Source organism: Bradyrhizobium sp. MI1.10 (assembly GCF_055811035.1).
Genome location: NZ_JBVVPN010000002.1, coordinates 339,129 through 394,246, shown reverse-complemented (window position 1 = coordinate 394,246; position 55,118 = coordinate 339,129). Strand labels below are relative to the sequence as shown.

At 64.3% G+C, this 55,118-nt stretch carries 53 protein-coding genes (1 of these 53 only partly in view); 26 read left to right on the top strand and 27 right to left on the bottom strand.

The features are described 5' to 3' along the window. Positions 1-1,282: the 3' portion of a caspase family protein gene (locus AC0L3K_RS03975; protein ID WP_007590751.1), read on the top strand. The gene continues 149 nt to the left of window position 1, outside the view; 1,282 of the gene's 1,431 nt are visible here — the last part of the coding sequence; its start codon lies beyond the left edge, outside the window; the stop codon is at positions 1,280-1,282. Positions 1,283-1,357: 75 nt separating this feature from the next. On the opposite strand, the gene AC0L3K_RS03970 is transcribed toward AC0L3K_RS03975, so the two are convergent. Then, positions 1,358-1,600 (bottom strand): BrnA antitoxin family protein, encoded by a 243-nt coding sequence (locus AC0L3K_RS03970; protein WP_007590749.1) that lies wholly within the window; start codon positions 1,598-1,600, stop codon positions 1,358-1,360. 3 nt (positions 1,601-1,603) lie between these two features. Beyond that, positions 1,604-2,581, bottom strand: a complete 978-nt coding sequence (gene cysK, locus AC0L3K_RS03965) for a cysteine synthase A (protein WP_007590747.1) — start codon at positions 2,579-2,581, stop codon at positions 1,604-1,606. Between the two features lie 223 nt (positions 2,582-2,804). On the opposite strand from cysK, the gene AC0L3K_RS03960 reads away from it, so the two are divergent. Continuing rightward, positions 2,805-3,023 carry a hypothetical protein gene (locus AC0L3K_RS03960; protein ID WP_007590746.1) on the top strand — a complete coding sequence of 73 codons (219 nt, stop codon included), beginning with the start codon at positions 2,805-2,807 and terminating at the stop codon, positions 3,021-3,023. A 33-nt stretch (positions 3,024-3,056) separates the two neighbouring features. On the opposite strand, the gene tgt is transcribed toward AC0L3K_RS03960, so the two are convergent. After that, positions 3,057-4,205, bottom strand: coding sequence for a tRNA guanosine(34) transglycosylase Tgt (gene tgt, locus AC0L3K_RS03955; RefSeq protein WP_007590745.1), 1,149 nt, complete (start codon positions 4,203-4,205; stop codon positions 3,057-3,059). Between the two features lie 205 nt (positions 4,206-4,410). Here tgt and AC0L3K_RS03950 point away from each other — a divergent pair, with 205 nt between their 5' ends. The 4 genes from AC0L3K_RS03950 to AC0L3K_RS03935 all read left to right on the top strand — a co-directional run bounded on the left by AC0L3K_RS03950 (position 4,411) and on the right by AC0L3K_RS03935 (position 8,609). Further along, positions 4,411-5,619, top strand: coding sequence for a patatin-like phospholipase family protein (locus tag AC0L3K_RS03950; RefSeq protein ID WP_051058392.1), 1,209 nt, complete (start codon positions 4,411-4,413; stop codon positions 5,617-5,619). Between the two features lie 134 nt (positions 5,620-5,753). Further along, complete coding sequence (locus tag AC0L3K_RS03945; protein WP_007590740.1) at positions 5,754-6,500, top strand: TetR/AcrR family transcriptional regulator; 747 nt, start codon at positions 5,754-5,756, stop codon at positions 6,498-6,500. Between the two features lie 248 nt (positions 6,501-6,748). Next, the gene (locus AC0L3K_RS03940) at positions 6,749-7,351 is read left to right on the top strand and encodes a PepSY domain-containing protein (RefSeq protein ID WP_007590739.1); all 603 of its coding nucleotides are present in this window, start codon (positions 6,749-6,751) and stop codon (positions 7,349-7,351) included. 220 nt (positions 7,352-7,571) lie between these two features. Continuing rightward, the gene (locus tag AC0L3K_RS03935) at positions 7,572-8,609 is read left to right on the top strand and encodes an aspartate-semialdehyde dehydrogenase (protein ID WP_035992631.1); all 1,038 of its coding nucleotides are present in this window, start codon (positions 7,572-7,574) and stop codon (positions 8,607-8,609) included. 96 nt (positions 8,610-8,705) lie between these two features. Here the strand turns inward: AC0L3K_RS03935 and queA are convergent, their stop codons facing one another. From queA to coaD, 5 genes are all read right to left on the bottom strand, one after another. After that, complete coding sequence (queA, locus tag AC0L3K_RS03930) at positions 8,706-9,776, bottom strand: tRNA preQ1(34) S-adenosylmethionine ribosyltransferase-isomerase QueA (protein WP_007590737.1); 1,071 nt, start codon at positions 9,774-9,776, stop codon at positions 8,706-8,708. Positions 9,777-9,917: 141 nt separating this feature from the next. Beyond that, complete coding sequence (locus AC0L3K_RS03925) at positions 9,918-10,382, bottom strand: peptidylprolyl isomerase (protein ID WP_007590736.1); 465 nt, start codon at positions 10,380-10,382, stop codon at positions 9,918-9,920. Then, the gene (locus tag AC0L3K_RS03920) at positions 10,379-10,804 is read right to left on the bottom strand and encodes a hypothetical protein (protein WP_007590735.1); all 426 of its coding nucleotides are present in this window, start codon (positions 10,802-10,804) and stop codon (positions 10,379-10,381) included. Before AC0L3K_RS03920 ends, AC0L3K_RS03925 begins: the two co-directional genes overlap by 4 nt. An 8-nt stretch (positions 10,805-10,812) precedes the next feature. Beyond that, positions 10,813-11,376, bottom strand: coding sequence for a peptidylprolyl isomerase (locus AC0L3K_RS03915; protein ID WP_007590733.1), 564 nt, complete (start codon positions 11,374-11,376; stop codon positions 10,813-10,815). 41 nt (positions 11,377-11,417) lie between these two features. Beyond that, positions 11,418-11,912, bottom strand: a complete 495-nt coding sequence (coaD, locus tag AC0L3K_RS03910) for a pantetheine-phosphate adenylyltransferase (RefSeq protein WP_007590732.1) — start codon at positions 11,910-11,912, stop codon at positions 11,418-11,420. Positions 11,913-12,160: 248 nt separating this feature from the next. Here coaD and AC0L3K_RS03905 point away from each other — a divergent pair, with 248 nt between their 5' ends. Next, positions 12,161-12,418, top strand: a complete 258-nt coding sequence (locus AC0L3K_RS03905) for a hypothetical protein (RefSeq protein WP_007590731.1) — start codon at positions 12,161-12,163, stop codon at positions 12,416-12,418. Positions 12,419-12,617: 199 nt separating this feature from the next. Next, the gene (locus AC0L3K_RS03900) at positions 12,618-14,471 is read left to right on the top strand and encodes a potassium transporter Kup (RefSeq protein ID WP_051058391.1); all 1,854 of its coding nucleotides are present in this window, start codon (positions 12,618-12,620) and stop codon (positions 14,469-14,471) included. Between the two features lie 137 nt (positions 14,472-14,608). Here the strand turns inward: AC0L3K_RS03900 and gyrA are convergent, their stop codons facing one another. Both gyrA and AC0L3K_RS03890 read right to left on the bottom strand, forming a co-directional pair. Next, positions 14,609-17,353, bottom strand: a complete 2,745-nt coding sequence (gyrA, locus tag AC0L3K_RS03895; protein ID WP_007590727.1) for a DNA gyrase subunit A — start codon at positions 17,351-17,353, stop codon at positions 14,609-14,611. 372 nt (positions 17,354-17,725) lie between these two features. Further along, a complete protein-coding gene (locus AC0L3K_RS03890) occupies positions 17,726-18,223 on the bottom strand; it encodes a single-stranded DNA-binding protein (protein ID WP_007590726.1) in 498 nt (165 codons plus the stop codon). 459 nt (positions 18,224-18,682) lie between these two features. Between AC0L3K_RS03890 and AC0L3K_RS03885 the strand changes: the two genes are divergently transcribed. From AC0L3K_RS03885 to AC0L3K_RS03865, 5 genes are all read left to right on the top strand, one after another. Then, positions 18,683-19,465, top strand: a complete 783-nt coding sequence (locus AC0L3K_RS03885) for an outer membrane protein (RefSeq protein ID WP_007590725.1) — start codon at positions 18,683-18,685, stop codon at positions 19,463-19,465. Positions 19,466-19,692: 227 nt separating this feature from the next. Further along, complete coding sequence (locus tag AC0L3K_RS03880) at positions 19,693-20,382, top strand: outer membrane protein (RefSeq protein ID WP_035992628.1); 690 nt, start codon at positions 19,693-19,695, stop codon at positions 20,380-20,382. Between the two features lie 278 nt (positions 20,383-20,660). Further along, on the top strand, positions 20,661-23,642 hold the full coding sequence (gene uvrA / locus AC0L3K_RS03875; protein WP_219685492.1) for an excinuclease ABC subunit UvrA: 2,982 nt from the start codon (positions 20,661-20,663) through the stop codon (positions 23,640-23,642). A 47-nt stretch (positions 23,643-23,689) separates the two neighbouring features. Next, a complete protein-coding gene (locus AC0L3K_RS03870) occupies positions 23,690-24,253 on the top strand; it encodes a DinB family protein (protein ID WP_007590721.1) in 564 nt (187 codons plus the stop codon). An 18-nt stretch (positions 24,254-24,271) separates the two neighbouring features. Then, positions 24,272-24,946 carry an HAD family hydrolase gene (locus AC0L3K_RS03865; protein WP_007590720.1) on the top strand — a complete coding sequence of 225 codons (675 nt, stop codon included), beginning with the start codon at positions 24,272-24,274 and terminating at the stop codon, positions 24,944-24,946. A 48-nt stretch (positions 24,947-24,994) separates the two neighbouring features. Here AC0L3K_RS03865 and AC0L3K_RS03860 read toward each other — a convergent pair whose 3' ends face one another. Both AC0L3K_RS03860 and AC0L3K_RS03855 read right to left on the bottom strand, forming a co-directional pair. Next, positions 24,995-25,948 carry a YVTN family beta-propeller repeat protein gene (locus tag AC0L3K_RS03860; RefSeq protein WP_007590717.1) on the bottom strand — a complete coding sequence of 318 codons (954 nt, stop codon included), beginning with the start codon at positions 25,946-25,948 and terminating at the stop codon, positions 24,995-24,997. Between the two features lie 2 nt (positions 25,949-25,950). Next, a complete protein-coding gene (locus tag AC0L3K_RS03855) occupies positions 25,951-26,532 on the bottom strand; it encodes an SRPBCC family protein (protein WP_007590716.1) in 582 nt (193 codons plus the stop codon). A gap of 1,158 nt (positions 26,533-27,690) precedes the next feature. Here AC0L3K_RS03855 and AC0L3K_RS03850 point away from each other — a divergent pair. Then, positions 27,691-29,763, top strand: a complete 2,073-nt coding sequence (locus tag AC0L3K_RS03850; RefSeq protein ID WP_219685493.1) for a DUF1217 domain-containing protein — start codon at positions 27,691-27,693, stop codon at positions 29,761-29,763. Positions 29,764-29,779: 16 nt separating this feature from the next. On the opposite strand, the gene AC0L3K_RS03845 is transcribed toward AC0L3K_RS03850, so the two are convergent. Then, entirely contained in the window at positions 29,780-30,640 is an 861-nt protein-coding gene (locus tag AC0L3K_RS03845; protein WP_473365484.1) for a PCC domain-containing protein, read from the bottom strand. 9 nt (positions 30,641-30,649) lie between these two features. Continuing rightward, positions 30,650-32,257, bottom strand: a complete 1,608-nt coding sequence (locus AC0L3K_RS03840; protein ID WP_007590712.1) for an acyl-CoA synthetase — start codon at positions 32,255-32,257, stop codon at positions 30,650-30,652. 179 nt (positions 32,258-32,436) lie between these two features. On the opposite strand from AC0L3K_RS03840, the gene AC0L3K_RS03835 reads away from it, so the two are divergent. After that, positions 32,437-32,793 (top strand): hypothetical protein, encoded by a 357-nt coding sequence (locus AC0L3K_RS03835; protein WP_007590711.1) that lies wholly within the window; start codon positions 32,437-32,439, stop codon positions 32,791-32,793. 63 nt (positions 32,794-32,856) lie between these two features. Here the strand turns inward: AC0L3K_RS03835 and AC0L3K_RS03830 are convergent, their stop codons facing one another. Continuing rightward, positions 32,857-33,786, bottom strand: coding sequence for a tetratricopeptide repeat protein (locus AC0L3K_RS03830; protein WP_473365483.1), 930 nt, complete (start codon positions 33,784-33,786; stop codon positions 32,857-32,859). 103 nt (positions 33,787-33,889) lie between these two features. Here AC0L3K_RS03830 and AC0L3K_RS03825 point away from each other — a divergent pair, with 103 nt between their 5' ends. Further along, positions 33,890-34,165, top strand: coding sequence for a GNAT family N-acetyltransferase (locus AC0L3K_RS03825; protein ID WP_219685496.1), 276 nt, complete (start codon positions 33,890-33,892; stop codon positions 34,163-34,165). Between the two features lie 53 nt (positions 34,166-34,218). Here the strand turns inward: AC0L3K_RS03825 and AC0L3K_RS03820 are convergent, their stop codons facing one another. Beyond that, positions 34,219-34,608 carry a DUF3597 domain-containing protein gene (locus AC0L3K_RS03820; RefSeq protein WP_219685497.1) on the bottom strand — a complete coding sequence of 130 codons (390 nt, stop codon included), beginning with the start codon at positions 34,606-34,608 and terminating at the stop codon, positions 34,219-34,221. Between the two features lie 333 nt (positions 34,609-34,941). On the opposite strand from AC0L3K_RS03820, the gene AC0L3K_RS03815 reads away from it, so the two are divergent. From AC0L3K_RS03815 to AC0L3K_RS03780, 8 genes are all read left to right on the top strand, one after another. Beyond that, complete coding sequence (locus AC0L3K_RS03815) at positions 34,942-35,850, top strand: DUF2189 domain-containing protein (RefSeq protein WP_219685498.1); 909 nt, start codon at positions 34,942-34,944, stop codon at positions 35,848-35,850. Positions 35,851-35,980: 130 nt separating this feature from the next. Further along, entirely contained in the window at positions 35,981-36,805 is an 825-nt protein-coding gene (locus AC0L3K_RS03810) for a lytic murein transglycosylase (RefSeq protein WP_354128846.1), read from the top strand. 472 nt (positions 36,806-37,277) lie between these two features. Further along, positions 37,278-37,430 carry a DUF1127 domain-containing protein gene (locus tag AC0L3K_RS03805; protein ID WP_007590701.1) on the top strand — a complete coding sequence of 51 codons (153 nt, stop codon included), beginning with the start codon at positions 37,278-37,280 and terminating at the stop codon, positions 37,428-37,430. 125 nt (positions 37,431-37,555) lie between these two features. Beyond that, positions 37,556-38,983, top strand: a complete 1,428-nt coding sequence (gene trmFO / locus AC0L3K_RS03800; protein ID WP_473365482.1) for a methylenetetrahydrofolate--tRNA-(uracil(54)-C(5))-methyltransferase (FADH(2)-oxidizing) TrmFO — start codon at positions 37,556-37,558, stop codon at positions 38,981-38,983. Positions 38,984-38,990: 7 nt separating this feature from the next. After that, entirely contained in the window at positions 38,991-40,085 is a 1,095-nt protein-coding gene (locus tag AC0L3K_RS03795; RefSeq protein WP_354128848.1) for a serine/threonine protein kinase, read from the top strand. A gap of 104 nt (positions 40,086-40,189) precedes the next feature. Next, complete coding sequence (locus AC0L3K_RS03790; RefSeq protein WP_354128849.1) at positions 40,190-40,747, top strand: CAP domain-containing protein; 558 nt, start codon at positions 40,190-40,192, stop codon at positions 40,745-40,747. 92 nt (positions 40,748-40,839) lie between these two features. Further along, the gene (locus tag AC0L3K_RS03785; protein WP_007590685.1) at positions 40,840-41,253 is read left to right on the top strand and encodes a GFA family protein; all 414 of its coding nucleotides are present in this window, start codon (positions 40,840-40,842) and stop codon (positions 41,251-41,253) included. 29 nt (positions 41,254-41,282) lie between these two features. Next, positions 41,283-42,461: an aminotransferase class V-fold PLP-dependent enzyme gene (locus tag AC0L3K_RS03780; RefSeq protein WP_035992621.1), complete on the top strand. Its 1,179-nt coding sequence runs from the start codon at positions 41,283-41,285 to the stop codon at positions 42,459-42,461. 17 nt (positions 42,462-42,478) lie between these two features. Here AC0L3K_RS03780 and AC0L3K_RS03775 read toward each other — a convergent pair whose 3' ends face one another. Genes AC0L3K_RS03775 through yajC form a run of 6 tightly spaced genes read right to left on the bottom strand, consistent with a single transcriptional unit; the run spans position 42,479 to position 48,144 of the window. Further along, on the bottom strand, positions 42,479-43,723 hold the full coding sequence (locus AC0L3K_RS03775) for a threonine ammonia-lyase (RefSeq protein ID WP_007590682.1): 1,245 nt from the start codon (positions 43,721-43,723) through the stop codon (positions 42,479-42,481). Between the two features lie 45 nt (positions 43,724-43,768). Next, a complete protein-coding gene (locus tag AC0L3K_RS03770; RefSeq protein ID WP_007590680.1) occupies positions 43,769-44,632 on the bottom strand; it encodes a phytoene/squalene synthase family protein in 864 nt (287 codons plus the stop codon). Beyond that, the gene (locus AC0L3K_RS03765; protein WP_007590678.1) at positions 44,629-45,012 is read right to left on the bottom strand and encodes an Mth938-like domain-containing protein; all 384 of its coding nucleotides are present in this window, start codon (positions 45,010-45,012) and stop codon (positions 44,629-44,631) included. Before AC0L3K_RS03765 ends, AC0L3K_RS03770 begins: the two co-directional genes overlap by 4 nt. A gap of 60 nt (positions 45,013-45,072) precedes the next feature. Next, the gene (gene secF, locus AC0L3K_RS03760; RefSeq protein WP_007590676.1) at positions 45,073-46,098 is read right to left on the bottom strand and encodes a protein translocase subunit SecF; all 1,026 of its coding nucleotides are present in this window, start codon (positions 46,096-46,098) and stop codon (positions 45,073-45,075) included. A 16-nt stretch (positions 46,099-46,114) separates the two neighbouring features. Further along, positions 46,115-47,719, bottom strand: a complete 1,605-nt coding sequence (gene secD, locus AC0L3K_RS03755) for a protein translocase subunit SecD (protein ID WP_007590675.1) — start codon at positions 47,717-47,719, stop codon at positions 46,115-46,117. A 59-nt stretch (positions 47,720-47,778) separates the two neighbouring features. Continuing rightward, positions 47,779-48,144 carry a preprotein translocase subunit YajC gene (gene yajC, locus AC0L3K_RS03750; RefSeq protein ID WP_007590674.1) on the bottom strand — a complete coding sequence of 122 codons (366 nt, stop codon included), beginning with the start codon at positions 48,142-48,144 and terminating at the stop codon, positions 47,779-47,781. A gap of 180 nt (positions 48,145-48,324) precedes the next feature. On the opposite strand from yajC, the gene AC0L3K_RS03745 reads away from it, so the two are divergent. Further along, positions 48,325-49,353: an ATP-binding protein gene (locus AC0L3K_RS03745; protein WP_007590673.1), complete on the top strand. Its 1,029-nt coding sequence runs from the start codon at positions 48,325-48,327 to the stop codon at positions 49,351-49,353. A 155-nt stretch (positions 49,354-49,508) separates the two neighbouring features. Here AC0L3K_RS03745 and AC0L3K_RS03740 read toward each other — a convergent pair whose 3' ends face one another. Together AC0L3K_RS03740 and AC0L3K_RS03735 are read right to left on the bottom strand one after the other, a co-directional pair. After that, entirely contained in the window at positions 49,509-50,897 is a 1,389-nt protein-coding gene (locus tag AC0L3K_RS03740) for a LysM peptidoglycan-binding domain-containing M23 family metallopeptidase (protein ID WP_007590672.1), read from the bottom strand. A 109-nt stretch (positions 50,898-51,006) separates the two neighbouring features. Beyond that, positions 51,007-51,657, bottom strand: a complete 651-nt coding sequence (locus AC0L3K_RS03735) for a protein-L-isoaspartate(D-aspartate) O-methyltransferase (protein ID WP_007590671.1) — start codon at positions 51,655-51,657, stop codon at positions 51,007-51,009. A gap of 226 nt (positions 51,658-51,883) precedes the next feature. Between AC0L3K_RS03735 and AC0L3K_RS03730 the strand changes: the two genes are divergently transcribed. Further along, positions 51,884-52,255: a response regulator gene (locus AC0L3K_RS03730; RefSeq protein ID WP_007590670.1), complete on the top strand. Its 372-nt coding sequence runs from the start codon at positions 51,884-51,886 to the stop codon at positions 52,253-52,255. An 18-nt stretch (positions 52,256-52,273) separates the two neighbouring features. On the opposite strand, the gene surE is transcribed toward AC0L3K_RS03730, so the two are convergent. The 3 genes from surE to serS all read right to left on the bottom strand — a co-directional run bounded on the left by surE (position 52,274) and on the right by serS (position 54,907). Further along, positions 52,274-53,059 (bottom strand): 5'/3'-nucleotidase SurE, encoded by a 786-nt coding sequence (gene surE / locus AC0L3K_RS03725; protein WP_473365481.1) that lies wholly within the window; start codon positions 53,057-53,059, stop codon positions 52,274-52,276. 103 nt (positions 53,060-53,162) lie between these two features. After that, positions 53,163-53,525, bottom strand: coding sequence for a hypothetical protein (locus AC0L3K_RS03720; protein WP_007590660.1), 363 nt, complete (start codon positions 53,523-53,525; stop codon positions 53,163-53,165). Positions 53,526-53,620: 95 nt separating this feature from the next. Continuing rightward, on the bottom strand, positions 53,621-54,907 hold the full coding sequence (gene serS / locus AC0L3K_RS03715; protein WP_473365480.1) for a serine--tRNA ligase: 1,287 nt from the start codon (positions 54,905-54,907) through the stop codon (positions 53,621-53,623). Positions 54,908-55,118 lie beyond the last annotated feature (211 nt).

Genomic DNA, 55,118 nt, shown 5'->3' with positions numbered 1-55,118 from the left:
GATGGCGGCAACGCTGCGCAATGTCGGCTTCGAGGTGATCGAAGGTTCGAACCTCTCGCGCGATCAGATGACGGAGAAGCTGCTGGACTTCGGCCGCAAGGCGCAGGGCTCCGATGTCGCAGTGTTCTATTATGCCGGTCACGGCATCGCGGTCGGCGGCTCCAACTATCTTCTGCCTGTCGATGCCGACATCAAGTCGGAGATGGACGTCAAGCTCGGTGCTGCCATCAACATCGATCTGACGCTCGAGCAGACCATGGGCGACGCCAAGGTCAAGCTGGTCTTCCTTGACGCCTGCCGCGACAATCCGTTCGCCGCCAAGATCAAGTCGAACTCCGCGACCCGCAGCGTCAACGTGCAGAGCGGTCTTGCCGAGATGAAGTCCGGCGAAGGCACGCTAATCGCGTTCGCCACCGGCCCGGGCCAGACCGCGCTCGACGGCCAGGAGGGCAACAACAGCCCGTTCACCCGTGCGCTGATCGACAACATCACCAAGCCCGGTGTCGAGATCCAGCAGGCGATGACGTCGGTCCGCGCCCAGGTCAACGAGGAGACCCACAAGGGTCAGCTGCCCTGGGGCCACACCAATTTGACCGGCGCGGTCTATCTCAACCAGGCTCCGACGACCCAGGTCGCCAATGCCGCACCGACGGCTGCTGGCAGCGCGCCAATGGCGACCGGCGGCAGCTCGGACGGCATCGAGCTCGAATACTGGCGCTCGGTGAAGGAGAGCAACAAGCCGGAAGAGCTCAACGCCTACCTCTCCGCCTACCCCAACGGTCAGTTCAAGGCGCTGGCGCTGGCACGCCTCGCGGCCATCAAGAGCGGCCCCTCGACCGCGACGCGTACCCTCACCGCTGGCGTCGATCCCGCGACCTTCACCGATGAGGCCACCCAGCTTACCGAGGACCAGATCGGCCTCGACAAGAACCTGCGCCGCGACGTTCAGCGTCGCCTCGGCGGGCTCGGCTTCGACAACAAACAGACAGGCGTGTTCAGCGAGGAGACCCGGTCGGTGCTCAAGCGGTGGCAGGCGGCGCGCGGCTATCCCGCGTCGGGTTACCTGAACAAACTCCAGCACAAGGCTCTGCTTTCGGAGGTTGTGGCCGGCCCGCCGACCGCGAGCGACAACAGCCAGAAGGCAGCCCGCCGGGCCGCCGCCCCCGCGGCCAGCAGCGCGCCCGCACCGGCTCCCCATCGCAGCAGCGGCGGCGATCCTGCCGGAGCAGCCTTCGTCGGCGGTGTCGTCGGCGGCATGATGGGCGGCATGTTCCGCCGCTGAGGCGACGCCAATCGCAGATACAAAAGCCCGGCTCGCGCCGGGCTTTTTCGTTGCGAGTCCCTCAGCCTTTGGTGCCTACTTCCCCGCGGCCTTTCGCAGGGCCTCGTTGATGCGGTCCTGCCAGCCGGGACCGCCGGCCTGGAAATGCTCCAGCACGTCCTGGTCGATGCGCAGCGTGACCTGCTCCTTGACCCCCGGCGCCACGTTCTGTTTTGGCGGTGCTGCGGCGATCTTCGCCGTCACCTTCTTGAACGCCGCCTCGGCCTCCGTCCTGGCGTCGCCCAACGTCCGCGGCCGCCTCGGTGGTTGATCCGCCATGTCCTAGATTCCTTCAAACAGAGCCGTCGAAAGATACCGCTCGGAGAAGGACGGCACTATAGCCAGGATGGTCTTTCCCGCAGCTTCCGGCCGCCTGCCGATCTCGAGGGCCGCGGCGATCGCGGCGCCCGACGAGATGCCGCCCGGAATGCCCTCATGCCGCGCCAGCGCCCGCGAGGTCTCGATCGCCGTCGTCGAGTTGATCTTCACGATCTCGTCGATCACCGAGCGGTCGAGGATGTCAGGGACGAAGCCCGCACCGATGCCCTGGATCTTGTGTGGCGTGTGCTGGCCGCCCGACAGCACCGGGCTCTCCTCCGGCTCGACCGCGATCACGCGCAGCGAGGGCCTGCGCGGCTTCAGCACCTGGCCGACGCCGGTGATGGTGCCGCCGGTGCCGACGCCGGCGACGAAGAAGTCGATGTTGCCGCCGGTGTCGTTCCAGATCTCCTCCGCGGTGGTGCGGCGGTGCACCTCGGGATTGGCGAGATTCTTGAACTGCTGCGGCATCACCGAATTCGGCGTCGTCTTCAACAGCTCTTCGGCTGTCGCAATCGCGCCCTTCATGCCTTGCGCGGCGGGTGTCAGCACCAGTTCCGCGCCCAGAAAGGCCAGCATCTTGCGCCGTTCGATCGACATCGACTCCGGCATGACCAGCTTGAGCCTATAACCGCGCGACGCCGCGACGAAGGCCAGCGCGATTCCGGTATTGCCGGAGGTGGGTTCGATCAGCACGGTGTCGGGCTTGACGATGCCGGCCTTCTCCATCGCGATGATCATGGCCGCGCCGATGCGATCCTTCACGCTTGCGGCGGGATTGAAATATTCAAGCTTTGCCAAAATGGTCGCGTTCACGCCGTGCATGGCCGGTAACTGGCGCAAGCGCACGATCGGCGTGTCGCCAAAAGCATCGACGATCGAGTCATAGATCCGGCCGCGGCCGGGTTGGTGCGCTGCACCCGTGGTGGACGATGCGTCCATGATGAACTCCCTGTGGCGACGATTTGTGCTTCTGTTGCAGCTCTTGCGCAGTTAGAGACAGCCTGCGGCGACACGCAAGCGACATTGCGGCACATGTTAAGTACGCTGCATCGCAAAATCACGTGAGCAGTAATTATCAGAAAACCAGCGCATTTGTGTTGCGACCTCGTCAACTGATTCTGCTTATGTTAGACTTAGGTCTCAAAGCAGAGAGGTCACCACGATGTCAGCAGTCGCTGAAGTGTTGTCGACCGTCGCATCGAACCGCGCTCCGCGGTGCAGTGAGTTGCCCACCTGTCCCGTCTGCGCCGACTCCATGGTCGCCGCCGAAGGTTCTGCGTATGTGTCGGAACACCTGATCAGCTATCTCTGGACCTGCGACAATTGCGGCTACGGCTTCGTGACCAAGCACGCCGTCAAGCAGCGCATTCTCTGCAACTGACGTTTCCTCTGCATCCGACCTTGCGCAATTGACCTAGCGCGGGGCGATATCGCCCCTCGCCCAGTCATCGCGCGTACGCCGATAGAACTCCTCGAACGTGCCCTGTGCGACCGCGTCCCTGATGCCCTGCATCAGGAACTGGTAGTAAGCGATATTGATCTCGGACAGCAGCATCGCGCCCAGCGTCTCGCCCGCCTTGACGAGATGATGCAAATAGGCGCGCACGTAGCTGCGCGCCGACGGCCAGGAGCTCTCTTCGTCGAGCGGACGGGGATCGTCGGCGTGGCGCGCGTTGCGCAAATTCACCTGGCCAAAGCGTGTGAAGGCAACGCCATGACGGCCATTGCGCGTCGGCATCACGCAATCAAACATGTCGATGCCGCGCTTGACTGCCTCGAGGATGTCGTCGGGTGTGCCGACGCCCATCAAATAGCGCGGCCGCTCTTTCGGCAGCAGCGGCGCTGTCTCGTCGATCATCGCCAGCATCACGGCCTGCGGCTCGCCGACGGCGAGACCGCCAATGGCATAACCATGGAAACCGATCTCGACGAGGCCTTGGGCGCTGGCATGACGAAGCTGGGGTATGTCGCCGCCCTGCACGATGCCGAACAGCATGTAGCCCTCGGGCGCGCTCTCGAAGGCGCGCTTGCTTCGCTCGGCCCAGCGCAGCGACAATTGCATCGCGCGGTCGATGTCGGCGCGCTCGGCGGGCAGTCGCACGCATTCGTCCATCTGCATGGCGATGTCGGAGCCGAGCAAACGCTGCACCTCGATCGAGCGCTCCGGCGACAGCTCGACCTTGGCGCCGTCGATATGCGAACGGAAGGTCACGGCCTGCTCGCTGACCTTGCGCAGATCCGCCAGCGACATCACCTGGAAGCCGCCGGAATCCGTCAGCATCGGCCCGTTCCAGCCGGTGAATGTCTGCAGGCCACCAAGTGCCGCGATCCGCTCGGCACCGGGACGCAGCATCAGATGATAAGTGTTGCCGAGCACGATGTCGGCACCGGCCTCACGCACCTCGCGCCAGTGCATGCCCTTCATCGCGCCAGCGGTACCGACCGGCATGAAGGCGGGCGTGCGCACCACGCCGTGCGGCGTAGTCAGGCGCCCGGTGCGCGCGGCGCCATCGGTGGCGAGCAGTTCGAAATGATTGGGCAGACCGGTGTCAGGACGATTCATGACGGTGCTTATTGCGTGTCGGAGCAGGCCGATCAACCCGCCCAGGCGATGCCTCGGCCAGCTTATGCATCAGACTGGGACAACGGACACCAATATTGGGGACACGGAATTGTGCGGCGGCGGCGCTTGTTAAACAAAACGATACAGTGTAGTTTTACCCTGGGGGCTGGACGAGCTGCCGCGGCAATGTTGCCGGCGGCGGTAGATGCGTGATCGCCAGCCACCGCCAATGCCCTTCCCTTCAAGTTCGACTGTTCCGTCCGCCCGTTCGCATGGCTGGACAAGGCAGACCGGCGCCCGCCTGTTCGGATTGCTGGTCTTGACGTGCAGCCTTGCGCTCGGCGCCTGCACCTCCCTGCCCCGCACGCCCTATACGGCCACCGAAGCCAGCACGTCGCGCGTCCTCGATATCGACGGCCTCCGGCGCTACGCCGACGAACCCATCACGAAATTCAGCTTCGAGAAGGACACCAGCACCGCAACGAAGTCCTACCTGGCGCTGTCAGGCGGCGGTGCCGATGGCGCCTATGGTGTCGGCGTGCTGAACGGCTGGACCGCGGCCAGAACCCGTCCCACCTTCTCGGTCGTCTCGGGCGTGAGCACCGGCGGCCTGATCGCGCCCTTTGCGTTTCTCGGCTCGCGATATGACGACACGCTGAAGGAGGTCTACACCAGCGGTGTCGCGGAGAGCCTGTTGAGCGATCCCAGCATCATGCGCGTGCTGTTCGGATCCGGCCTGTTCGGCAACACGCGGCTGCGCGAGCTCGTCGCCCGCTATGTCGGGCCCGAGATCATGGCGCAGGTCGCCCGTGAAAACGCCAGGGGCCGAAGGCTGCTGGTGGTGACCACCGATCTCGACACCCAGCGGACCGCGATCTGGGACATGGGCAAGATCGCCGCGGTCGGCACGCCCGAGGCGCTCAAGCTGTTTCGCGACGTGATGGCGGCCTCCGCCAGCATCCCCCTGGTGTTTCCGCCGATCATGATCGACGCCGAAGGCGAGGGCCGCAGGTTTCAGGAGATGCATGTCGACGGCGGCGTGACCGCCCCGGTGCTGACGCTGCCGGAAGCCCTGCTGTTCCAGGGCAGTCGCCTTCCCGGCCCTGCGAAGCTGGACATCTACATCCTCGTCAACAAGAAGATCGAACGCAATTTCGAGCTTGTCTCCAACAGCACCATCGACGTCGCCTCACGCAGCCTGTCGTCGATCACCCAGTCGCAGACCCGTTCGATCATCTTCTCGACTTATGATTTTGCCAGGCGCAACCGCCTGGGCTTCCATCTCTCCTACATCGCGCGCGACTATCCGGCGGCTCCCTCGGAAGGGTTCGACACCGCCTATATGCGGGCGCTGTATCAGTACGGATATGAGAAGGCGGCGTCTGGCCAAGCCTGGACTTCGACGCTTCCGTGAGCGCTCGCCGAGGAACGGGGCCGTGCCGGGACGGTTGACGATGAGGCCCATTCGGCCAGATTAGCCATGACGCACCCGTTGCTGCGCGTTATAGAGCAATCACGGATGTCACGACCGCGCAGGAATCATTGGGCATGGGATTGACTGCGACCAGGACAAGACCGGCAGCTCAGCGGCGCGAGGTGCCGAAATCGCGCGGCGGCCGGCCGACGAAGAGCGCCGCGATCGAGCGCGATCAGCGGCTGATCGAGGTCGCCACCCGCCTGTTCCTGGATCGCGGCTTTGACGCGACCTCGCTCGATGCAGTCGCTGAAGCCGCGCGAGTGAGCAAGCCCACCGTCTATGCCCGTTACGGCGACAAGCGCGGATTGTTCGCCGCCGTGCTGCGGCGCGAGATCGCGCGATGGCTTGCACCGCTATCCGCGGCCGCCGAGACGCAGCTCGGCAGCGCCTCGGATATCTCGGTCGAACAGCGGCTGGTCGAGATCGGGCGCGAGATGCTGACATTCACCTGCGGTCCCGATGCCGTCGCCTTCAGCCGCATGATGACGTCGCAGGCCATCAACTTCCCCGAGATCGCCAAGCTCGGCAAGGAGGAAGGCTGGCTCAAGGCCGTCGCCACCACGGCACGCTTCTTCGACCATCTGGTGGCGCAAGGCGCACTCAACATGGAAGACACCACGATCGCAGCCGAGGTGTTTCTCGATGTCGTCGTGGGACACACCCACCGCATGGCGACCTTCGGAACGACGCTCGAGCTGAAAGACGCCGAAAAGCGTATGCGGGTTGCCATCAAGCTGTTCCTGGCCGGAGCGCTTGGCCCCCCGGACCGCCTCCAGGACGCCGCCAAGACCACGCGGCGGCGGCGCCCATCCCGCTGACAATTCCGTGAGATTGCGATCTTTCCAGTGAATCCCGCGCCCGCGCCGTTGACCAAAACAAAACGATACGGTATGGTTTAGTTATAGGGCGATGCGGATCGCTTTTTCACCAGCCCCAAGAGGTCCGCACCGCCTCGATCGCCGCGGCGGTACAGCCCGTCACGACGCTCAGCGGCCGACCGATGCCCAAGGTCGGCCGCAAATTCTTTACGATCATCCGGCACACTCGCTGGCCGAGGGTTTCGAGCATGACGACAGCCAAACGACGTATCTCGGGATTGCTCGCGATCGCCCTGTCCGCACTCCTCCTCGCGGCGCCGGTGCGGGCGATCGTGAGCACGGGCACGCCGACCGCCCTTCACAGCGACACAGATGGTGACGCTGAGGCCGACCGCCAAGCGGTCAGTCGCGAGATCGAGCGCTTCCGCAGCTCGTCGATCTCGATCAACCAGGCCATGGCGATTGCGGAAGCCCGCCACGCCGGTGCCACCACGGCGGATGTGAGTTTCGACGGAGCCTCCGGTGTGCCGGTCTACCGGGTGAAGACCCTGCACAACGACCGGATCTGGCGCCACACCATCAATGCGGCGACTGGTGAGCTCGTCGGCGGCGAAGCCGCCCTCCCTCTCGCCGAGCTCGACCTCGACGACCGCAGCAACCTCGCAGCGCTCGGTGCCATCAAGCATCGGCTTGCGGATGCCGTGCACGTCGCCGAACGCGCGGCCTCAGGCAAGGCGATCAGCGGCGGGCTGGTGCGCGAACGCGGCCGGCTGAATTTCGCGATCGTCGTCATCAGTGGCGACAACCTCAAGGAGGTCATCCTCGAACCGCCGGGCGCCCGGACTAAATAGCGGCAGCCCCAATCCCGCCGAAAAGCCATTGACGGGCGCAAAACTCTCCCGCATAAGCTCCCGCCATGTTCACGACCACCAAACGCACGACGAAAACCACCACGGCCTTCGGGGCCCGGGGAGGCGTGCGCGTGTAGTCGTCGACTAGAACGCAATCCACTCTACCGAAGCCCCGCCCTCGTTGGTCCGGGGCTTTTTTGTTGTCTGAATTCTCAAATCAATGGAGGACACAGTGAGTAACGATCCCGTCGTCGCGATTGTCGGCGTCACCGGTGCGGTGGGCGCCGAATTCATTGCCACCATGGACAAGCGCGGCTTTCGCGTCGGCAAGCTCAAGGCGCTCGCCAGCGCCCGCTCGGCCGGCAAGACGGTGTCGTTCCGCGGGCAAGACGTCGTCATCGAGGAGCTGACCGAACGCGCCTTCGAAGGCGTCGACATCGCCCTGTTCTCCGCCGGCGGCAGCATCTCCAAGAAGTACGCGCCGATCGCCGTCAAGGCGGGGGCCGTCGTCGTCGACAACTCCTCCGCCTTCCGGATGGACCCGAACGTGCCGCTGGTAATCCCCGAGATCAATGCGAACCGCATCCGCGACCACAAGGGCATCATCGCCAACCCGAACTGCGCCGCCATCACGGCGCTGGTGCCGCTATGGCCGATCCACCAGACCAACCGCATCAGGCGCGTGATCATCTCGACCTACCAGGCCGCCTCCGGCGCCGGCGCCGCCGCCATGGACGAGCTGGTCGAGTCCACCCGCGCCAACCTCAACGGCCAGGTTTATACGCCGAAAGTGATGCCGCATCCCTACGCCTTCAACCTCTTCAACCACAACACGGCGATCGACCCCGACACCGGCTACAACGACGAAGAGACCAAGGTCATCAACGAAACCCGCAAGATCTTCGAGGACGACAAGATCGCGATCGGCGTCACCTGCGTCCGTGTGCCGGTGCTGCGGGCTCATTGCGAAGCCATCACCTTCGAATGCGAGAAGCCGATCAGCGAGGATCAGGTCCGTGCCATCATGGCGCGAGCGCCCGGCGTCAAGGTCGTCGACGACCGTGCCAAGAACTACTTCCCGATGCCGATCGACGCCACGGGCCAGGACGACGTCCTGGTCGGCCGCATCCGCAAGGACCTCAGCGACCCCTCCGGGCATTCGATCTCGATGTTCGTGGCAGCGGACCAGTTGCTCAAGGGCGCTGCGCTCAATGCAGTGCAGATCGCGGAGCTCTTGCCGCAGCGGGTGATGGCGTAACGGGAGGTGCGTAGGGTGGGTTAGCGACAGCGTAACCCACCACTGTCTCTACCGCGTAAACAGAAGCGGTGGGTTACGCCTTACGGCTAACCCACCCTACGGCGCCCGAAACAACAAACACGCATCGCCATAGGAATAGAACCGATAGCCGGTCGCGATCGCATGCGCATAGGCCTGCCGCATCGCATCGAGCCCGGAGAACGCCGACACCAGCATGAACAGTGTCGACTTCGGCAAATGGAAATTGGTCAGCAGAACATCGACGGCGCGGAAGCGATAGCCCGGGGTGATGAAGATCGACGTCTCGGCGGCGAACGGCTCAAGGGTGCCGTCCTCGCTGGCTGCGCTTTCGAGCAGGCGCAACGACGTGGTGCCAACCGCGATGATGCGGCCGCCGGTCTTGCGCGCGGTGTTGAGCCGCTCCGCCGTCTCGGCCGAGAGCGTGCCCCACTCGGCGTGCATCTTGTGGCCTTCGGTGTCGTCCACTTTCACCGGCAGGAAGGTCCCTGCCCCGACATGCAGCGTGACGCGGTTGATGCCGACGCCGCGCGCGTGCAGCGCCTGCTCCAGCGCGGGCGTGAAATGCAGGCCGGCTGTCGGCGCGGCAACGGCGCCTTCGTTCGCCGCGAACATGGTCTGGTAGTCGGCGAGATCCTGATCGTCGGGCGTGCGTTTCGAGGCGATGTAGGGTGGCAGCGGCGGGCTGCCGAGATCGGCGATGGCCTGATCCAGCGTCGGACCGTGGAACGAAAATGACAGCGTCACCTCGCCTTCCGCGCCCTTGGCCTCGACCTCGGCGTCGAGATGGCCAAGCAGGCAGACCTTGCCCTCATTGCCGAAGCGGATGCGGTCGCCGGCTGCGAGTTTCTTGGCGGGCTTCACCAGCGCCTGCCAGCGCGAGCCGTCGAGGCGCTTGATCAGCGTCGCCTCGATCTTCGGCTCGGTCTCGCGGCCGATGCGACGGCCCTTCAATTGCGCCGCGATCACCTTGGTGTCGTTGACGACGAGCTGGTCGCCCGGCTTCAGCCATTGCGGCAGATCGGCGATGACCTGGTCGCGGAGCGTGCCGGGATCGACGACCAGCATCTTCGCGGAGTCGCGCGGGCTCGCCGGGCGCAATGCGATGCGCTCGGCGGGCAGGTCGAAATCGAAGAGATCGGTGCGCATCTCGGGCTCACGGCCGTACAGTCACTCCTCATCCTGAGGAGCGCGGAACGCGCATCTCGAAGGATGAAGGCCCTGCTGCTGCAGCTCGGCCTTCATGGTTCGAGACGGCGCTACGCGCCTCCTCACCATGAGGAGAAACGCCTACTCCGCGTCAGCCGCCATCCGCGCCTTGACGATCTTGTCGGGGTTCTGCACGGGTTCGCCGCGCTTGATCTTGTCGACGTTCTCCATGCCCTCGGTAACCTTGCCCCACACCGTGTACTGGTTGTCGAGGAAGCGGGCGTCGTCGAACACGATAAAGAACTGGCTATCGCCGGAATCCGGGCTGGCGGCGCGCGCCATCGAGGTGGTGCCGCGCACATGCGGCTCCTTGTTGAACTCGGCCTTCAGCTTCTTGCCGGAGCCGCCGGTGCCGGTGCCCTGCGGGCAGCCGGTCTGCGCCATGAAGCCGTCGATCACGCGATGGAACACGATGCCGTCGTAGAAGCCCTCGCGCACGAGCTCCTTGATGCGCGCGACGTGGCCGGGCGCCAGATCAGGCCGCATCTCGATGGTAACGGGGCCCTGGGTGGTCTCGAGGATCAGTGTGTTTTCGGTGGCGCTCATGCTCGTCTCTCTTGGGTTGGGGGTGAAGTCCTGTCAGGTGAAGATTTGCGGTTGCGAAACTGGATCGCGAATGGACGCCCTGCAGCGGCGCCGGCCATCGCATCGGTAAATGGCATCGGCGTGCAACGTTGCAATGCCTCCATCACCGCGACCCGGTATTGCAGCCGGTCCTCGTCGGAAGCCTCCGCGGATTCATAGGTAATCCTCGGGTGGCCCAGAATGTTTCCAGCCCGGTTAAAGCTCACGACGACGGTGATGTCGATCGGGCGGGCCTTGGCGGCGGGCGGCGGCTTCCAGCAGGTGCGCAGATGCCGGAAGATGTCCTGGATGGTGTTGACCTGTGCGTCCTCGGCGATTGCGCCGGGGACGCCGAGCAGCAGCACCGCGGCAACCAGCAGGAGCTTGCCACAGGCGCGCGCCATCGCCTCTCCTACTTGATGTCGGAAGCGACCTGCACCTTCACCATCTTGTCGGGATCGGTGACGGTGCCGCCGCTTGATCCGGGAGGCGCCTTCTTCAGCTTGTCGACGACGTCCATGCCCTGCACGACCTCGCCGATCACGGTGTACTGGTTGTCGAGGCTGCCGCCGTCGGCGAACATGATGAAGAACTGCGAATTGGCGGTGTCGACGCTGTCGCCGCGCCGGGCCATGCCGACGATGCCACGCGCAAAATGCACCTTGGAGAATTCCTGCTTCAGGTTCGGATATTTCGAGCCGCCGGTGCCGTTGAAGTTCTGACCGTCGCCGGTCTGCGCCATGAAGCCGTCCATGACGCGGTGGAACGGCACATTGTTGTAATAGCCCTCGCGCGCGAGCTGTTTGATGCGTTCGGCGTGCTGGGGCGCGAGGTCCGGCCTGAGCTTGATGACGATGCGGCCCTTGGTGGAGTCGATGACGATGGCGTTGGCCTTGTCGAGGCCGGCCGGCAAGGCTTGCGCGAAGGCCGGCACCGCGAACAGAACCGCGGCAAGAACTGCGAGAATTCGGATCATGATAACTCCGGATCAGAGATGAGAAAGGAAACGCGCCGTTATCAGGCGAATTTTGCCTTGAGCTGGGCCGCAACCAGCGGCGGGACGAAGGCCGAGACGTCCCCGCCCATGGCAGCGATCTGGCGCACCAAAGTGGCGGTGATCGGGCGGACCATGGGAGAAGCCGGCAGGAAGACCGTATGCACCTCGGGCGCCATGGCCTCGTTCATGCCGGCGAGCTGCATCTCGTAGTCGAGATCGGTGCCGTCGCGCAGGCCCCGAATCATGATCGTCGCACCGTACTTGCGCGCCGATGTCACCGACAGGTCGTCAAACGTCACCGCTTCGAGCACGCAGCCGGCCTGGGCCGCCACCGGCCCGCAGACGTCATGGAGCATCTTCAACCGCTCCTCGGTCGAGAACAGCGGCTTCTTGCCGGGATGCACCCCGATCGCCACAACGAGCCTGTCGCACAGCGACACGCTGTGCCGGACCACGTCCAGATGGCCGTTGGTGATGGGGTCGAAGGAACCTGGATAGAAGGCAATGCGCGGCATGGCCAACGTCCTACCGCGCCCGGCCCGGCCCGGCAAGCCGGTCAGGTTCCCTGGCGGTTTTTCCGCAAAACCGTGTCGGAATGGGCCGAATTGTTTCGTCCTGAGGGCGGCCACGAAACAAAACGGAGCGCGAACGAAACCATTTCCCGGGTTCGCGAAGACGTCCGGAAACTGGCCATGGTTACTAATCCGGCCAACGAACGACGGGCCGCACACTGGGCGTAGCGGCCGCATCACAGGGGACTGTCATGATCAAAGCTCTTTCGGCGATCGCCATCTCTGGGTGTGTTGCTGCCGCTCTCACCCTCCTGCCCGGCTTCGCCCCCACCGTCGAAGCGAGCGTGCCGCAACCGCTCGCCAAGAGCGACCGGCTCGACATCCGCACCATCGGCAAGGACTGCTCGCAGCAGGCCTGGCCGAATTTCGAGGCGTCCTGCCTTCGCCAGGCCGGCACCAAAGCCGACATCCGCGAGGCTCGCCTCGTGACCGCAAACCGCACTCCGTAGCGGCGTCTGTCAGTTTCGCGTCAGGTAGCGACAAATCCCATAGATAAACCCCATGGATATTTGCGACGTCCCGTCGCAGACTGCCCGATGCTCGCGCCCGCCGGAATGACCCGTCGGCCGCGATCCCATCGAGGGGTCGCCATTGTCCAGTACGCCTGCAGTCGCCTCCGGCCATCAACCTGATCCACTGCCGCTTGCAATGACCATGGGCGCCCTCGGGGTGGTCTATGGCGATATCGGCACCAGTCCCCTCTACGCCCTCAAGGAAGCCGCCAAGGCCGCCGCCCACGGCGGCACATTGACGAACGATGCCGTTCTGGGCGTTGCCTCGTTGATCCTCTGGGCGCTGTTGCTGATCATCTCGCTGAAATATGCGCTGTTGATTTTGCGCGCTGACAACCGCGGCGAAGGCGGCATCGTCGCCCTGCTGGCCTTGCTGCATGCCCGCAACGCCCAACCCGGTACTTGGCGCGCGCATCTGCTGGTCGTCGGCCTCGTCGGCGCCGCCCTGCTCTACGGCGACGGGGCGATCACGCCGGCGATCTCGGTGCTGTCAGCCATCGAAGGTCTGAAGGTCGACGCACCCTCGCTCGCGCCGGCGGTGGTGCCCGTGACCGTCGTCATCCTGATCGGACTGTTCATGATGCAGAAGCAGGGCACCGGCTTCATCGGCCGCATCTTCGGACCGGTGATGCTGGCCTGGTTCTTCGTGCTGGCAGCGCTCGGCATCCACGGCATCGTCAAGGCGCCGGCGGTGCTGGCGGCGCTGAGCCCGCTCTATGCGTTCGACTTCCTGATCCACCAGGATTTTCATGTCTCCTTCGCGATCCTGGGGGCCGCCTTCCTCGCGGTGACCGGCGGCGAAGCCATGTATGCTGACATGGGGCATTTCGGCCGCCTGCCGATCCGGCTGGCCTGGTTCGCGATCTGCCTGCCCGCGCTGGTGCTGAACTATTTCGGCCAGGCCGCGCTGCTGATCACCGACCCCTCCATGATCGAGAATCCGTTCTTCCAACTCTGCCCCGACGCCCTGCACTATCCGCTGGTCGCGTTCTCGGCGGTCGCGACCGTGATCGCCTCGCAGGCCATCATCTCGGGCGTGTTCTCGCTGACGCAGCAGTCGATTCAGCTCGGTTTCCTGCCGCGCATGCAGATCCGTCACACCACGAGCGCAGCGATCGGCCAGATCTACGTGCCGTTGGTGAACTGGCTGCTCGCCGCCGCAACGCTCGGCGCCGTGCTGAGCTTCGGCAGCTCGGAGGCGCTGGCCGGCGCCTACGGCATCGCGGTGTCGCTGTTGATGGCGATCACCACGCTGCTCGCTGCCCTGGTCGCGATCCAGTGGGGCTATTCGCCGTGGCTGGTGGTGGCCGTGAACGGCTTCTTCTTCGTGATCGACGTGATCTTCTTCTCGGCCAATTCGATCAAGCTGTTCGAGGGCGGCTGGTTTCCGCTGATGCTCGCGGGCTTCGTCGCTTTCCTGATGCTGACCTGGCGCAGCGGCGTGAAGCTCGTCGAAGCGGCACGCGCGAAGCTGCGCCAGCCCGAGGAGGATCTGATCGAAACCGCGGTCAACAAGTGCAGCGCCAGGCTGCCCGGCACCGCCGTGTTCCTGGCGTCGGCGCCGCGCGGCGTGCCGCTGGCGCTGACCCAGTTCGTCAAGCACAACCACGTGCTGCACGAGCGCATCGTCCTGGTCACCGTGCTGATCGAGGAGCTTCCTCACATCGACGACGAAGACCGCATCGAGGTGATCGAAATCATTCCCGGCATTACCCGCGTCGTTCTGCATTACGGGTTCATGCAGAACCCGACGATCTACGAAGGGCTGACCTTCGCCTGCCGCCACGGCAAGCTGCCCGGCATCGACCTCTCCGACATCACCTATTACGTCGGCCGCGAGACCATCATCCCGCGCGAGGACGTGCCGGGCATGTGGGTCTGGCGCGAAACCGTGTTCGCCTTCCTGCAGCGCAACGCCGAACGCTCCGCCGCGTTCTTCGGCGTGCCGACCAAGCAGGTGGTGGAGTTCGGCACGGAGCTGGAGATTTAGCGCAATTCGTAGCCCGGATGGAGCGACTTGTCCGCCGTAGCTCGGAGAGCGAAGGCGGAAGTGCAATCCGGGACAGCCGTTCGAATGAAGAACCCGGATTTCGCTTGCGCTCCATCCGGGCTACGAGGGGTGACGCATCACTCCCCGTTCGACTCCCCATTCGCCCCGTTTCCGCTCTCGGCCTCTTCCGTGATGTGCTCGACCGAGACGACGTGTTCGTCCTCGGCGGTGTCGAACACGATCACGCCCTGGGTTGAGCGGCCGGCCACGCGGATGCCTTCGACCGGGCAGCGGATCAGCTGGCCCTTGTCGGTGACCAGCATGATTTGATCGGCGTCTTCCACGGGGAACGACGCCACCAGGTTGCCGTTGCGGTTGTTGACGCTCATGGCCACGATGCCTTTGCCGCCGCGGCCCGTGGTGCGGTACTCGTAGGACGAGGTCCGCTTGCCGTAGCCGTTGACGGAGACGGTCAGCACGACCTGCTCGGCCGCCGACATTTCGACATAGCGCTCCTGAGCCAGCTGGAAGCTGCCGGAGGTCTCCTCGGCCTCGGCGTCCGCCGCCGGCTCCTCGGCCGCAGCTTCGCCGGCAACCGCACGACGCATCTTCAGATACGCCGAGCGCTCGTCGGACGTCGTCTCGACGTGGCGCAGGATCGCTAGCGAAATCACCTTGTCGCCCTCGGCAAGCGCAATGCCGCGCACGCCCATCGAGGTGCGCCCGGTGAACACGCGCACGTCGGTCACGGGGAAGCGGATGCACTGGCCGCCGGCGCCGGTCAAAAGCACGTCGTCGTGCTCGGTGCAGATCTGCACGTCGACGATAGCTTCGTTGTCGTCGAGCTTCATCGCGATGATGCCGGAGCGGCGGACGTCGACGAAGTCGGACAGCTTGTTGCGCCGGACGTTGCCGCCTGTCGTGGCGAACATCACGTCGAGATTGCCCCAGGTGGACTCGTCCTCCGGCAGCGGCATGATGGTGGTGATGCGCTCGCCCTGCTCCAGCGGCAGGATGTTGATCAGCGCCTTGCCGCGCGCGTTCGGCGCGGCCATCGGCAGGCGCCAGACCTTGATCTTGTAGACCTGGCCGCGCGAGGAGAAGAACAGCATCGGAGTATGCGTGGACGCCACGAACAGCCGGCTGACAAAATCCTCGTCGCGGGTCTGCATGCCGGCGCGGCCCTTGCCGCCGCGGCGCTGGGCACGGTAGGCCGACAGCGGCACGCGCTTGACGTAGCCGGCGTGCGAGACGGTGACGACCATGTCCTCGCGCTGGATCAGGTCCTCGTCCTCGACCTCGCCTTCCTGCTCGATGATGACGGTGCGGCGCGGGGTCGCGAACTCGGCCTTCACCTCGGCGAGCTCGGACTTGATGATTTCAAGCACGCGGTCGCGCGAGCGCAGGATGTCGAGATAGTCGGCGATTTCGCCGGCGAGCTTGTCGAGTTCCTCGCGGATTTCGTCACGGCCGAGTGCGGTGAGGCGTTGCAGGCGCAAATCGAGAATGGCCCTCGCCTGCTCCATCGACAGCCGGATCGTACCGTTCTCGCTGATGCGGTGGCGCGGATCGTCGATCAGCGTCAGCATGTCCTCGACGTCCCGGGCCGGCCAGTCGCGCGACATCAGGGTGTCGCGGGCGGTGGTCGGGTCGGGCGAGGTCCGGATGACGCGGATCATCTCGTCGATATTGGCGACCGCGATCGCCAGACCGACCAGGATATGGGCGCGATCACGGGCCTTGGCGAGCAGGAACTTGGTGCGCCGCGTGACGACGCGCTCGCGGAAGTCGACGAAGATCGCCAGCAGGTCCTTCAGATGCATGATCCGCGGACGGCCGCTGTCGAGCGCCACCATGTTGACGCCGAAGCTCGTCTGCAGCGGCGTGAACCTGTAGAGCTGATTCAGCACCACATCCGGCACGGCGTCGCGCTTCAGTTCGATGACGACGCGGTAGCCGTCGCGATCCGATTCGTCGCGCAGGTCGCCGATGCCTTCGATCTTCTTTTCCTTGACCAGCTCGGCGATGCGCTCGACCATCGTCGCCTTGTTCACCTGGTAGGGAATCTCGCTGATGATGATCGCCTCGCGCTCCTTGCGGATGGTCTCGATCGCGACCTTGCCGCGCATCATGACCGAGCCGCGCCCGAGGTGATAGGCGGCGCGGATGCCCTGCCGTCCGAGGATGACGCCGCCGGTCGGGAAATCCGGTCCCGGCACGATGTTGATGAGCTCGTCGATGGTGAGCGCGGGGTTGTCGATCAGCGCGACGCAGGCGTCGATGACTTCGCCGAGATTGTGCGGCGGGATGTTGGTCGCCATGCCGACTGCGATGCCGCCGGCGCCGTTGACGAGCAGGTTCGGGAACTTGGCCGGCAAGACCGACGGTTCGGTCTCGTTGTTGTCGTAGTTCGGCTGGAAGTCGACCGTGTCCTTGTCGATGTCGGCCAGCAGAGCCAGCGCCACCTTCGTCAATCGGGCTTCAGTATAACGATAGGCAGCCGGAGGATCGCCGTCGACCGAGCCGAAATTGCCCTGACCGTCGATCAGCGGCACGCGCATGGAGAAGTCCTGCGCCATCCGGACCATGGCGTCGTAGATCGACTGGTCGCCATGCGGATGATATTTACCGATGACGTCACCGACCACGCGGGCGGACTTGACGTACTTCTTGTCCGGCGTGTGCCCCTGCTCGTTCATCGAGTACAGGATGCGCCGATGCACCGGCTTCAGGCCGTCGCGGGCGTCAGGCAGCGCACGCGCCACAATCACGCTCATGGCGTAGTCGAGATAGGACTTCTTCATCTCCTCGAAGATGGAGACGGGGCGAATATCCGAGGGTTGCGCCGGCTGGTCGCCGGGCTTGTCGTCGTCGTCAGCCAAGGGGAAATCCGATGAGGTTTTATCTGGGAATCATATAGCGCATCGAGCCTCTGATAACCACCCTCGCGGGGATCTGGGAAGCGCTTTTTCCGCCTATTTTTCCAACAACTTAAGCCCTTGCGAGCGGTGCCTCGGGCAGCCCCCGCATCGGCCTTGCAAAATCGCCGGTAACACGTGGAAAACCGACCGGCGAGCTTGCCCCGTCAGCGCGTTTGCCAAGCCGCAATCCGAGCTCACCCCAAACATGAAGCGGGCCCGGAAATCCCGAGCCCGTCCTGCCGATTAGTGGGATTTTTTGACACGAGATGAGAAGCGCCGCCCACGCGGCCGGCGCCTCCGCATCGATATGCCTCGTTCTCAGAACGGAATCGCTCAGAACGGGATGTCGTCGTCCATGTCGCTGTTGCGGCCACCGCCGCCGGCGGCAACGGGTCGCCGCGGCGCGCTGCTGACCGGACCGGAGGAGCCGAAATCGCCGCCCGGCTCGTCGCCGAAGCTGCCGCCTCCCCCGCCGCCACTACGGCCGTCCAGCATCGTCAGGGTGGAGTTGAAGCCCTGCAGCACGACTTCGGTCGAGTACTTTTCAACACCGCTCTGGTCGGTCCATTTGCGGGTCTGGAGCGCACCCTCGACGTAAATCTTGGCGCCCTTCTTCAGATACTGTTCGGCGACCTTGCAGAGCCCTTCATTGAAGATCACGACGCGGTGCCACTCGGTCTTTTCCTTGCGCTCGCCGGTCGCCTTGTCGCGCCAGGTCTCCGAGGTGGCGACGCTCAGATTGGCGATCGGCCGCCCGTCCTGGGTGCGGCGGATTTCAGGATCCTTGCCGAGATTTCCAACCAGAATGACCTTGTTGACGCTTCCCGCCATCTCCGCTCTCCGCTCCGAATGCCACTGAATTCAAGAAGGCCGGTCCGCTCCCCGCGCTCCACCGTGCCTGTTGAGGCGACCCTATACGCTCGCCGAACGCTTGCGGACGACGATCAGTCCGTCGCCCCTCCGGTTATCCCCACATATAGCATCGACCTCCGGCATGTTCCAGATTTGTTCTTGGCGAACTTCCGCATCGAATATGTGGCGTCGATCGGCCAATGTACTGCGGGAAGGCACGCGTCGATTGGAACCTTTGTAGGTTCCCAAAAGCGAAGGAAAGAACTTAACATTCAGCAAGTTGTGGGTCCTCGCACGGCCCCGTTCTTGTTGCATTTCGGAGACGGACTTTGCCGCTCCGCAGAGCTACGGTTTCCTCGGACTTAAATCATATGGGCCCTCGTGCCTGATCAACCGCTTCGGGGAAGAAAGAAGCGGACGAACCTGGGGAGACTGGCAATGAATAAGCTTCTTATTGGTGCAATCAGTGCAGTGGCGATGGGCCTGTCGGCTCCCGCGAGCGCGGCGGATCTTGCCGCGCGTCCCTACACCAAGGCTCCGGCGCCGGCGATTGCCACCATCTACGATTGGAGCGGCTTCTACATCGGCATCAACGGCGGCGGTGGCTCGAGCCACACGTGCTGGGACTTCGTCACGCCCGCGACCGGCGTTTTGGTCGGGGAAGGCTGCCATAACGCGGTCGGCGGCACGGTCGGTGGCCAGATCGGCTATCGCTGGCAGTCCACCAATTGGGTGTTCGGCCTCGAAGGCCAAGGCAACTGGGCCGACTTCCGGGGCGACAACGTGAGCACACTTTTCCCCGGCACCGCCCTGGTCACGGGTGATCGCAACCGTTCCCGCATCGACTCTTTCGGGCTCATCACCGGTCAGATCGGTTACGCCTGGAACAACGTGCTGCTTTACGTGAAGGGCGGCGCCGCCGTCGTCGGCGACAAATACGACATCTACGCTGCGGCGGGCACGCCCGGCGCGGGCGCGCTGCTGGCCTCGGCGCGGGAGACTCGCTGGGGTGGCACGGTCGGGGCCGGTCTGGAGTTCGGCTTCGCTCCCAACTGGTCGCTGGGCTTTGAATACGACCACATCTTCCTTGGCGATCGCACGATCGGCTTCACAACGCCCGCGGGTGCGGTTTTCGGCAGCGACCGGATTCGCCAGGACGTCGACATGGGCCTCGTCCGCTTGAACTATCGCTGGGGCGGTCCGGTCATCGCAAAGTACTGATCGCGCTGGAATAGAGCACTTCGAAGGCCGGCCTCGTGCCGGCCTTTTGCTGTGCGGTTCTGCGATATCAATAGGTCAATAGCCGTTCCGTTTTCCGATCGCTGTTGCTTTTCAGTGACACAACTTGCGGCTTCACCGGTGTATGGACGATATCAGTTGGACCACGGCGTCCGATGCTCTTCCGGAACAGGGAGGGACAACAGAAACTGGGACTGGGATTACTGAAGATGAAAAAGATTTGGTTGGCTTCGGCCTGTTTGTTCGCACTCGCTGCCCCGGCTTCGGCCGCTGATCTGGCGGCGCGCCCCTACACCAAGGCTCCGGTGGCCATGGCTTCGGTCTACAACTGGACCGGCTTCTACCTCGGTATCGTCGGTGGCGGCGCCTGGGAAAATTCCTCGACCGACCCGAAGATGAAGGGCGGCTTCGTCGGCGGTACTGCCGGCTACAACTGGCAGACCGGCAATGTCGTGTTCGGCATCGAGGCCGATGGTTCCTGGGCTGACGTCAGCGCGTCGGTCACCGGCCCCGTTGCCGTCCCCGGCTTCGGCCTCGTCAGCACCACCCTCAGCTCGAAGACCGATGCGATGGGCACCGTGCGCGGCCGCATCGGCTACGCCGTCAACAACGTCCTGTTCTACGGCACCGGTGGTTACGCCTGGATCGACAACAAGCTCAGCATCAGCGCGCTCGGCGTGACCGCTTCCGACAGCAAGTGGCACTCCGGCTGGACCGTCGGTGCGGGCGTCGAAGCGTTCTTCGCTCCGCAGTGGTCGGTCAAGGGCGAGTACCTCTTTCGCAGCCTCGGCGGCGAGACCTACTTCTCGGGCGCCCTGCCCACCGGCACGCTCGAGTTTCACACCGTGCAGGTCGGCGTGAACTATCACTTCGGGGGCCCGATCGTCGCGAAGTACTGATCTTCGCTATCGACGCCATCGTGTTACGAAAGGCCGGCCTCGCGCCGGCCTTTTTGTTTGAACGGGACCGGTCACGCGCAGTTCCGCAAGCCGTGCTCCTGCCAGATGCCGCCAGCGCGCCAACAATCCGTTGACGATTCGCAAACGCCACTGGAAATCCGTCCCTGTTCTTCCTACGTTCGCTTACTTACCCATCGGCGCCGATCCCGGTTCCGGGCGATGCGCGCCTTTCAAGTTGGCGCGATCGCGCGCTTTTGGATTCCCTGAGGACCACCAGGATGGATGAAGTGATCAAGGCGAAGCGCCAACAACAGAACGCGGGAGCACACCTGCGCGCGATTACGATCCGTGGCGCGCGCGAGCACAACCTCAAGAACGTCGACGTCGAAATTCCCCGCGACAAGCTCGTCGTGTTCACGGGGCTGTCAGGCTCCGGCAAATCCTCCCTCGCGTTCGACACCATCTATGCCGAGGGCCAGCGCCGCTACGTCGAATCGCTGTCGGCCTATGCCCGCCAGTTCCTGGAGATGATGCAGAAGCCCGACGTCGACCAGATCGACGGCCTGTCGCCGGCGATCTCGATCGAACAGAAGACGACGTCGAAGAACCCGCGCTCCACCGTCGGCACGGTGACCGAAATCTACGACTATATGCGCCTGCTGTGGGCGCGCGTCGGCGTGCCCTATTCGCCCGCCACCGGCCTGCCGATCGAGAGCCAGACCGTCTCGCAGATGGTCGATCGCGTGCTGGCGCTGCCGGAGAGCTCGCGGCTCTATCTGCTTGCGCCAGTCGTGCGCGGCCGCAAGGGCGAGTACCGCAAAGAGCTCGCCGAATGGCTCAAGAAGGGCTTTCAGCGCGTCAAGATCGACGGCGCCTTCCATGAGCTCGCGGAAGCGCCTGTTCTCGACAAGAAATTCCCGCACGATATCGACGTCGTCGTCGATCGTATCGTGGTGCGCCCCGACATCGGCCAACGCCTCGCCGAAAGCTTCGAGACCGCGCTCAAGCTCGCCGAGGGCCTCGCCGTCATCGAATTCGCGGACGCGCCGGCTGCAGCAGCCCCCGCGGAAGAGAAAAAGAAGACGGCCAAGATCCACGACAAGAGCGGACCCGAGCGCATGCTGTTCTCGGAAAAGTTCGCCTGCCCTGTCTCCGGCTTCACCATCCCCGAGATCGAGCCCCGGCTGTTCTCGTTCAACAATCCCTATGGCGCCTGCCCCGCCTGCGGCGGCCTCGGCGTCGAGCAGCATGTCGACGAGGACCTCGTCATCCCCGACAAGGAGCTAGCCATCGGCAAGGGCGCGATCGCGCCCTGGGCCAAGTCCTCGTCGCCCTATTACATTCAGACGTTGACTGCGCTCGGCAAGCATTACAAGTTCACGCTGACCACCAAATGGAAGGATCTGCCCAAGAAGACGCAGAACGCGATCCTCCATGGCTCCGGCGAGGACGAGATCAAGTTCTCCTACGAGGACGGCGTCCGTTCCTATGACACCAAGAAGCCGTTCGAGGGCGTCATCACCAACATCAACCGCCGCTATCGCGAGACCGAGAGCGAGTGGGCGCGCGAGGAGCTGGCGAAGTACTTCCACGACGTGCCCTGCGAGGCGTGCCACGGCTTTCGGCTCAAGCCCGAGGCGCTCTGCGTCAAGATCGGCGGCAAGCATATCGGCGACATCTCCGAGATGTCAGTGAAGGGCGCCGGCGCGTGGTTCGAGACCGTGCCGGAGGCGCTGAACACCCAGCAGAACGAGATCGCCGGCCGCATCCTCAAGGAGATCCGCGAGCGCCTCACCTTCCTGCTCGACGTCGGCCTCAACTATCTCACGCTGTCCCGCTCCTCCGGCACGCTCTCCGGCGGCGAGAGCCAGCGCATCCGCCTGGCCTCGCAGATCGGCTCGGGCCTGACAGGTGTGCTCTATGTGCTCGACGAACCCTCGATCGGCTTGCACCAGCGCGACAACGCGCGCCTGCTCGACACGCTCAAGAGACTTCGCGACCTCGGCAACACCGTGATCGTGGTCGAGCATGACGAGGACGCGATCCTGCTCGCCGACCACGTGCTCGACATCGGCCCCGGTGCCGGCATGCATGGCGGCAACATCATCGCCGAAGGCACGCCCGCCGAGATCATGCGCAACCCCAACTCGCTGACCGGCAAATATCTGACCGGCGAGCTTGAGGTCGAGGTGCCGGAGCGGCGCCCGCCGAACCATCGCCGCACCATCAAGGTGGTCAATGCGCGCGGCAATAACCTCAAGAACGTCACGGCCGAAATCCCGCTCGGCCTGTTCACCTGCGTTACCGGCGTCTCCGGCGGCGGCAAGTCGACGCTGCTGATCGACACGCTGTACAAGGCGATCGCCCGCAAGCTGAACAACGCCAGCGAGGGCGCCGCGCCGCACGACCGCATCGAGGGCCTCGAGCACATCGACAAGATCATCGACATCGACCAGTCGCCGATCGGCCGCACGCCACGCTCCAATCCCGCGACCTATACCGGTGCCTTCACGCCGATCCGCGAATGGTTCGCCGGCCTGCCCGAGTCGAAGGCGCGCGGCTACGAACCCGGCCGCTTCTCCTTCAACGTCAAGGGCGGCCGCTGCGAGGCCTGCCAGGGCGACGGAGTCATCAAGATCGAGATGCACTTCTTGCCCGACGTCTACGTCACCTGCGACGTCTGCAAGGGCAAGCGCTACAACCGCGAGACGCTGGAGGTCCTGTTCAAGGGCAAGAGCATCGCCGACGTGCTCGACATGACCGTCGAGGAAGCGGCCGAGTTCTTCAAGGCGGTCCCGCGGGTGCGCGAGACCTTCCAGACGCTGCATCGCGTCGGCCTCGACTACATCCATGTCGGCCAGCAGGCCACGACGCTCTCGGGCGGCGAAGCTCAGCGCGTCAAGCTCGCAAAGGAGCTGTCAAAGCGCGCCACCGGCCGCACGCTCTACATCCTGGACGAGCCGACCACCGGCCTGCATTTCCACGACGTCAAGAAGCTCCTGGAGGTGCTGCACGAGCTGGTCGCGCAGGGCAACACGGTCGTCGTCATCGAGCACAATCTCGAAGTCATCAAGACCGCCGACTGGGTCATCGACCTCGGCCCCGAAGGCGGCGACGGCGGCGGCGAGATCGTCGCCTGGGGCCCCCCGGAAGACATCGCGAAAGCGCCGCGGAGCTACACGGGGAAGTTTTTGGCACCGGTGCTGGCGAAGGCGCGGAAGCCGAAGCGGAGACGCGCGGCGAGCGAGGCGGCGGAGTAGGTTACGCAGCGGGAGCGTGCCGACACATTGTCTGAGGGAGGTCGCTTTTGCCTGCAGGACTTCTGCAAACCTATCGTGCGTTCGCCCACAATAATGCTTGGGCGAACCACCGGCTGCTCACTGCTTGCGCCGCGCTGTCTCAGGCTGACTTCGAAGCCGCACGAACCGGCTTCTTTCCAAGCCTGCAGCGCACGCTCAACCACATCCATGTCATAGACCTCTTCTATGTCGATGCGCTGGAGGGCGGATGGCTGGGACCGGCGGCTTGGAAGAACCAGGTGCCCCACCTTTCACTTGCCGCGCTGAAGCCCGAGCAAGCCGCGATCGACAAGCGCTTGATTGCCGTCTGCGATGGACTGACGCCCGAGCTTCTCGACGGTCTCGTGCGGATCAACCGCGACACCCGCGTGCAGATCGAACGTCGCGACCGGCTGCTCATGCATCTGTTCCAGCATCAAATTCATCATCGCGGACAAGCCCACGCGATGCTTTCCGAAACGCACGTTACCCCGCCCCAGCTAGACGAGTTCTTCGCCGAGGGAGAGGCGCCGCTCAGGGCCACCGAATTCGACCAACTCGGATGGACCGAGGAAGCGGTGTGGAAAGCCTAGCGGTGTAGCTTCGTCTCCATGCCCTACTCCCTCGCCATCTTCGATCTCGACGGCACGCTGGCTGACAGCTTCCCGTGGTTCCTGCGCACCATCAACGACGTCGCCGACCGCTTCGGCTTCCGCCGCGTCGCCGATGAGGATGTCGAGGGGCTGCGGCATGCTTCGTCGCGCGAGATTCTCAGCCGGCTCGAGGTGCCCTTGTGGAAGCTGCCGGCGATCGCGCGGCATGCGCGGCGGCTGAAGGCTGAGGCGGCCGCCGAGATTTCGCTGTTTTCGGGCGTCGAGACGATGCTGAAAACACTGGCCGGTAACGGCGTGCAGCTCGCACTGGTGACATCGGACAGCGAAGCGAATGCGCGCGAAAAACTCGGCGAGGCCGCCGCGCTGTTCGCGCATTTCGACTGCGCCGCGTCGATCTTTGGCAAGCCTTCGAAATTCCGACGGGTCATCCGCCGCGCCGGCGTGGAGCCGGGCAAGGTCATCGCGATCGGCGACGAGGTGCGCGATATCGAGGCGGCGCGGGCCGTGGGGATCGCCTGCGGCGCGGTGGGCTGGGGTTATGCGGCGCCGGCGGCGCTGCGGGCGCAGGCGCCGGATCACATGTTTGAGCAGATGGATGAGATTGTATGGACGCTGTGCCCCGGTGCAGTAGCCCGGATGAGCGAAGCGATATCCGGGAACGGCGGTGGATGAGGAGAGCCTGTCCCGCAAGTCGCTCCGCTCATGCGGGCTACGACGCCCCTACTCCGTCCTGCGCAAAAACGCCCCGAACGCGCGCGGGCCGTCGCCGGTCTTGACTTCGCCGATCACCTTTAGCTCGACCGCGTCGATGATGTCGAGCGTGTTGCTCTCCCAGCAGGCGACGATGATGCGCTTGCCGTCGGCGGTCGCGGCGATGCCTTCGGGATAATCGCCGACATTGATGCGTTTGATCGGCTTCAAGGTCGCCAGATCGAACACGCTGACAGTGCCGCCATATTGGTCGGTGACGAAGCCGCGGCCCTGCGCCAGCGCCACCGCATAGGGGCGCATCCCGACCGGCACGCGGCCGGTCTCGGACCCAGCGGCGATGTCGATCACGGAGACGTCGTTGGAGCCGACATTGGCGGTGTAGGCCCGCTTGCCTTCGGCATCGATGGTGACGCCGAACGGACGGGTGCCGACCTTGATGGTCGCCTTGCGCTGGCGGGTCGCGATGTCCACCACCGAGACGCTGTCGTCGTCGCGGTCGGCCGAGAGCAGCAGCTTGCCGTCTGGCGTCACTGCGAGCCCCGACGGCGAGGCGCCGACCGCGATGCTGGCCGTGACGCTGCGGCTCGCAGCGTCGATCACCCGCACGGCGGCTGCGTACCAGTCCGCGACATAGACGGTGCGGCCATCCGGCGCGACGGCAATGCCAAGCGGCCCGCCGCCGACCTCGATCCGCCCTGCAATCTGCCGCGTTGCTGCGTCCACCACCGTTACGGCCTTGGCGTCCGGGCTCGTGACATAGGCAAAGCGCCCGTCCGCGCTAACGGCCACGCCCGCCGGCTTGCCGCCGATCGGGATGGTCGCGACGCTGCGCGCGGTGGCGAGGTCCACCACCATCAAATCGTCGCTGAGCTGGTTGGTCACGAACGCCTCGTCGGCGCACGCGCTGCCGAGAGCGGCACGGTAAAGGCTGGCAGCGAGCGCCGCCAGGACCAACGCCCGCACGGTCAGCTTCCGCTCTCGATCTTCTTCTTCAACGACTCGAGGCCGGCCTTGTAGAGCCCGCTCACCGCAGTCTTAGCCGCCTCGTCGCTCAGCTCCGGCGGCGGATCGTTGTTGGGAAAGCCGCGGTAGAACGCGCCGGCCCATTCCAGGGTCGAGGCCTTGCCGTCGGCGCTCGGCGTGACGGTGAGCGTCGAGGAATAATTGGTGACCGGCAGCACCTTCACGTCCACATTGGTGATCCGGTAGGAATAGCTCATCGCGGCGGCGTCAAACTTGTAGAGCTCTTCGTCGACGGTCGCGCCTCCCGTCAGCGTCAGCTTCCGCGTCGCGCCGATCTCGTTGCCCTTCTCGCCCTCGGTCTTGGCAACAGGCGGCAGCCAGCTCATGTCCTGGAAATTGCCCATTGCGGCCCACACCTTGGCCGGGGCGGCGGTGATCTCGATGGATTCGCGGACCTTCTGCCGGGTCGGCCCGTGGGCCCAGGCCGATGTCGAAGCCGGGCCAAACGCCGCCGTCAAAGCTGCCGCGCCCGCAGCAGTCAGTACTACGCCCAAGACCGTGCGGCGTCCAATCGTCACCCTCATCTCGTTTCCTCATGCGTCTCATTGATCATGCGCGACTTGATGCGCGCTGGGATCATGGTAGCGCATTTTGCGGCCGAGGGGAGACCCGTTCGTGGCCACGTTGCGGCAGGCGTCCGCGCGCCCCACAACCCCTTGCCGCCCGGCGGGCAAAACACCCGATAAGCGGGTCAACCACGATCGGCAAAAATATTTCTCTTTATCCGTATTTCGGATTATCGTATAGAAAGCCATCCCAACCCGGCCGAGGGGCGGATCGCGATCGTCACGAACGCGGGATGGGACGTGGTGGACGTGGGCCACACCGGCGCGAAGGCTTCGCAGGGCGGGCAACCGTGAACGAAGGCGTCGCGCACACGACCGGTGTGATCCGCGTACGGCAAAATCGTGTGGTCCTGACGCCCGGGGTCTGTGCGTCAAGTCTTGTGGTGATGTGGGCGGCCCGACCGGGCATCCGCATCAGCCATCCGCAAGGCGACGGGGGCAATAGTGCATCGCTCCCCGGGGAGAACTCGGCATAAGCCGTCAAACCACTGCGCAGGGAAGGCCGTGTGTTGGGCTTCACCTGTATGCCGCTGTGCAGCCTCTTGTAGCGCAACCTTCGCACAGTGGACCGTGGGTGCCAGCCGGCACCCGGCCTTCCCTGCGCCCTCGGCATTTTTGGGGGCAAAGAATGCCGCAAAGCTCGGGCCGCACAGGCCGCGAGAAGGCGAAGGTGCGCGGACTCTGTGGATTGAAATACGAAGATGGATTTTGGGCGCGTGCCCCGGACGCGGCGCAACGCCCCTTCGGCGGTGCGCCGCAGAGCCGGGGCCCACGCAGCGGCAAATGCACGGCTTCTGGGTCCCCGCTCTACGCCGCAACGCTTACGCGTTGCAGCTTGTCCGGGACACGAGCGTGGAACTTTATCTGGCGCGCTGGCGACCGCAACATGCCAAGCACGAAAGCCTCGCGAAAGCTGCATCTGGGAAACAGACAGAAACAAACGGCAACAAAACTCGTCATGCGGCATCGGACGCAAATTGAAATCTCAGTTGTTAACCGGAATCTTCCTGGGAAGACCCAGCTGAGACAGTTTGCCGGCATGAGGCCAGCCCCCATCTCGCGACCCCGCAATGATTGACGGATGTCCGGGACCGTAAGAGCCGCGAGGAGTGCGCGATGGTATCAACGTATTTCAGTTACAGCTACATCACGCGCAATCTCAAGCAGTCCCTGACGCGGGTCGAACAGCAACAGGACGTGGCGCGAGAGGCCGCCTATTACAAAGCCCACATCGGCAAGGTGAAGTCCGTCGACGACTTCATGAAAGACTATCGCCTTTATCATTATGCGACGAAGGCATATGGCCTGGAAGACATGGCCTACGCCAAGGCCTTCATGAAAAAGGTGCTGGAGAGCGACCTCTCCGACGCAAACAGCTTTGTCAACAAGCTGGTCGACAAGCGTTACCGCGAGTTCGCCGCGGCATTTTCCTTCAACGGCAGTGCAACGCCGGTTGCGCAATCGGAGAACCAGACCGACGAGATGATCGGTCTGTACACGGCGACCAGGAAGAGCCAGGTCGATGCACTTACCGGCGACTCCAATTACTACAGCGCCGAAATCGGCAACATCAGCAGTGCAGACCAGCTCCTGAACAACGACCGTCTTCGCAACTATGTCTATTCGGCATACGGAATCGATCAAACCAAGTGGTCGCGTGACACGATAAGCCAGGTCTTGCGCAGCGATCCATCCGATCCCAACAGCTACGTCAACACCACTTTCGCCTCTCAGTTGAGTGGCCTCAACGCCGACCTTGCTCAGGCCCGATCGGATGTCACCGCGGCCAATTCACGGATCGCCGACTACACCACCCAGCTATCGCAGCCGGGCGCGAACGTGACCCAGTTGAACGTGCAGATCCTGGTCGAAAAGCATCATTTGGAGTCATATGCGAGCAGCATTTCCAGCCTCAGCGACCAGATAGGGACGATTGGCGGGTTCGTCGACCTGGCCGGTGCGTTCGAGTTTTCGCCCGACGGGTCCCTTCCGTCAGGCGTGTCCGCGCAGACTGCTGCAAATGTCACCATCACGAAACAGAGGTTCGACGACAGCAAGTCCGCCGTCTATTCGGCGGCAAGCCCGTTGAACGAAGCCTTTGCAATCAGGCAATTCAGAACCGCCATCCTCAAGATCAATTCAGTCCAGGCGTTCGTATCGACACCGGGCGTTTATGATTTTGCGCTGGGAGCCGTCGGCCTCGATCCCGCAAACGTCTCGCCGGCGACTGTCAAGGCCGTGCTCGAAAGCGACATCAACGACCCCAAAAGCTACGTCTATACCCTCAAGGACAATCGATATCTGGAGCTGGCGCGCGCCTTCAACTTCGACGCTAAAGGCAATCTGACGACCCCCTTGGTGGCTCAGGACTCTGCTGAAGTCCTCCAGATCGCCAAGGACTACGTCATTGGAGCGGTGAAGAGCGCAAGCACGGCAACTCCCCAGCAGCAGGCCGCAGTTCGGGCACAGGCCACGAAGGATGCGTCGGAATATCAGCAGGCCATCGCCGGCATCGACAGTGTTTCCGATCTTCTCGCAAACAGGCCGATGGTCGATTTCATTCTCCTGGCCAAGGGTCTGGATCCCAAGAAGGTCAGCACCGATTTTCTCAAGAAGATCTTCGCCTCCGATCTGAACGATCCAAAGAGCTTCGCGAACACCGAGAGCGATCCTCGCTTTGCCGAAATCGCGGCGTCGTTCAATTTCGACAGTCAAGGCAACGTCGCGCGTCTTCCGATGATGGGGCCGCAGAAGCGGGATCAGTTTCGGGAAACACAGGCGAACTATGTCGAGCAAAGCCTGGAGCAGCAGCAAGGCGATGCGAATCCCGGCGTGCGCCTGGCGCTCTATTTCCAGCGAAAGGCGGGGGACATCACATCCGCGTACGACATCCTTGCCGACAAGGCTCTTTCGGAGGTGTTCAGGACCACCTTCGATCTGCCTGACTCGATGGCGGCGATGCCGATCGACCAGCAGGCCAAGTTCGTGGACAGATTCATGAAGATCAAGGACCTGTCCGATCCCGCGAAGGTTACAAAGCTGCTGAACCGTTTCTCCGCCATGTATGACATCAGAAACAGCCAGAGCACCGGTCAGGGTCAATCCCCCCTGCTCAACCTCTTTCAGGGATCCGGTTCGGGGATCAGTGACTCCACATATCTGGCCATTGCCAAGCTACGCACTCACTGACGGTCGCCCGCCGGGACTAGTCCAACACCTCGAGCACCAGCTCCATGGTCATGAGCACGGGATTGTCGCCACGGACCAGACGGCCCTCCGCCATGCCGCCGGTGTAGTCGATCAGGGCGACGTCGAGTGCGGCTTCGAGCGCTCTGGAGGCGCCGGCCGCAATCGTGCCGCCGGTGACCGCAAGCTCGGTCGCGAAGGGCTCGGTCACGCCGCCATGGCTGAAGCGGGCGCCGATGGTCGAGCCGACGCCGCCGTGGATCCTGGCGCGCGCGATGCCTTGCGCGCGGCAGAAGTCTTCGAGACAGATGGCGAAATCCTGATTGGGGCGCAGCCGCAGCGCGAAAGCGCGGCTGGTCGTGCGTGCGCCGGTGCTCGCAGCCGGCACCGGCCCGAACAGCTTGAAGTTGGTCTCGGGATCGGGTTCGGCGGCAAACATCGCACCATCGATGCCGAAGGCCTCGACCTCGAACGGCTCGGCGACGTCAGTCTCGTCCGGCAGCATGTGGCCGCCACTGTCGCGGCCATCGGGCTCCGTCCACAGCCCATGGCAATGAAAGAACGGCGCGCCATCGCGCGTGCCCAGCGTCATGCTGCCGAGCCTGGTGCGCGTCACGCCGCCCGGCCGGAAAGTGTCGCTATAGAACGCGGCGTTCTCGCTGGTCTTCGACAGCGCCGGCATGACATAGGCGAACGGCCCGAGCGCGCCGCGCCCGAAGCTGAGCACGCCGCCGGCGAATCCCTCCGCGGCAAAACCGCGGCGCGCCGCCTCCAACAGCGGCAGACCTGCTCGAAGCGTGAAGGAGAAAGCGCGTCCCCTCGCCTCCACCCATTGGATGCGTTCGGCGACCGGCGCGCCGGGCTGCTTGATGCTGCGCATGACTTTCGCTCAGCCCGCCCGCGTCTTGTCGAGATCGAGCAGCCCGCGCGCCTCGAGCTCGTCGCGAACCATCCGTTTGGGAATCTTGCCGTAGCCGGATTTCGGCAAGGCCTCCCAGAAGAAGAACCGCTTCGGCATCTTGTAGCGCGGCACCTTGGGGCTGAGGAATGCCGCCATCTCCGCTTCGCTCACCGGCTTTGCGCCTTCGCGGGCGACGCAGACGGCAACGCCGACCTCGCCCCAGGTCGCATCGGGCACACCGAGCACCGCGACCTCGCCGACGCAAGGATGGGTCAGGATTTTCTCCTCGATCTCCCGTGGATAGATGTTGGAGCCGCCGGAGATGTACATGTCGGAGGCTCGTCCGGTGATGTAGACGAACCCCTCCTCGTCCATGTGGCCGAGATCGCCAGTGCGGAACCAGCCATTGCGGAACGCCTTCGCATTGGCTTCGGGATTGTCGTAGTAGCCGGCAAGCACGGCGGGGCCGATCACGCAGATCTCCCCGCTCTGGTTGGCGCCGAGTTCGCGGCCCTCGTCGTCCTGGATCGAGACCTGCATGCCGGTACGCTCGAAGCCACAGGTGCCGATCTTCGCGTGCGGCCCGTCCTCGGGATCATGCAGCGCCGCCGGCAGCACGGTGATGTTGCCGGTCACCTCGCCGAGACCGAAATACTGCACGATGACCTTGCCGAGCTTCCTCAGCGCAGCCTTCTGGTCCTCGCGATACATAGGCGCACCCGCATAGATCACCTGGCGCAGCGAGGAATGGTCGTATTTGTCGGCGGCGGGATGCTCGACCATCATCTTCAGAATGGTCGGCACCACGAAGAGATTGCTGACCCGATGCGTCTCGATCAGGCGGAACGCCTCGTCGATATCGAATTTCTCCGTCGGGAGCAGCACGGTGCAAACGCCACGCGCGGTCTGAACCAGCTGATGCACGCCGGCGCCATGCGACAGCGGCGCCACCACCAGCGAAGCATCCGCTTCGGTGACGCCGGGCGTGAGATCGGCGAGATGGTTGGTGACGACAAAACCCATCTGCCCGTGGGTGAGCACCGCAGCCTTGGAGCGGCCGGTGGTCCCCGACGTGAAGAAGAACCAGCAGGGATCGTCGTGCTCGACCGCAACGTTCTCGACCACGCTGCCAGCGCGCGACGCGACGGCATCCGCAACCGACGTCTCGGCAAATGGCGCCCGACCGTCGATGCTCCAGGTGAATTCCAGCGCGCCACCGCTCACGGCCGCGGCGTGTTCAGGAAAATCGACGTGGCACAGAAACGCCTTCGCGCCGGAGGCCTGCGCAAGATAAGTCACCTCGTCCGGCATCAGTCGGAAATTGGTGGGTACCCAGACCGCGCCGAGCCGGAACGCCGCGAACATCGAGAAGAACATCTCGTCGCCGTTCTTGGAATGGACGAGGATGCGGTCGCCCTTCGCGATGCCCCGCGCAGCGAGCGCCGCCGCCAGCGCCGAGACCTGCGCGTCGATCTCCCGCCAGGTCCAGCATCTGTCACCCCAGACGAAACCGGGACGCGCCCTATGCCGCCGCGCATTCTGGGTCAGCATGTGAGCGAGATTCATGACGCGGCGGGACATGCGCAGGGGCTGCATCGGGCTTCCTCTTCGGCGGCGGACGGCACGCAAGCCGCCCGCTCATTGCAGCCCATTTATCGCCATCGCCACGACCCCTGCAAGGCTGCCGGGCGCAGCGCAGCCCATCCCACCGTTCAGGAAATTTTAAACATGATCGGCGCAACCTCGCTCAGTTCTCGCGTACAGAGTGCCGCATCATGGTCAAAGCGCCCGCCCTCCTCCTGTTGTCGTTGGCGCTTGCCGGATGTGCCGTGGGCCCACAAGCGCACCTCGCCTCCGGTCCCGCCTTCACGCCTGCGCGCTATGCCTGGGACGGCGCTGGCGAAAATCCCAATCACCCGCGCGCTCCCTCAGGACCAGCACGCACGGCCCGATCCGAGCGCAACAGCTCGCAAGCAGGGCTTAAACCCTACTCGAAGGAATGGTGGCAGGCGCAGGACGGCATCGAGGCGGAACAGGACGCCAGGGTCAACCGTTCCCTCGTCATCTGCCAGGGATGCCTGCGCCCGCAGGCGCAGTCCGAGGATTCCAGGCTCGCCAAGGCGACCGATTGAAACCTCCGGACGATCAGGACCTGGTGGAAGTCCGGCCCCGTCGTCGCGAGAAGCGACCGGGAGCTACAACGCCCCGAGCTTCCGCAATGACTCCTGTGCGGTCGGCAGGCCCGGCTTCAATTCCAGCGCCTTCCTGAAATCGGCAATCGCGCCCTGTTTGTCGCCGAGCCGCAGCTTAGCCTGTCCGCGGTTGCTCCACGAGAACACGTCGGAGGGATCGTATTGCAGCGCCTTGTCGTAGTCGGAAAGGCCGCCCTTGCTGTCGCCCTGATAGAGCCGGATCATGCCGCGATTGCGCCAACCGCGCGCGTCGGTCGGCGCAACGCGGATCGCCTCGCCATAATCGGCGGCGGCGCGATCGAGCTGCTCGCTATCGCGATAGACGTTGCCGCGATCGATATAGGCGAGCAGATCGGGCGCAAGCTTGATCCGCGTGGTATAGTCGGCGATGGCGTGCGCCATGTCGCGCCTGCGGTAAGACACCAACGCACGATTGGCGTAGGCCATGGCGTATTTGGGATCGCGCTTGATCGCGGCGTCAAAGTCCGCGAACGCACCGTCGAGATTGCCCTTGTTGAAACGCGACTCGCCGCGATTGCTGTAGGCCAGCGCCAGCGACGGATCGAGCTTGATGGCCAAGTCGTAATCGGCGATGGCGCGATCATAGTCGCGCTTGAAACTGTAGACACGGCCCCGATTGTTGTAGGCGCAGGCATAGCCGGGGTCGAGCCTGACCGCATCGTCGAGATCGGACAGCGCCGCGTCGAGCTCGCGCTTCTCCGTCAGACCATGACCGCGATTGCAATAAGCGCCGGCGAGCCGAGGTCCGGTTTCGCTCTTGGTATCGACCACAGTCGAGCAAGCCTTGATCCGCTCGTCCGGCGTGCTGGCCAATCCGACGCAGGCCTCCCAGGCCGGACCGCCTGCCGCGGACGCCGGAGCCGGCGAGATCAGCGCGGCGAGCAGCGCCAGGAGGCTGAGCGGGACACGCATTTTCCGGATATCTCCCCTGCGGCAATCCCTCTTGGTCGCACCTTGGCAAGGGCCGGTTCAGGCGCCTAGATCAGAGGCAAGCAGCAGGTCGGAAGGATTTTGCATGGCGCCATCGGTACGGGACAACAAGGACAAAAGCCGCTTCGAGCTCGATGTCGGCAGCGAAATCGCCTTCGCCAATTACCGGCTGACGCCGTCGGCGGTGATCATCACCCACACCGAGACGCCGCGCGCGCTGCGCGGCCGCGGCATCGGCTCCGAGCTGGTCAAGGGCGCGCTGGAATTGATCCGCCGCGACGGCAAGAAGGTGATCGCCGGTTGCGGATTCGTCGTCGACTATCTCGACAGGCATCCGGAAGATGCGGATCTCGTCGCCTGAATGCAAAAGGGCCCGCGCGATCGCGGGCCCTTGGGTTACGACCGGGGGACCGGTCAGTGCTTGATCTCCGGCGGCAGCTTGCCGCCATTGGCGGCGAGCTTGGACATCACCTGCTTGTGCAGCCAGACGTTCATGGTCGCGGAATCGTTGGTGTCGCCGCTGTAGCCAAGCTCCTTGGCGAGGTCCTTGCGCGCGGCGAGGCTGGAATCGATGTCGAGCGCCTTCATGAGGTCGACGATCGAGGTACGCCATTCCAGCTTCTCGCCCTTGTGCGCGGCGGCCGCCGCGTCGACGATCGAGGCAACGTCCACCGTCGCCGCGGGCGCCGATCCGCCCGGCGCGGGCCCTGCGGGCGCGCTGCCCGACGGTGCGCTGCCTGCGGGCGCGGCGGAAGCTGGCTGGCTACCGAAGATCGCGCCCATAATTTTCCCGAAAATGCTCATGTCTGCTCCCCGAAAAGGACCCGCTGGAGGGCCTTGAGTGGCACTTATAGACCAAGTTGCGTCGTTGCGCCCGCAAAGTTCCGCGGACCAGCACGCAGCATCAGCTTATCTGCGGCGAAATGACGACCGAACGACATCATCGGGGTTGCGCTGCGGCATCGAACCTCACCCAAGCGTGAGGGACAGGACTCGCAAATGGGCGTAGGCTTGACGTTCAGTTCGCGATGCCATCCGGAATTCGCGTCTGGTTGGGGATCGTGAAACTTAGAATAGCGGCCGCTTGCGCCGTTTGCTGGCGCCAGATGCGGCTGCATGGCAAGGGAGCTAGCGACCATGGCCACACTCTACCAGGGCAATGTCCCCACCTTGGCCCAGACCGCAGAAGCGGCTGGACCGGTGATCCGAACCATCCAACTCTCCGATCTGCACGATGCGCTCAAGCGCGGCTGGGACGATTTCAAGGCGGTGCCGAGCCACGCCATCATCCTCTGCGTGATCTATCCTGTGCTGGGCCTCGTGCTTGCCCGCGTGGTGATGGGCTATTCAGTGCTGCCGTTGTTATTTCCGCTGGCCGCTGGCTTCGCGCTGATCGGCCCGTTCGCTGCTCTCGGTCTCTACGAGCTCTCCAGCCGGCGCGAGCGCCATGAGGAGGCCAGCGCCTGGGATGCCATGGAGGTGCTGCGTTCGCCCTCCTTCGGCGCGATGCTCGGTCTCGGCGCGCTGCTGCTGGCCCTGTTCGTGACCTGGGTTGCGACCGCGCAGGCGATCTACGTTGCCGCTTTCGGCTATGAAGGCGCATCCGGGATCTCGGATTTTCTGACGCGCGTGCTCACGAGCCGGCAAGGCTGGTGGCTGATCGTGGTCGGCTGCGGCACCGGCTTCCTGTTCGCCCTTGCCGCGCTCTGCATCAGCGCCGTGTCGTTCCCGCTGATGCTCGACCGCCATGCCGGCGCGTTCGAGGCAATGGTGACGTCGCTGCGCGTTGTCGCGAAGAACCCGGTGCCGATGGCGGCCTGGGGCCTGATCGTGGCCGTCCTGCTGGCGCTGGGCACGATTCCCGCCTTCCTCGGCCTTGCCGTGGTGGTCCCCGTGCTCGGCCATGCCACCTGGCATCTCTATCGCAAGGTAATCGCAGCCGATCCGGGCGCGCGTCCGGTGCCGCCTCCGCCGCATCGTCCACGCAAGCCGGCCGCCGACTTTCCCGCCAACCTCTTCCCCTGGCGCAATCGGACCGACGGCTGACGATATCGTGACATGCGATCCTGCTCCGGTGCGGGCAGGATCGCGCACTGTCATACGCCTTGCTTTGGCCGCGGTTTCCATCGAGATTGCACCCGCCGTTCAGATCACTTCACGGAATTTATTTGCTCGAATGACCCCGACGATTTCTCGTCTCGCCCTCGCAGCCTTAGCCCTCACCGCGTCCATCCTATCCGCCCAGCCAGCGCTCGCCGCTGTTGCCTGCGGTTCGGGCAATTTCGACGCGTGGCTTGCAGACTTCAAAACGGACGCCGCGGCCAAAGGCGTCTCGCAACAAGCCATTTCCGCCGGGCTCGCCGGTGTGACGCTCGATCAGAACGTGCTCAACCGCGATCGCTCGCAGAAGGTCTTCAGCCAGACCTTCGAGGAGTTTTCCGGCCGCATGGTGCCGCCGCGCCTGACGCGCGGCTCCAACATGATGAAGCAATACGGCTCGGTGTTGTCGCGTATCGAGCAGACCTACGGCGTGCCTGGCGAGGTGCTGGTTGCGATCTGGGGTCTCGAGACCGATTTCGGCGTCAATACCGGCAAGTTCGCAACCATCCGCTCGCTGGCGACGCTGGCTTATGACTGCCGCCGCGCCGAGCAGTTTCGCGCCGAGCTGTTGGATGCGCTCCGCATCGTCCAGCGCGGTGACCTCGCACCGGCCGACATGAAAGGCGCCTGGGCCGGCGAGCTCGGACAGACCCAGTTCATGCCGTCGTCATGGATGAAATACGCTGTCGATTTCGACGGCAATGGCAAGCGCGATCTCCTGCACAACGCCCCCGACGTGCTCGCCTCCACCGCGAACTATCTCGCCGGTTATGGCTGGCAAAAGGGTAAGGATTGGCAGCCGGGCAGTCCGAATTTCGCGGTGCTACAGCAGTGGAACAAGAGCGAGGTCTACTCGAAGACTGTCGCTTATTTCGCCACCCAGCTCGCGCGCGCCCCTTAGAAGCCCCACGGTTCGGCGTGTGTGCACTGCAGCAGCGCCGCGTTATGTCGATCCGCCAGGGTTTAGTCGCACCGCTGGCCCAGGGCTGGCAAAAGTGTACCCTCTCGCTTGTTAATGAATCTTAGTTCACTCTTAATGCCCGATCATCATGCGATTCGCGCATGCGAGACTTGGGTATAGAAGCTATTCGATCAACTTGCGGACGACCACAAAGCAACTTATCTGGCCCTGAGTGGAACCGCCTCATCCGCAGTAAATCCGTGAATTCACGGGCATTTTCAGTACACTTTTTCCCGTTCCGCCTACCCTTTGGGCGGGAGTGCTCCTGGGTTAATCGACCGTTACCAATGCCATGCACCCAGCGCTTAGCTGCATCGCAACATCGGAACTTTCGCACTGCACCACTCTCACTTATATTCATTTCAACGATGAGGCTCGGGCAAGAGCTGAATCGAACTACAGGAGACTACCAATGCTGCTCTCGCTCATCCGCATGATCCAGGCTTTCCGGGACTATCAGCGCAATGTTGCCGAGCTGTCCCAGCTTAGCGATCGCGAACTGGCCGATATCGGCCTCGATCGCTCGGACATCCCGCGCGTTGCCGCCGGTCAGTATCAGGGCTGATATCGTTCAGCCTCAACCGGACGAACCGATAGCGCCCGCCTTGTGCGGGCGTTGTCGCATCCGGAGGCAGAAAACTCGATCTCGGCGATTCCACTGACCGCCGAAAAGCGCTACCTGTCCGCCCCATGACAGGACCCCAATCAAATACCGTGCACGTCATCGGCGCAGGCCTTGCCGGCTCCGAAGCCGCCTGGCAGGTGGCCAAATCCGGCGTGCCCGTGGTGCTGCACGAGATGCGGCCGACCCGCATGACCGAGGCACATCGCACCGACGGGCTTGCCGAGCTCGTCTGCTCCAATTCGTTCCGCTCGGACGATGCCGCCAACAACGCCGTCGGCCTGCTGCATGCCGAGATGCGCCGCCTCGATTCGCTGATCATGCGCGCAGCCGACGCCAACCAGGTGCCCGCCGGCGGCGCGCTGGCGGTGGACCGCGACGGCTTCTCAGCGGCCGTCACCAAGGCGCTGAACGATCATCCCCTGATCGAGATCGCCCGCGGCGAGGTCGCAGGCCTGCCGCCGGCCGATTGGAGCAACGTCATCGTTGCGACCGGCCCGCTCACTTCGGCGCCGCTGGCGGATGCGCTCCGCGAGTTGACCGACGAGAACGCCCTCGCCTTCTTCGACGCGATCGCGCCGATCGTGCACCGCGAATCCATCGACATGTCGGTGGCCTGGTTCCAGTCGCGCTACGACAAGGTCGGTCCCGGCGGCACCGGCGCCGACTACATCAACTGCCCGATGACCAAGGAGCAGTATGACGGCTTCGTCGCAGCGCTGGTCGCCGGCGAGAAGACTGAGTTCAAGGAATGGGAGACCAACACGCCCTATTTCGACGGCTGCCTGCCGATCGAGGTCATGGCGGAACGCGGCCCCGAGACCCTCCGCCACGGGCCGATGAAGCCGGTCGGCCTCACCAATCCGCACGATCCCAGCACCAAGGCCTACGCGATCGTGCAGCTGCGCCAGGACAACAAGCTCGGCACGCTCTACAACATCGTCGGCTTCCAGACGAAGCTGAAATACGGCGAGCAGCAACGCATCTTCCGCACCATTCCGGGGCTGGAGAAGGCCGAATTTGCCCGCCTCGGCGGCCTGCATCGCAACACCTTTCTCAACTCGCCAAAGCTGCTCGACGGCCAGTTGCGCCTGCGCGCGCAGCCGCGGCTGCGCTTTGCCGGCCAGATGACGGGCTGCGAGGGCTATGTGGAATCCGCCAGCGTCGGACTGATTGCCGGCCTCTATGCGGCAGCGGAGGTGCGCGGCGAGACGCTTGCGGGTCCGCCTGCTACGACGGCGCTCGGATCCCTGCTCGGCCACATCACCGGCGGCCATATCGAGACCGTCGAGCCCGGCACGCGCTCGTTCCAGCCGATGAACATCAATTTCGGCCTATTCCCACCGCTCGCCAGTGTACCGACGAAGAAGCCGGACGGAAGCCGACTGCGCGGCAACGAGAAGACAGTGGCCAAAAAGCAGGCGATGAGCGCGCTGGCGCTCGCCGATCTCGATCGCTGGATCGCCGATCACCTGCGCATTGCCGCCGCGGCGTGAGTTTTCGATGAACCTTCCCAAAGACGACGCCGCAACACTCTCGGCGCGCTGGACCGAGGGCGTGCTGCTCAAGCGCGACGTGTTCTCGACCGTCGAGCGCGGCCGATTCCGCGACGATGACGGCGAGGTCGACGCGGTGCTGCGCCGCCTCGACGAGGTGCCGTGGTGGTCATTCCTTTTGGCGCGCCATCTGTTCGCCCGCGAGACGCATGCGCTGGCACTCGCCAAGGGACTCGATGTCGGCCCGGAGCTGCTGTGGGCCGGACGCCGCGCGCTGGTGCGCAGCTTCGTCGATGGTGTCGCACTGCATCTGGCGAAACCGCATGGCGACCTCGCTTATTTTCGCTCGGCGAAGGCCGCGCTGCGACGGCTGCGCCGCGCCGGAATCTGCCACAACGATCTTGCCAAGGAACAGAACTGGCTGGTCGGCCGCGACGGTCGCGCCTATGTCACCGACTTCCAGCTCGCGGCCTGCTTCGACCGTCGCGGCCGGCTTTACCGGATCCTGGCGTATGAAGATCTCCGGCATCTGCTCAAGCACAAGCGATCCTACGCGCCCGAGGCGCTGACGCCGCGCGAGCGCAAGATCCTGGCGAAGAAGTCGTTCGCCGCCAGCCTGTGGCTCGCCACCGGCAAGAAGGTCTATCGGGCAATCACGCGCGGCCTGTTCAACTTCACCGACCGTGAAGGCGGCGGCCGAAGGCTCGTCAACGACGCGCCGGTGCTGACGGAATTGATCCGCAAGAACCCCGCCGTGCGCGACACCGCCATCGTCGCGTTTGCCGACCGCCGCTCCGGTGTCGGCCTCTATGCCTTCGTCGAAGCCGATCAGGCCGCGCTCGAAGGCCAATTGCGGAACGAACTCACCGCCGCCAAGGGGCCGAAGCCCCCGGAACACATCCAGGTCGTGCACGCACTGCCACGCAACGCCGACGGCAAGCCGCGCACGGAGATCCTGCAACTGGTCGCCATGAACCAGCTCGACCTGATCGAGCCGATGATGAAGAACGACCAGGACCGTGCTTTCCTCAAGGACATCCTGGAGCAGCGCAAGAACTTGCGCGACCGCTTCAATTTCGAGGCCGACCTGCCGGCGGGCTAGCGTGGATCACGCCTTGAAGCGTCCACATTGGCGATAGAGAAGCGATCCGATAATTCGAGCTTGGTAGGGGACTTGGCGGGGTCATGGGCACTCGGGGGACGATGATGCATCGTGTGGTAGGCGGCCTGATCGCCGGCCTTCTGCTGCTCGCCACCACGCCCGTAATGGCCGAGTCTCCCGCCGAACTGATCTCCAGCTTCCGCCTCAAGCATGGCGAGGTCCGCGTCGTCCGCGATTCGACCCTCGACCGCATCGCCATGGACCAGGCGCACGCGATGGCGACAAAGGACGACCTCAGTCACGACGCCCTCGGTCCGTTCAACCGCCGGGTCGCACCTGCCGGCGCAGGCCGCGCCGCCGAGAATATTGCCTACGGCTATGACAATTTCGAGAAGACTCTGGGGCAGTGGATCGACTCGTCCGGACACCGCAAGAACCTGCTGCTGCACAACGCTTCCCGCGTCGGGATCGCGAGCGCGAAAAACGCCAGCGGCAAGCGCACCTATTGGGCAATGGTGATCGCCGGCGACTACGAGCCGAAGGGCAAAGGCAAAGGCAAGAAAGACGGAGAGCCCCTCGTTGCCGTGAAACGCGAAGCCGTTCCTGCAAGCAAGCCGAAATCCGGCGGCTGCCACATCAAGCTGCTCGGCCTCTGCATCTGAGGCGTGACGCCGCGCCGGAAGCATTGTTGCACGCGCTTCTCCGACCGGCCATTATGATCGCGCCGCTATCCTCAACCAACCTGAGGCGATCAATGGCCAAGAAGTACACCGCTCAATGCGCCTGTGGCGCCATCAAGTTCGAATTCAGCACCGATCCGTCCTTCATCGCCAATTGTCATTGCAACGACTGCAAGCGCGCTTCGGGCGGCGAGATGGCGACCTTCTTCGCGGTACCCGAGGACGATTTCACGCTTCTCTGCGGCAAGCCGAAGGCGTTTCACTACATCGCCAATTCCGGCAAAGGCCTGGATCGCAATTTCTGCCCGGAATGCGGTTCGCGGGTCTTTACCACTAATCTCGATAGCTTCCCCAAGACGGTCTTCGTCCAGTTGGGCAGCCTCGACCGGCCCGACCTCGTGGCACCGAAGCTCGAGATGTTCACCAAGCGTCGCATGTCGTGGAACATGCCGCTCAACCTGCCGCAGTTCGAGGAAATGCCGCACTGACGCGACGATAGTCCGAGCCGGAGATTTAGTTGATCAACATCGAGCGAATACGTGCCGACACGCCAGCCACCTCCCGGCTGGCGTACCTGCACAACGCGGGAGCTGCTCTCATGCCCGTTGCTGTCGTCGAAGCCATGAAGCAGCATATCGATCTGGAGTGCGAGATCGGAGGCTATGCGGCAGCCGATCGGGAGTCGCGCCGGCTTGATTCAGTCTACGGCTCTGTGGCCCGCCTGCTGAATGCCGCGCCGGATGAGATCGCCCTCATGGAGAACGCGACGGTTGCCTGGCAGATGGCTTTCTACGCGCTTCCATTTAGCAAGGGCGACCGGATCCTGACCGCCGAGGCGGAGTACGCGGCCAACTATGTCGCTTTTCTTCAGGTCGCCAAGCGAACAGGCGCCGCGATCGACATCGTGCCGAGTGATGCCAGCGGCGAACTCGACGTCGACGCGCTCGAACGCATGATCGACGAGCGCGTGAAGCTGATTGCGATCACCTGGGTTCCGACCAATGGCGGACTGGTCAATCCCGCAGCAGCCGTCGGCAAGATCGCGCGGGCGCACGGCATCCCCTATCTGCTCGACGCCTGCCAGGCGGTCGGACAGATGGTGGTCGACGTCGAGGCCATCGGCTGTGACATGCTGTCGGCGACGGGCCGTAAATTCCTCCGCGGCCCGCGCGGCACTGGCTTCCTGTACGTCCGCCGGGCGATGCTGCAGCGGCTCGAACCGCCGATGATCGACCACTACGCCGCACCCTGGGTCTCCCGGGACGCTTATCGGCTGCGTGACGATGCGCGCCGTTTCGAGACCTGGGAGAACAACTACGCAGCCCGGCTTGGGCTCGGCGCGGCTGTCGATTATGCCCTGGACATCGGGATCGGCCCGATCGAGCAGCGGTGCCGCATGCTGGCGGACCGCCTGAGGGGCAGCCTTGCGTCCATTCGCGGCATCAGAATTCGCGACCTCGGACGCACTCCGGGAGCCATCGTCAGCTTCACGGTGGACGGCTACGAGGCGGAGGCGGTCGTCAGCGGCGCGGCCGCAGCCAGCATCACGATCGGCGCCTCAGATCCGTCGAGCACGCGCATCGATGCCGAAATTCGCTCGCTGCCGCCGGTGGTGCGCGCCTCCCCGCACTACTACAATACGGAAGCCGAGATCGATCGGCTGATCGCCCATTTGGCGGGTTTGACGCCGCGATAGCGGCGGGCGCGCACAGCTCAGGTACAGCGCGCACTCAATCCGGATGCGCCAAGCTTCGCCATGACCTCGTCGAGATGGGCGCTGTCGCGGGTCTCGATCACCAATTGCAGCAACGTCGCCTTGGCCGGAAGATCCGAGAAGGTGCGCTGGTGCGAGACCTCGATGATATTGGCGCCGGCCTCCGCCAGCAGTGCCGCGACAGCAGCCAGTTGGCCGGGCCTGTCGGGGATGTCGAGCGACAATTGGGTGAGCCGCCCCTCGCGCGCCAACTCGCGGGTCAGGACCGATGCGATCAGCCGTGTGTCGATATTGCCGCCGCTCAGCACCAGCCCGACCTTCTGGCCGGCGAAACGGGACGGGTCGGACATCAGCGCGGCGAGGCCAGCGGCACCGGCGCCTTCCACGACCGTCTTCTCGATCGAGATCAGGGTCGCCACCGCGCGCTCGAGTTCGGCTTCGTTGACCAGCGCAATGTCGTCGACGAGGCGGCGGACGATTTCGGTTGTGATCTTGCCGGGCGTTTTCACCGCGATACCTTCGGCGAGTGTGTCGCCACGTGCCGGCAGATTGCCGTCGTGGATGGCGTTGTACATCGAGGGGTAGAGCCAGGCCTCGACGCCGAGGATCCGCAGCGACGGCTTGATCGATTTCGCGGCAATGGCGATCCCGCTGATCAGACCACCGCCGCCGATCGGGACGACCAGTGTATCGAGCTCCGGCACTGTCTTGAGTATTTCCAGCCCGACCGTTCCCTGCCCCGCGATGACAAGCGGATCGTCATAGGGATGGACGAAGATCATGCCGCGCGCTTCGCCGTGGCTGCGCGCATACGCGGCCGCCTCCTCTAGCGTGGCGCCCGTCACCACCACCTCGGCACCGTGATGCCTGGTGTTCTCGACCTTCACCATGGGCGTGCCGACCGGCATGACAATGGTGGCGGGAATGCCGAGCCGCTTGGCGTGATAGGCGACGCCCTGCGCGTGGTTGCCCGCCGACATCGCGACGACGCCCCGCACGCGCTCCTCCGGCGTCAGCGCCGTGAGGCGGTTGAGCGCGCCGCGCTCCTTGAACGAGGAGGTGAACTGGAGGTTCTCGAATTTCAGCCAGATATCGCAGCCGCAGATATTGCTCAGCGTGCGACTGTAGCTACAGGGCGTCTCGACGACGGCGCCGCGGATCGTCTCGGCGGCGGCATGGATGTCGGCCGGTGCGACCGGAAGGCCGCCCAGATCGGAAGATATGGTTTGGGACAACTCAGCCATAGGACAGCATAGAGCATTTGCCCGGCTCCGGCGATAAGCCAACCGCTATTTGGTAAATTCCCGCGAACGTGAAGCCCGCCAAAGCGTCCACAGCGTACGCAGCCGCGATGACGGTTGCGGCGCAAATGGATTGCGCCCGGGTTGCGACAGGCGCTCAAGGTCGGCCCTTACCTGGCTCAGCGGCAGAAACGCTGGCCGAGCCGACACCGGCACCTCGGGCAACAGCGACAAGGCCGTGGTCAAATGCTGCCCGGCCTCGCCCACGAGCTGGTCCAGGACGGCGCGCAAATTCGGCGTCTCCTTGCCGGCGAACACGTCCTCCATGTTGCAATCGTGGCTTGCCAGAACTTGCTGCGGCAGGAACAATTGCCGGTGCGCCGCATCACGCGGCAAGTTCGTGATGACTTGCGCGATGCCTTGAGCCAACCCCGCATGCCGCGCGAGATGCTCGGCTGGGTCCAAGGGTGACGCCATGATCCGCGCCGCAAGAGTAAACAACGCCGAACAGGTCGCGGCCAGATAGCCTTCGAGAGCCGTCATGGTCGGCATTGGGTCGTTGTAGAGATCGAATTGATGCTCGTCGACGAGCAGCGACAGCGGTTCGACCGGCAGGTCGAAATCACGGATTGCGCGGAGCAGCTCCGCCGCCACCGGATTGCCCTCGGCGCTGCCATGGACTTGGCCCGACAGCATGTCGGTCCACCATTGCAGGCGGATTTCACCAGGCAAGGGCTGGCTTACCTGGTCACGGACGCGGACGATCTCGACATTGAAAGCATAGAGCGCCAGCAGCGCGCGGCGCTCGGCAGCGGGCGCGAACAGGGTCGCGGCATAGCGAGCAAAGTCGTGGCTGCGCACGAGGTCAGCACAGAACGCGGCAGAATCCGGCGGCGGCGCGGAGCCGCTCATGGCACGGCGATCAGCGCGGCCGCCACGCGCCGCCGTTCGCCGATCATGATGTTGTAGGTACGCACGGCGGGACCGGTCTGCATCGTGTCCAGAACCACCCTCGCCGCTTTAAGCGCCTGGCGCAGTTCCGCCGGCGGCAGCCAGACCCCGGTTCCGGTGCCGATCAGGAGCGTGTCGATGCTGTTGGCGGACTTGAAGACTCGATCCAGCGAATAGCGGTCGATCTTCGCGGGGTCCGTTATGTCCCAGGCCCAGATCGCGTCGGGCAGGCAAAGCAGCGATCCCCGATGCGACATGCCGGCAAAGGCAAAGCCGCCCTTGCCATAGGCTTCGATCGGCGCCGAGCGGGGGAAATGCGGTGCGTTGGGATCGCCGGCCATGAGCTTCGTCCGAATGAGCTTACTGCCCTCGCAAACTCCTGCGAGGGCATGCGGTTCGGATCATGCCTTGCTTTTCTTCGCCGGCGTAGCCTTATCGACCGCATCTTCGCGATGCTCGCCGACGCCGAGATAGATCAGGATCGGGGCTGCAATGAAGATCGAGGTATAAGTGCCGACCAGCACCACGCCGAACATCATGACCGCGGTGAAGCTGTGGATGGCATGGCCGCCGAACAGCAGCAGAGCCAGCAGCGCCAACGTCACGGTGAAGTGGGTGATGATCGAGCGCGACAGCGTCGAGTTGATCGATTCGTTGAGGAGCTGCGGCATCGGCATCTTCTTGTAGCGCCGCAGCATCTCACGGATACGGTCGTAGATGACAACGGTGTCGTTGAGCGAATAGCCCAAAATCGTCAGAAGCGCCGCGATGCTGGTCAGGTCGAAATCGACCTGACTGATCGACATGAACCCGATCGTCAGCACGATGTCGTGCACGTTGGCGATCATGGCGCCGAGCGCGAACTGCCACTCGAAGCGGAACCAGAGGTAGACCAGGATCGAGACGATCGCGAGCATCAGGCCGAGCATGCCCCAACTCAGCAGTTCGCCGGAGACACGCGGCCCCACCACCTCGACGCGGCGATACTCCACGGACTCGCCGAGCGCAGTGCGGACCTTGTCCACGGCTGCCTGCTGCGCCTTGTCGCCGCCCGGCTGCTCAGCAACGCGAAGCAGCACGTCAGCGGGGCCACCGAATTGCTGCAGCTGGACTTCGCCGAGTCCCAGGCTGCCAAGGGTCGTGCGCATCTGCGCAAGATCGGCGGAGCCCGACTTGGCCCTTACCTCCATCAAGGTGCCGCCCTTGAAGTCGATGCCGAAGTTCAGGCCATGGGTAAAGAACAGCGTGATGGCGACGATCGACAGCGCCGCCGAGATCGGGAAGCTGATACGGCGGAAGCGCGTGAAGTCGAAATGCGTCTCGTCTGGCACGATGCGCAGCGACGGCAGGAGGCCAAGCACGCTGACCACGGTCAGCACGGCAATCAGGACGCCGAGAGAAATGAGAACGAGTTGAGTAGTGGTCACAGCCGGCCTCGAATGATCAAATCGGCACAGTTTTCGGCCGCGTCCACTGCACCCACCATGCGACGATCAGGCGGGTCATGGTGAAGGCGGTGAAGACCGTGGTGATGATTCCGATGCCCAACGTCACTGCGAAGCCGCGCACCGGTCCGGTGCCGATCATGAACAGCACGGCAGCGGCAATGAAGGTCGTGATGTTGGAATCGAGAATGGTCGCAAGCGCCCGCTTGAAGCCTGCATCGATCGCCGAGATCGGGCTTCTCCCGCCGCGCAACTCCTCGCGGATGCGCTCATATATCAGCACGTTTGAGTCCACCGCGATGCCGACGGTGAGCACGATGCCGGCGATGCCGGGAAGCGTCAGCGTGGCACTGAGCAGCGACAACAGGCCGAAGATCATTGCGACGTTGATGGCCACCGCGATGTTGGCGAACACCCCGAACAGCCGGTAGGTCAAGAGCATGAAGATGACGACCAGGATCGAGCCGACGTAAGCCGCAAGCTCGCCCTTCTCGATCGAGTCCTGGCCGAGACCCGGACCGACGGTGCGTTCCTCGACCACCGTGAGCGGCGCAGGCAGGGCGCCGGCGCGCAGTAGAATCGCGAGGTCGTTGGCCGACTGCACGGTGAAACTGCCGGAGATCTGGCCCTGGCCGCCGGTGATCGGCTCGCGAATGACCGGCGCCGAGATCACCTTGCCATCGAGGATGATCGCGAAGGGCACCCCGACATTCTCCTGCGTGGCCTGCGCAAACTTGCGCGCTCCAGAGGTATTGAACGTGAAGCTAACGACCGGCTCGTTGGTACGCTGGTCAAAGGTCGCCTGGGCGTTGGTCAGGTCGCCGCCAGCAACCAGCACCTGCTTCTTGACCACATAGTTGGGCGGCGGCGGCGTGGCCGCCGGCAGCAGTTCGGAATCCGGTGGAATCCGGCCCTGCTGCGCCTGGTCCGGCGGCACCGAGGGATCGACCATGCGAAATTCCATTTTCGCGGTCTTGCCCAACAGTTCCTTCAAATGGGTGGGATCCTGCAAGCCCGGCACCTGCACCAGGATGCGGTCATTACCCTGACGCTGGATGATGGGCTCGACGGTGCCGAGCTCGTTGACGCGCTTCTCAACGATCTGGATCGACTGCTCGATGGTCTTGCGCATGCGGTCGAGCATCGCGGCCTCTGGAATACTGAGGCGGATCAATCCGCCACCAGCATCGGCGACCTCAAGGTCGCGCTGACCGCTGGACCCCATCAGGCCGCCAATCGGCTGCGCAAGCTCGCGCAACTTGGCGAGCGCCGGCTGCGCGTCGGTGTCCTTGGTGATGCGAACCTCGACCGCGTCGTTGCGCACGGTGACGCCACCGGTGAAGCCGATCTTGGCCTCGCGCAGCACGCGACGGACGTCGTCGCGGATCTGGTCGAGCTTTTCCTTCTTCACATAGTTGGAATCGACCTCGAGCTGCAGAGAGGAGCCGCCCTGCAAGTCGAGACCCAACACCAGCCGCCGCTGCGCCCAGGCGGGCCAGGTCTTGACCTGCGCTTCGGGGAAGAAGTTCGGGACCGCGCAGAGGCACACGATCAGCGCCGTCAGGATGATCCCGAGCGCCTTCCACCGCGTGAAATACAACATCGACTGGACCTGTCAGATCAGGAGACTTGCAGGAAGACTTGAGAGACTCGCGGAAGCGCTCACTTCGCCGCGGCGTCGTCCTTGGCGCTTTCCTTGGATTCCTTGGCCGGCTCGCCCTTGGCGCGCACGCCGGAGACCATCGAGCGCATCTGCCGCACGCGCACGCCATCGGCGATCTCGAACTCGATCTGGTCGTCGTCGACGACCTTGGTGACCTTGCCGACGAGACCGCCCGAGGTCACGACGGTGTCGCCGCGGCGGATGTTCTTTACGAGGTCAGCGTGGTCACGGACCTTCTTCTGCTGCGGACGCAGAATCAGGAAGTACATGATCACGAAGATCAGGGCGAATGGCAGCAGCGACATCAGCATGCCGCTGGTGTCGCCGGCGCCCGCAGCCTGGGCATACGCAGGGGTAATCAACATTCGGACGATCCTCGTGAGAACGGGGGAAAACCGGTCAGGCCCAAATGGCGACCGGTTCGGTCAAATTCGCGCGGACTATAGCGGCCATTGCCCCAATTGCAACGCTGCCAGACCGCCCTTTTAGCCACCTTGCGGCGCGCGCTCAGGCCCGATAAGGCTGCATTCTCAGGAACTTCGGACATGCCCCAAAAACCAAGCAAAAGCCCGGCCGGCAAAGGCCCCCGCACCCCTGCCGCGAAGCCAGCCCGCGTCGCGGCAAAACGTCCCAAGGCAGCCCTCAAAGCTGCTTCCAAAGCGACTTTCAAGACGATTTCCAAGGCGACTTCCAAGGCCAACCAAAGCGTCTCCCAGGAGCGCATCGTTCGCGCGCTGGAGACGATTGCGGCGCACCTCTCCGCGCAAGGCAAGCCCGCCGTCGAACGCGAGTCGTTCAAGCCGGCGGACGCTTTCGTCTGGCACCCGGACGGCCGTCTTGCCGCGGTGCCGCGGGTCAGCCGCGTCGAATTGTTCCTGCTTAAGGGCGTCGATCGGATGCGCGACATCCTGATGGAGAACACGGAGCGTTTCGCCAACGGATTGCCCGCCAACAACGCATTGCTCTGGGGCGCGCGCGGCATGGGCAAGTCGTCGCTCGTGAAGGCGGCGCATGCCAGCATCAACACGGAGCGCAAACCGGCCGACAGACTGAAGCTGATCGAGATCCATCGCGAGGACATCGAGAGCCTGCCCGCGCTCATGGAGCAGCTTCGCGCCTCATCCTTCCGCTTCATCGTGTTCTGCGACGATCTCTCCTTCGACGGCAATGATGCGTCCTACAAATCGCTCAAGGCGGTGCTCGAAGGCGGCATCGAAGGTCGGCCGGAGAACGTCATCCTCTACGCCACTTCCAACCGCCGCCATCTGCTGGCGCGCGAGATGATCGAGAACGAGCGCTCGACCGCGATCAATCCCGGCGAAGCCGTCGAGGAGAAGGTCTCGCTATCGGATCGCTTCGGTCTCTGGCTCGGCTTCCACCGCTGCAGCCAGGACGAATATCTCGCGATGGTGCGGGGCTATTGCAGCCATTTCGGCGTCAAGGTCGACGATGACGCGCTGGAGCGCGAGGCCCTTGAATGGTCGACGACGCGCGGCTCGCGCTCCGGCCGCGTCGCCTGGCAGTTCGTGCAGGAGCTTGCGGGACGGCTCGGCGTCAAGCTGACGGCGACGTAGCGGGAGCTAAGAGCCGCACTCACACCTGTCATTCCCCGCGCAAGCGGGGAATCCAGTATTCCAGAGACAGTTTTGATCGATCGAGACGCTGCGGCGTACTGGGTCGCCCGGTCAAGCCGTGCGACGACAGCTTTCGTGCCGAGGCAACGCTGGCCTCACGCCCCGTTCAGGAATTGAAGCGGGTCAACCGGGCTCGATCCCTTGCGGATCTCGAAGTGGAGCTGCGGCGACGCCACCTCCCCGGATTGACCCGACTTGGCAATGACCTGGCCGCGCTTGATGGTATCGCCGCGCTTCACCATCAGCTCACTCGCATGGGCATATGCGGTGACGTAGCCGTTGGAGTGCCGAACCAGGACGAGATTGCCATAACCTTTCAGCTCGTTGCCGGAATAGGCAACGACACCGTCTTCAGCCGCCTTGACCGGCGTACCCTCGGGCACCGCGAGATTGATGCCGTCGTTGGACTTGCCATTGGTCTTGGCGCCGTAGCTCGTGACCACCTTGCCGCGCACCGGCCAGCGGAAAGTCGGCAGCGCGCTGGTGGTCTCCGCAGCTTTCGCCGGAGCTTCAGCGGTCTTCTCTTCGACATTGGCAGTGGCCTGGGCCAGGCGCGCGCTTTGCACCGGCGCGACGGCCGCCATCTTGGTGGCGGGCGCAGGCGCGGCCGCAACGGGTTGCAGCGTTCCGGCAACGGGAGCGGCTCCGACCGGAGCCGCGGCAAGCGGTGCTGCGACGGCGGCGGTCTTGGCGCCGGGCACGGCCAGCCTGGTGCCGAGCTTCAGTTTCGCAGAGGGATCGAGCCCATTGGCGCGGGCCAGTTCAGCCGCCGAGATATGGTTCTTGCGGGCGATGCTGGCGAGCGTGTCGCCGTGGTTCACGAAGTGCGTGCTTGACGGCGCGGCAACGGCTGCAACCGGCTTCGCAGCAGGCGCCATCGCGGGGGCAGCGGCAACGGGAGCCATGAGCGGCGCGGGCGCAGCGGCCGTAGCCTGGTGCGGAATGATCAGTTGCTGGCCGGGCGAGAGCGCGCGCGGCCCCTTATAGCCGTTGGCGGCGAGAATCGCCTGCGGCGTGACGCGATAGCGTTTGGCAAGCAGGTCGAGCGTATCGCTGGTGCCGACGATGATTTTGGTTCCACCGACCGGCTGGGCGGCTGCGACCGAGCGCGGCGGCACGGTGGCCGTGGTCTCCAGATGCGGCTGCGCCGGGGGTGCGTAGGAGCCGACACCGCGACCGCCTCCGGACACGCCGCCTGCCGCAACGGGGTAGGATTGCGGCGCGGACACCGCCGGCGGCAAAGGCTGCGACTGATAATAACCGGACTGGGTCTGCGGCCGCGAATATTGCGGCAACTCACGCTGCGGCGGCGGTGCCTGTTGCACCGAACCGGTCGATTCCTGCGCGAAGGGATTGGAGAAGTTCGACTGGGACATGCGCGACGACATGTCGGCGCTGCACCCTGCGAAGCTGAAGGAGATCAGCGCCAGCACCGCGACCTGCGGCACCCGGCGCGAGTAAAGCAACTCGGCGGCAACGGACATGGTTACTCACTCGTACGCAACAGAACTGGTGTTTTAAGTAAACACGCGCCGAGTAAATAACGGCTTAACCCTCCCAATAAGATGTTGGCAGCACAGCCAATCCGGAATTCTACAGCTCCCGCGCCACGCCGGGCAGCGCCGGCACGAAGCGGACTTCGACGAGTTCCTTGCGCTCGATCCCGGCTTCCGTCCGGCTCAGGCGGATCAGCGTCTGCACCCCCTGATGCGGACCGACGGGCGCGATCAGGATGCCGCCCACCTCCAGCCGCTCGACCAGGTTCTCCGGGAGCTGCTCCATCGCGGCCGTGACGATGATGCGGTCGAACGGGCCGATATTGGGAGGCAGATTGAGGCCATCGCCCAGCATCACCTCGACGTTGTGATAGTTGAGCTTTTCAAGCCTGATCCGTGCGGCATCCGCAAGCTTGCGGTAGCGCTCGACCGTCAACACCTGGCCGGCGAGCCGCGACAGCACCGCCGCCTGGTAGCCCGAGCCGGCACCGATCTCGAGCACGCGGTGCCTCTTCTGAAGCTGGAGCTGCTCGGTCATGTAGGCGACGACGAAGGGCTGGCTGATGGTCTGCCCGCAGGCGATCGGCAGCGCGCTGTCGCGATACGCGCCGTCGCGATCGGCGTCGTCGACGAATTGATCGCGCGGCACCTCCTCCATGGCCCGCAGGACCGCCTGGTCGCTGATGCCCCGACGCCTCAGCGTGAGCTGAAACATCATCTTTTCCGGCGGGTGCTGATGGGAAGTCATTGCCTGCTTGTGCTGTCTTTGCGGTCCGGGACGCCGAGCTGGGGCGCTAGATTCTTGTTCCGGCTCAGGGAACCCATGATAGGCTTCGGATGGGAGTAGTTGACCACAAATTGGCTTGCAACGGGCAAGCCGCGACGGCCATTTTCATGCATCCGTTCGTCAAAACGCGCATTGCGTCGATTCATGTTATCTGCGAACGTTTTTGACAATGGGCAAGGACTCGACCATGACCGCGACGGGGCTTACCGGCCGCTCTGTATTCCTCGTCGAAGACGAGGTGATGATCAGGATGATGGTCGCGGACATGCTCGAAGAGCTTGGCTACAAGATCGCAGCCGAGGCTGGCGACATCACCGAAGCCATGCGGCTCGCCCAGGCAACCGAGTTCGACATCGCCATTCTCGACGTCAACGTCAACGGCAAGGTCATCTCGCCGGTCGCCGACGTCATCAAGGCAAAGGGCTGCCCGTTCATCTTCGCCACCGGATACGGTTCCTCCGGCCTGCCCGAGCAGTACCGCGATCGGCCGGCGCTTCAGAAACCATTTCAGCTCGACGCCCTCGGCAAGACCATCGAAGCCGCGCTTCGCGGCGGCTAGGCCCCGTTCCAAGTCGGATTACTTCAGCGTCGGACTTACTTCAAGCGTCGCACTCAGCGCCTCCGAAAACGCCTCGTTGGTGCGGTCGAGCCGGAGCGGCGTGACGGAGACGTAGCGTTCGCGCAGCGCCGCGAGATCGGTGCCATCGGCGGGTGTATCAATCATCGCGGTGCGCTCGAAGCCGATCCAGAAATAGGGATTGCCACGGCCGTCCTTGCGCTCGTCGATCTTGAGGAAGCCGAGATTGCGCTTGCCCTGCCGCGTCACGCAAATGCCCAGCACATCCTCCGGCGCGCAAGCCGGGAAGTTGACGTTGATGACGGTGTCCTTCGGGATGCCGGCGGCGATCACCTTGCGCAGGATGTCGGGCCCGAATTTGCGCGCGGTGTCCCACAGCGGTCGGTCGCGGGTCTCGACGCTGAACTCCTGCGACAGGGCGAAAGACGGTAGTCCCAGGATGGTTCCCTCCAGCGCGCCGGCGATGGTGCCGGAATAGACCACGTCCTCGGCGACGTTGCGGCCCTTGTTGACGCCGGACAGCACGACATCGGGCAGCTTGGCGCCGAGGATGTGGCGCGCGCCCATGATGACGCAGTCCGTCGGCGTGCCGCGCACCGCAAAGTGCCGCGGGCCGACCTCGCGCAGCCGCAGCGGATCGTTCAGCGACAGCGAATGCGACACGCCGGACTGGTCGAGTTCAGGCGCGACCACCCAGACGTCATCGGACAATGCGCGCGCGATCTCCTCCAGGACCTTGAGGCCGGGGGCGTGGATGCCGTCGTCATTTGTGCAGAGAATGCGCATGGGAAAGGTCGATTCCTGAAGCGGGTCTCAGCCGTCTTATCCGGCCGGGGCCGATCAGGCAAACCGGCCGATCGGGGCCGGCTGCCGGTACCGGCTTGGCCGGCTATCGGCGAACGCGCCATTGCGGCAGGAAGCGCGCCAGCCGGCCCTCGGCGTGCAATTTCATCGCCGGCACGACCGGGCTCACGATCGGCGCCTCGATGACGCCGAGCGTCTCCAGCTGTGCGACGAACGGGTCCGCTACCGACGCCTGCGGAAAGCGTTCGCGTGCCAGCGACAGTGCCTGGTCGAAATCCGCGGCATTCACACCGGGCTTGGCCCGCCGGCTCTGGACCAGATCGTCGTCCCAGAGCCGCGTGATCCCGATGTCGAACACGCCACGCAGCCGCTGATCGAGAGCCTGGATGCCGGCACCCGTCACCGCCCATTGTCTGCCGACCCAGAAGATGTCGCGGTGCAAGGCCATGAACGAGGGGTTCGCGTTGTCGGGTGGCCGGCAGGATAACCGGCCGCCCGATCTTCGCAACCAAACGTTTCGACCGTTTCAGATTGGCAGCACGCCTAGTCGCGTGCGACCACCTTCAGCCCGCCCATATAGGGCTGCAGTACGCTGGGGACCGCGATCGAGCCGTCCTCCTGCTGGTAGGTCTCCATCACAGCGATAAGCGCGCGGCCGACGGCAGTGCCGGAGCCGTTCAAGGTGTGCACGAAACGCGGCTTGCCGTCGGGACCGCGCGAGCGCGCGTCCATCCGGCGGGCCTGGAAATCGCCGCACACCGAGCAGCTCGAGATCTCGCGGAACATGCCGCCATCGCCCTGCCCGGGCATCCAGACCTCGATGTCATAGGTTTTTTGCGCCGCAAAACCCAAATCCCCTGCGCAGAGCGTCATCACGCGATAATGCAGGTCGAGCTGCCGTAACACCTCTTCGGCGCAAGCGAGCATCCGCTCATGCTCGTCCTTGCTGGTTTCGGCCGTTGCAATCGACACCAACTCGACTTTTGTGAATTGATGCTGCCGGATCATGCCGCGCGTGTCGCGGCCTGCCGCCCCTGCTTCCGCCCGAAAACACGGCGTCAACGCTGTCAGGCGCATCGGCAGCTCCCTCTCGTCCACGATGGATTCGCGAACCAGGTTCGTCAGCGGCATTTCAGCCGTGGGTATGAGCCACATCCCTTCCCGCGTGCAAAACATATCTTCGGCGGATTTGGGAAGGTTACCCGTCCCATAGGCCGTTTGCTCGCGCACCAAGAGCGGCGGGTTGATCTCGGTATAACCATGCTCGTTGGTGTGCAGGTCGAGCATGAACTGGCCGATCGCGCGTTCGAGCCGCGCCAGCCCCTTCTTCAGCACGACGAAGCGCGCACCCGAGAGTTTTGCCGCTGCCTCGAAATCCATGTAGCCGAGCGCGTTGCCGAGATCGTCGTGCGGCTTCGGCGCGAAGCTGTAGTTGCGCTTGTTGCCGAAGACGTGGTGCTGCACGTTGCCGTGCTCGTCGACGCCATCGGGTACCTCGTCGAGCGGCAGGTTCGGAATCGCGGAGAGCTCTTTCGTCAGCTCCTCGTCGGCGGACTTCGCCGCGGCCTCGAGCTGCGGCATCGTCGTCTTGAGTTCGGTAACTTCCGCCATCAGCTTCGCCGCGCGCGCCTCGTCCTTGGCCTTCTTGGCATCGCCGATTTCCTTTGAGGCCGCATTGCGCCGCGCCTGCGCCTGCTCGGAAGCCAGGATCGCCGCACGCCGGGTCTCGTCGATCGCTAGCAGCGACGCCGACATCGGCTTCAGGCCGCGTCGTGCGAGGCCGGCGTCGAAGGCTTGCGGGTTGTCGCGGATCGATTTGATATCGTGCATGGCCGAGGTCCTGGGGCAGCGCGTAAACATACAACGGCAAACGTTGTACGTCAGCGCGTCTCCCTAGCACTCTGTCATCGCCCGCGCAAGCGGGCGCTCCAGTATTGCAGAGACGGCCGTGGTTGCCCCCCGCGGCCGCGGCGGTCTGGTTTTCCCCCCCCCCGGGGCCATTTGGCCCCACGCGGGGGATGGCCGCGGGGGGCCGGGCGCC

What these genes read in the sequence shown, in the direction of transcription:
- coaD (WP_007590732.1), bottom strand. Translation starts at nt 11,912, where the DNA reads ATGCCGCGCATTGCCTTCTATCCAGGTTCCTTCGACCCCATCACCAAC.
- AC0L3K_RS03945 (WP_007590740.1), top strand. Translation starts at nt 5,754, where the DNA reads ATGGGATTGACTGCGACCAGGACAAGACCGGCAGCTCAGCGGCGCGAG.
- AC0L3K_RS03940 (WP_007590739.1), top strand. Translation starts at nt 6,749, where the DNA reads ATGACGACAGCCAAACGACGTATCTCGGGATTGCTCGCGATCGCCCTG.
- AC0L3K_RS03900 (WP_051058391.1), top strand. Translation starts at nt 12,618, where the DNA reads ATGACCATGGGCGCCCTCGGGGTGGTCTATGGCGATATCGGCACCAGT.
- AC0L3K_RS03840 (WP_007590712.1), bottom strand. Translation starts at nt 32,257, where the DNA reads ATGCAGCCCCTGCGCATGTCCCGCCGCGTCATGAATCTCGCTCACATG.
- serS (WP_473365480.1), bottom strand. Translation starts at nt 54,907, where the DNA reads ATGCACGATATCAAATCGATCCGCGACAACCCGCAAGCCTTCGACGCC.
- AC0L3K_RS03730 (WP_007590670.1), top strand. Translation starts at nt 51,884, where the DNA reads ATGACCGCGACGGGGCTTACCGGCCGCTCTGTATTCCTCGTCGAAGAC.
- AC0L3K_RS03830 (WP_473365483.1), bottom strand. Translation starts at nt 33,786, where the DNA reads ATGCGTGTCCCGCTCAGCCTCCTGGCGCTGCTCGCCGCGCTGATCTCG.
- trmFO (WP_473365482.1), top strand. Translation starts at nt 37,556, where the DNA reads ATGACAGGACCCCAATCAAATACCGTGCACGTCATCGGCGCAGGCCTT.
- AC0L3K_RS03920 (WP_007590735.1), bottom strand. Translation starts at nt 10,804, where the DNA reads ATGGCGCGCGCCTGTGGCAAGCTCCTGCTGGTTGCCGCGGTGCTGCTG.
- AC0L3K_RS03795 (WP_354128848.1), top strand. Translation starts at nt 38,991, where the DNA reads ATGAACCTTCCCAAAGACGACGCCGCAACACTCTCGGCGCGCTGGACC.
- AC0L3K_RS03850 (WP_219685493.1), top strand. Translation starts at nt 27,691, where the DNA reads ATGGTATCAACGTATTTCAGTTACAGCTACATCACGCGCAATCTCAAG.
- secD (WP_007590675.1), bottom strand. Translation starts at nt 47,719, where the DNA reads ATGTTGTATTTCACGCGGTGGAAGGCGCTCGGGATCATCCTGACGGCG.
- AC0L3K_RS03820 (WP_219685497.1), bottom strand. Translation starts at nt 34,608, where the DNA reads ATGAGCATTTTCGGGAAAATTATGGGCGCGATCTTCGGTAGCCAGCCA.
- queA (WP_007590737.1), bottom strand. Translation starts at nt 9,776, where the DNA reads ATGCGCACCGATCTCTTCGATTTCGACCTGCCCGCCGAGCGCATCGCA.
- AC0L3K_RS03935 (WP_035992631.1), top strand. Translation starts at nt 7,572, where the DNA reads ATGGAGGACACAGTGAGTAACGATCCCGTCGTCGCGATTGTCGGCGTC.
- yajC (WP_007590674.1), bottom strand. Translation starts at nt 48,144, where the DNA reads ATGTTGATTACCCCTGCGTATGCCCAGGCTGCGGGCGCCGGCGACACC.
- AC0L3K_RS03950 (WP_051058392.1), top strand. Translation starts at nt 4,411, where the DNA reads ATGCGTGATCGCCAGCCACCGCCAATGCCCTTCCCTTCAAGTTCGACT.
- AC0L3K_RS03865 (WP_007590720.1), top strand. Translation starts at nt 24,272, where the DNA reads ATGCCCTACTCCCTCGCCATCTTCGATCTCGACGGCACGCTGGCTGAC.
- AC0L3K_RS03720 (WP_007590660.1), bottom strand. Translation starts at nt 53,525, where the DNA reads ATGGCCTTGCACCGCGACATCTTCTGGGTCGGCAGACAATGGGCGGTG.
- AC0L3K_RS03905 (WP_007590731.1), top strand. Translation starts at nt 12,161, where the DNA reads ATGATCAAAGCTCTTTCGGCGATCGCCATCTCTGGGTGTGTTGCTGCC.
- AC0L3K_RS03740 (WP_007590672.1), bottom strand. Translation starts at nt 50,897, where the DNA reads ATGTCCGTTGCCGCCGAGTTGCTTTACTCGCGCCGGGTGCCGCAGGTC.
- AC0L3K_RS03970 (WP_007590749.1), bottom strand. Translation starts at nt 1,600, where the DNA reads ATGGCGGATCAACCACCGAGGCGGCCGCGGACGTTGGGCGACGCCAGG.
- AC0L3K_RS03775 (WP_007590682.1), bottom strand. Translation starts at nt 43,723, where the DNA reads ATGGCTGAGTTGTCCCAAACCATATCTTCCGATCTGGGCGGCCTTCCG.
- AC0L3K_RS03855 (WP_007590716.1), bottom strand. Translation starts at nt 26,532, where the DNA reads ATGAGGGTGACGATTGGACGCCGCACGGTCTTGGGCGTAGTACTGACT.
- AC0L3K_RS03790 (WP_354128849.1), top strand. Translation starts at nt 40,190, where the DNA reads ATGCATCGTGTGGTAGGCGGCCTGATCGCCGGCCTTCTGCTGCTCGCC.
- uvrA (WP_219685492.1), top strand. Translation starts at nt 20,661, where the DNA reads ATGGATGAAGTGATCAAGGCGAAGCGCCAACAACAGAACGCGGGAGCA.
- AC0L3K_RS03745 (WP_007590673.1), top strand. Translation starts at nt 48,325, where the DNA reads ATGCCCCAAAAACCAAGCAAAAGCCCGGCCGGCAAAGGCCCCCGCACC.
- AC0L3K_RS03785 (WP_007590685.1), top strand. Translation starts at nt 40,840, where the DNA reads ATGGCCAAGAAGTACACCGCTCAATGCGCCTGTGGCGCCATCAAGTTC.
- AC0L3K_RS03915 (WP_007590733.1), bottom strand. Translation starts at nt 11,376, where the DNA reads ATGATCCGAATTCTCGCAGTTCTTGCCGCGGTTCTGTTCGCGGTGCCG.
- cysK (WP_007590747.1), bottom strand. Translation starts at nt 2,581, where the DNA reads ATGGACGCATCGTCCACCACGGGTGCAGCGCACCAACCCGGCCGCGGC.
- surE (WP_473365481.1), bottom strand. Translation starts at nt 53,059, where the DNA reads ATGCGCATTCTCTGCACAAATGACGACGGCATCCACGCCCCCGGCCTC.
- AC0L3K_RS03815 (WP_219685498.1), top strand. Translation starts at nt 34,942, where the DNA reads ATGGCCACACTCTACCAGGGCAATGTCCCCACCTTGGCCCAGACCGCA.
- AC0L3K_RS03735 (WP_007590671.1), bottom strand. Translation starts at nt 51,657, where the DNA reads ATGACTTCCCATCAGCACCCGCCGGAAAAGATGATGTTTCAGCTCACG.
- AC0L3K_RS03845 (WP_473365484.1), bottom strand. Translation starts at nt 30,640, where the DNA reads ATGCGCAGCATCAAGCAGCCCGGCGCGCCGGTCGCCGAACGCATCCAA.
- AC0L3K_RS03890 (WP_007590726.1), bottom strand. Translation starts at nt 18,223, where the DNA reads ATGGCGGGAAGCGTCAACAAGGTCATTCTGGTTGGAAATCTCGGCAAG.
- AC0L3K_RS03810 (WP_354128846.1), top strand. Translation starts at nt 35,981, where the DNA reads ATGACCCCGACGATTTCTCGTCTCGCCCTCGCAGCCTTAGCCCTCACC.
- AC0L3K_RS03765 (WP_007590678.1), bottom strand. Translation starts at nt 45,012, where the DNA reads ATGGCCGGCGATCCCAACGCACCGCATTTCCCCCGCTCGGCGCCGATC.
- AC0L3K_RS03770 (WP_007590680.1), bottom strand. Translation starts at nt 44,632, where the DNA reads ATGAGCGGCTCCGCGCCGCCGCCGGATTCTGCCGCGTTCTGTGCTGAC.
- AC0L3K_RS03825 (WP_219685496.1), top strand. Translation starts at nt 33,890, where the DNA reads ATGGCGCCATCGGTACGGGACAACAAGGACAAAAGCCGCTTCGAGCTC.
- AC0L3K_RS03885 (WP_007590725.1), top strand. Translation starts at nt 18,683, where the DNA reads ATGAATAAGCTTCTTATTGGTGCAATCAGTGCAGTGGCGATGGGCCTG.
- AC0L3K_RS03960 (WP_007590746.1), top strand. Translation starts at nt 2,805, where the DNA reads ATGTCAGCAGTCGCTGAAGTGTTGTCGACCGTCGCATCGAACCGCGCT.
- AC0L3K_RS03880 (WP_035992628.1), top strand. Translation starts at nt 19,693, where the DNA reads ATGAAAAAGATTTGGTTGGCTTCGGCCTGTTTGTTCGCACTCGCTGCC.
- AC0L3K_RS03925 (WP_007590736.1), bottom strand. Translation starts at nt 10,382, where the DNA reads ATGAGCGCCACCGAAAACACACTGATCCTCGAGACCACCCAGGGCCCC.
- AC0L3K_RS03835 (WP_007590711.1), top strand. Translation starts at nt 32,437, where the DNA reads ATGGTCAAAGCGCCCGCCCTCCTCCTGTTGTCGTTGGCGCTTGCCGGA.
- tgt (WP_007590745.1), bottom strand. Translation starts at nt 4,205, where the DNA reads ATGAATCGTCCTGACACCGGTCTGCCCAATCATTTCGAACTGCTCGCC.
- AC0L3K_RS03805 (WP_007590701.1), top strand. Translation starts at nt 37,278, where the DNA reads ATGCTGCTCTCGCTCATCCGCATGATCCAGGCTTTCCGGGACTATCAG.